Source organism: Actinomadura sp. SCN-SB, from assembly GCF_043906805.1.
Lineage (GTDB): Bacteria > Actinomycetota > Actinomycetes > Streptosporangiales > Streptosporangiaceae > Spirillospora.
Genome location: NZ_JBIMPP010000007.1, coordinates 114,154 through 170,605, shown reverse-complemented (window position 1 = coordinate 170,605; position 56,452 = coordinate 114,154). Strand labels below are relative to the sequence as shown.

At 71.3% G+C, this 56,452-nt stretch carries 50 protein-coding genes (1 of these 50 cut by a window edge); 26 read left to right on the top strand and 24 right to left on the bottom strand.

Translation table 11 applies throughout. The features are described 5' to 3' along the window. Positions 1–1,492: 1,492 nt before the first annotated feature. Both ACGWYJ_RS07080 and ACGWYJ_RS07075 read left to right on the top strand, forming a co-directional pair. Entirely contained in the window at positions 1,493–3,940 is a 2,448-nt protein-coding gene (locus ACGWYJ_RS07080) for a sodium-translocating pyrophosphatase (protein ID WP_395104799.1), read from the top strand. A gap of 323 nt (positions 3,941–4,263) precedes the next feature. Beyond that, the gene (locus ACGWYJ_RS07075; protein ID WP_395104797.1) at positions 4,264–4,734 is read left to right on the top strand and encodes a SixA phosphatase family protein; all 471 of its coding nucleotides are present in this window, start codon (positions 4,264–4,266) and stop codon (positions 4,732–4,734) included. Here the strand turns inward: ACGWYJ_RS07075 and ACGWYJ_RS07070 are convergent, their stop codons facing one another. The 5 genes from ACGWYJ_RS07070 to ACGWYJ_RS07050 form a co-directional block, all read right to left on the bottom strand. Next, entirely contained in the window at positions 4,735–7,014 is a 2,280-nt protein-coding gene (locus tag ACGWYJ_RS07070) for an FUSC family protein (protein ID WP_395104796.1), read from the bottom strand. Positions 7,015–7,153: 139 nt separating this feature from the next. Then, the gene (serB, locus tag ACGWYJ_RS07065; RefSeq protein WP_395104794.1) at positions 7,154–8,365 is read right to left on the bottom strand and encodes a phosphoserine phosphatase SerB; all 1,212 of its coding nucleotides are present in this window, start codon (positions 8,363–8,365) and stop codon (positions 7,154–7,156) included. A 69-nt stretch (positions 8,366–8,434) separates the two neighbouring features. Then, entirely contained in the window at positions 8,435–9,520 is a 1,086-nt protein-coding gene (locus tag ACGWYJ_RS07060) for an S-adenosylmethionine:tRNA ribosyltransferase-isomerase (RefSeq protein WP_395104792.1), read from the bottom strand. Beyond that, positions 9,517–10,974, bottom strand: coding sequence for an MFS transporter (locus ACGWYJ_RS07055; RefSeq protein WP_395104790.1), 1,458 nt, complete (start codon positions 10,972–10,974; stop codon positions 9,517–9,519). The genes ACGWYJ_RS07060 and ACGWYJ_RS07055 overlap by 4 nt, the downstream gene beginning before the upstream one ends. Beyond that, the gene (locus ACGWYJ_RS07050; RefSeq protein WP_395104788.1) at positions 10,971–11,702 is read right to left on the bottom strand and encodes an SDR family NAD(P)-dependent oxidoreductase; all 732 of its coding nucleotides are present in this window, start codon (positions 11,700–11,702) and stop codon (positions 10,971–10,973) included. The genes ACGWYJ_RS07055 and ACGWYJ_RS07050 overlap by 4 nt, the downstream gene beginning before the upstream one ends. A 272-nt stretch (positions 11,703–11,974) precedes the next feature. On the opposite strand from ACGWYJ_RS07050, the gene ACGWYJ_RS07045 reads away from it, so the two are divergent. The 5 genes from ACGWYJ_RS07045 (at position 11,975) to ACGWYJ_RS07025 (ending at position 16,289) form a co-directional block, all read left to right on the top strand. Next, positions 11,975–13,201, top strand: a complete 1,227-nt coding sequence (locus ACGWYJ_RS07045; RefSeq protein WP_395104787.1) for a GAF domain-containing sensor histidine kinase — start codon at positions 11,975–11,977, stop codon at positions 13,199–13,201. Positions 13,202–13,257: 56 nt separating this feature from the next. Next, complete coding sequence (locus tag ACGWYJ_RS07040; protein ID WP_395104785.1) at positions 13,258–13,905, top strand: response regulator; 648 nt, start codon at positions 13,258–13,260, stop codon at positions 13,903–13,905. Between the two features lie 36 nt (positions 13,906–13,941). Then, the gene (locus ACGWYJ_RS07035) at positions 13,942–14,736 is read left to right on the top strand and encodes a PP2C family protein-serine/threonine phosphatase (protein ID WP_395104783.1); all 795 of its coding nucleotides are present in this window, start codon (positions 13,942–13,944) and stop codon (positions 14,734–14,736) included. Between the two features lie 457 nt (positions 14,737–15,193). Further along, the gene (locus ACGWYJ_RS07030; protein WP_395104781.1) at positions 15,194–15,541 is read left to right on the top strand and encodes a DUF2752 domain-containing protein; all 348 of its coding nucleotides are present in this window, start codon (positions 15,194–15,196) and stop codon (positions 15,539–15,541) included. A gap of 88 nt (positions 15,542–15,629) precedes the next feature. Further along, on the top strand, positions 15,630–16,289 hold the full coding sequence (locus ACGWYJ_RS07025; RefSeq protein ID WP_395104779.1) for an RDD family protein: 660 nt from the start codon (positions 15,630–15,632) through the stop codon (positions 16,287–16,289). 115 nt (positions 16,290–16,404) lie between these two features. Here ACGWYJ_RS07025 and ACGWYJ_RS07020 read toward each other — a convergent pair whose 3' ends face one another. Further along, positions 16,405–17,361, bottom strand: coding sequence for a hypothetical protein (locus ACGWYJ_RS07020; RefSeq protein WP_395104777.1), 957 nt, complete (start codon positions 17,359–17,361; stop codon positions 16,405–16,407). Positions 17,362–17,449: 88 nt separating this feature from the next. Between ACGWYJ_RS07020 and ACGWYJ_RS07015 the strand changes: the two genes are divergently transcribed. The 3 genes from ACGWYJ_RS07015 (at position 17,450) to ACGWYJ_RS07005 (ending at position 19,482) form a co-directional block, all read left to right on the top strand. After that, the gene (locus tag ACGWYJ_RS07015; RefSeq protein ID WP_395104775.1) at positions 17,450–18,235 is read left to right on the top strand and encodes an ABC transporter ATP-binding protein; all 786 of its coding nucleotides are present in this window, start codon (positions 17,450–17,452) and stop codon (positions 18,233–18,235) included. A 159-nt stretch (positions 18,236–18,394) separates the two neighbouring features. Beyond that, on the top strand, positions 18,395–19,162 hold the full coding sequence (locus ACGWYJ_RS07010) for a sulfite exporter TauE/SafE family protein (RefSeq protein ID WP_395104773.1): 768 nt from the start codon (positions 18,395–18,397) through the stop codon (positions 19,160–19,162). Positions 19,163–19,236: 74 nt separating this feature from the next. After that, complete coding sequence (locus ACGWYJ_RS07005) at positions 19,237–19,482, top strand: hypothetical protein (protein WP_395104771.1); 246 nt, start codon at positions 19,237–19,239, stop codon at positions 19,480–19,482. Positions 19,483–19,501: 19 nt separating this feature from the next. Here the strand turns inward: ACGWYJ_RS07005 and ACGWYJ_RS07000 are convergent, their stop codons facing one another. The 4 genes from ACGWYJ_RS07000 to ACGWYJ_RS06985 all read right to left on the bottom strand — a co-directional run bounded on the left by ACGWYJ_RS07000 (position 19,502) and on the right by ACGWYJ_RS06985 (position 26,195). Continuing rightward, positions 19,502–20,422 carry a Rieske 2Fe-2S domain-containing protein gene (locus ACGWYJ_RS07000; RefSeq protein WP_395104769.1) on the bottom strand — a complete coding sequence of 307 codons (921 nt, stop codon included), beginning with the start codon at positions 20,420–20,422 and terminating at the stop codon, positions 19,502–19,504. 261 nt (positions 20,423–20,683) lie between these two features. Then, a complete protein-coding gene (locus ACGWYJ_RS06995; RefSeq protein WP_395104767.1) occupies positions 20,684–22,933 on the bottom strand; it encodes a molybdopterin-dependent oxidoreductase in 2,250 nt (749 codons plus the stop codon). Positions 22,934–23,113: 180 nt separating this feature from the next. Then, the gene (katG, locus tag ACGWYJ_RS06990) at positions 23,114–25,336 is read right to left on the bottom strand and encodes a catalase/peroxidase HPI (protein ID WP_395104766.1); all 2,223 of its coding nucleotides are present in this window, start codon (positions 25,334–25,336) and stop codon (positions 23,114–23,116) included. A 343-nt stretch (positions 25,337–25,679) separates the two neighbouring features. Continuing rightward, entirely contained in the window at positions 25,680–26,195 is a 516-nt protein-coding gene (locus tag ACGWYJ_RS06985; protein ID WP_395104764.1) for a Fur family transcriptional regulator, read from the bottom strand. Positions 26,196–26,438: 243 nt separating this feature from the next. Here ACGWYJ_RS06985 and ACGWYJ_RS06980 point away from each other — a divergent pair, with 243 nt between their 5' ends. The 4 genes from ACGWYJ_RS06980 (at position 26,439) to ACGWYJ_RS06965 (ending at position 30,394) form a co-directional block, all read left to right on the top strand. Then, complete coding sequence (locus ACGWYJ_RS06980) at positions 26,439–27,575, top strand: CapA family protein (RefSeq protein ID WP_395104762.1); 1,137 nt, start codon at positions 26,439–26,441, stop codon at positions 27,573–27,575. A 125-nt stretch (positions 27,576–27,700) separates the two neighbouring features. Next, positions 27,701–28,798 (top strand): CapA family protein, encoded by a 1,098-nt coding sequence (locus tag ACGWYJ_RS06975; RefSeq protein ID WP_395104824.1) that lies wholly within the window; start codon positions 27,701–27,703, stop codon positions 28,796–28,798. A 141-nt stretch (positions 28,799–28,939) separates the two neighbouring features. After that, entirely contained in the window at positions 28,940–29,575 is a 636-nt protein-coding gene (locus ACGWYJ_RS06970) for a glycoside hydrolase family 25 protein (protein WP_395104760.1), read from the top strand. Between the two features lie 195 nt (positions 29,576–29,770). Then, positions 29,771–30,394 (top strand): TetR/AcrR family transcriptional regulator, encoded by a 624-nt coding sequence (locus ACGWYJ_RS06965; RefSeq protein WP_395104759.1) that lies wholly within the window; start codon positions 29,771–29,773, stop codon positions 30,392–30,394. Between the two features lie 413 nt (positions 30,395–30,807). Here the strand turns inward: ACGWYJ_RS06965 and ACGWYJ_RS06960 are convergent, their stop codons facing one another. Then, positions 30,808–31,839 carry an alpha/beta hydrolase family esterase gene (locus ACGWYJ_RS06960; RefSeq protein WP_395104758.1) on the bottom strand — a complete coding sequence of 344 codons (1,032 nt, stop codon included), beginning with the start codon at positions 31,837–31,839 and terminating at the stop codon, positions 30,808–30,810. Positions 31,840–31,984: 145 nt separating this feature from the next. On the opposite strand from ACGWYJ_RS06960, the gene ACGWYJ_RS06955 reads away from it, so the two are divergent. From ACGWYJ_RS06955 to ACGWYJ_RS06945, 3 genes are all read left to right on the top strand, one after another. Then, complete coding sequence (locus ACGWYJ_RS06955) at positions 31,985–33,094, top strand: ferritin-like domain-containing protein (RefSeq protein ID WP_395104756.1); 1,110 nt, start codon at positions 31,985–31,987, stop codon at positions 33,092–33,094. Positions 33,095–33,370: 276 nt separating this feature from the next. Next, on the top strand, positions 33,371–34,396 hold the full coding sequence (locus tag ACGWYJ_RS06950; RefSeq protein WP_395104754.1) for a hypothetical protein: 1,026 nt from the start codon (positions 33,371–33,373) through the stop codon (positions 34,394–34,396). A 798-nt stretch (positions 34,397–35,194) separates the two neighbouring features. Next, a complete protein-coding gene (locus tag ACGWYJ_RS06945) occupies positions 35,195–35,785 on the top strand; it encodes a septal ring lytic transglycosylase RlpA family protein (RefSeq protein WP_395104753.1) in 591 nt (196 codons plus the stop codon). Positions 35,786–35,825: 40 nt separating this feature from the next. Here the strand turns inward: ACGWYJ_RS06945 and ACGWYJ_RS06940 are convergent, their stop codons facing one another. Continuing rightward, positions 35,826–37,055, bottom strand: a complete 1,230-nt coding sequence (locus tag ACGWYJ_RS06940) for a prolyl oligopeptidase family serine peptidase (protein WP_395104751.1) — start codon at positions 37,053–37,055, stop codon at positions 35,826–35,828. A gap of 382 nt (positions 37,056–37,437) precedes the next feature. Here ACGWYJ_RS06940 and ACGWYJ_RS06935 point away from each other — a divergent pair, with 382 nt between their 5' ends. Beyond that, positions 37,438–37,803 carry a YkvA family protein gene (locus ACGWYJ_RS06935; protein WP_395104750.1) on the top strand — a complete coding sequence of 122 codons (366 nt, stop codon included), beginning with the start codon at positions 37,438–37,440 and terminating at the stop codon, positions 37,801–37,803. 31 nt (positions 37,804–37,834) lie between these two features. Here the strand turns inward: ACGWYJ_RS06935 and ACGWYJ_RS06930 are convergent, their stop codons facing one another. Together ACGWYJ_RS06930 and ACGWYJ_RS06925 are read right to left on the bottom strand one after the other, a co-directional pair. Next, a complete protein-coding gene (locus tag ACGWYJ_RS06930) occupies positions 37,835–38,599 on the bottom strand; it encodes an IclR family transcriptional regulator (RefSeq protein WP_395104748.1) in 765 nt (254 codons plus the stop codon). Between the two features lie 464 nt (positions 38,600–39,063). Beyond that, positions 39,064–39,774, bottom strand: a complete 711-nt coding sequence (locus ACGWYJ_RS06925) for a hypothetical protein (RefSeq protein WP_395104746.1) — start codon at positions 39,772–39,774, stop codon at positions 39,064–39,066. Between ACGWYJ_RS06925 and ACGWYJ_RS06920 the strand changes: the two genes are divergently transcribed. Next, a complete protein-coding gene (locus ACGWYJ_RS06920) occupies positions 39,773–40,093 on the top strand; it encodes a hypothetical protein (protein WP_395104744.1) in 321 nt (106 codons plus the stop codon). The genes ACGWYJ_RS06925 and ACGWYJ_RS06920 overlap by 2 nt on opposite strands. A gap of 920 nt (positions 40,094–41,013) precedes the next feature. On the opposite strand, the gene ACGWYJ_RS06915 is transcribed toward ACGWYJ_RS06920, so the two are convergent. After that, the gene (locus ACGWYJ_RS06915; RefSeq protein ID WP_395104743.1) at positions 41,014–41,334 is read right to left on the bottom strand and encodes a DMT family transporter; all 321 of its coding nucleotides are present in this window, start codon (positions 41,332–41,334) and stop codon (positions 41,014–41,016) included. Further along, complete coding sequence (locus ACGWYJ_RS06910; protein WP_395104741.1) at positions 41,331–41,999, bottom strand: FMN-dependent NADH-azoreductase; 669 nt, start codon at positions 41,997–41,999, stop codon at positions 41,331–41,333. The genes ACGWYJ_RS06915 and ACGWYJ_RS06910 overlap by 4 nt, the downstream gene beginning before the upstream one ends. A gap of 87 nt (positions 42,000–42,086) precedes the next feature. Between ACGWYJ_RS06910 and ACGWYJ_RS06905 the strand changes: the two genes are divergently transcribed. Next, positions 42,087–42,647, top strand: coding sequence for a TetR/AcrR family transcriptional regulator (locus tag ACGWYJ_RS06905; protein ID WP_395104739.1), 561 nt, complete (start codon positions 42,087–42,089; stop codon positions 42,645–42,647). On the opposite strand, the gene ACGWYJ_RS06900 is transcribed toward ACGWYJ_RS06905, so the two are convergent. The 5 genes from ACGWYJ_RS06900 to ACGWYJ_RS06880 all read right to left on the bottom strand — a co-directional run bounded on the left by ACGWYJ_RS06900 (position 42,644) and on the right by ACGWYJ_RS06880 (position 48,375). After that, positions 42,644–43,117 carry a hypothetical protein gene (locus ACGWYJ_RS06900; protein WP_395104738.1) on the bottom strand — a complete coding sequence of 158 codons (474 nt, stop codon included), beginning with the start codon at positions 43,115–43,117 and terminating at the stop codon, positions 42,644–42,646. The two genes, ACGWYJ_RS06905 and ACGWYJ_RS06900, sit on opposite strands and share 4 nt — an antisense overlap. Positions 43,118–43,149: 32 nt before the next feature. After that, positions 43,150–44,799: a cytochrome bc complex cytochrome b subunit gene (locus ACGWYJ_RS06895; RefSeq protein WP_395104736.1), complete on the bottom strand. Its 1,650-nt coding sequence runs from the start codon at positions 44,797–44,799 to the stop codon at positions 43,150–43,152. Between the two features lie 232 nt (positions 44,800–45,031). Then, on the bottom strand, positions 45,032–46,132 hold the full coding sequence (locus tag ACGWYJ_RS06890) for an ATP-binding protein (protein WP_395104735.1): 1,101 nt from the start codon (positions 46,130–46,132) through the stop codon (positions 45,032–45,034). Continuing rightward, positions 46,129–46,821: a response regulator transcription factor gene (locus ACGWYJ_RS06885; RefSeq protein WP_395104733.1), complete on the bottom strand. Its 693-nt coding sequence runs from the start codon at positions 46,819–46,821 to the stop codon at positions 46,129–46,131. The genes ACGWYJ_RS06890 and ACGWYJ_RS06885 overlap by 4 nt, the downstream gene beginning before the upstream one ends. Positions 46,822–46,893: 72 nt before the next feature. After that, positions 46,894–48,375, bottom strand: coding sequence for a glutamate--cysteine ligase (locus tag ACGWYJ_RS06880; protein WP_395104732.1), 1,482 nt, complete (start codon positions 48,373–48,375; stop codon positions 46,894–46,896). A 219-nt stretch (positions 48,376–48,594) separates the two neighbouring features. Here ACGWYJ_RS06880 and ACGWYJ_RS06875 point away from each other — a divergent pair, with 219 nt between their 5' ends. The 4 genes from ACGWYJ_RS06875 to ACGWYJ_RS06860 all read left to right on the top strand — a co-directional run bounded on the left by ACGWYJ_RS06875 (position 48,595) and on the right by ACGWYJ_RS06860 (position 52,464). Next, positions 48,595–49,965 (top strand): sensor histidine kinase, encoded by a 1,371-nt coding sequence (locus ACGWYJ_RS06875; RefSeq protein WP_395104730.1) that lies wholly within the window; start codon positions 48,595–48,597, stop codon positions 49,963–49,965. Positions 49,966–50,474: 509 nt separating this feature from the next. Then, positions 50,475–51,296, top strand: coding sequence for a DUF5753 domain-containing protein (locus ACGWYJ_RS06870; RefSeq protein ID WP_395104729.1), 822 nt, complete (start codon positions 50,475–50,477; stop codon positions 51,294–51,296). After that, positions 51,293–51,502 carry a DUF397 domain-containing protein gene (locus ACGWYJ_RS06865; protein ID WP_395104728.1) on the top strand — a complete coding sequence of 70 codons (210 nt, stop codon included), beginning with the start codon at positions 51,293–51,295 and terminating at the stop codon, positions 51,500–51,502. The genes ACGWYJ_RS06870 and ACGWYJ_RS06865 overlap by 4 nt, the downstream gene beginning before the upstream one ends. A 197-nt stretch (positions 51,503–51,699) precedes the next feature. Further along, a complete protein-coding gene (locus ACGWYJ_RS06860; RefSeq protein WP_395104726.1) occupies positions 51,700–52,464 on the top strand; it encodes an SDR family oxidoreductase in 765 nt (254 codons plus the stop codon). A gap of 28 nt (positions 52,465–52,492) precedes the next feature. On the opposite strand, the gene ACGWYJ_RS06855 is transcribed toward ACGWYJ_RS06860, so the two are convergent. Further along, positions 52,493–53,113, bottom strand: a complete 621-nt coding sequence (locus ACGWYJ_RS06855) for a rhomboid family intramembrane serine protease (protein ID WP_395104725.1) — start codon at positions 53,111–53,113, stop codon at positions 52,493–52,495. Positions 53,114–53,217: 104 nt separating this feature from the next. After that, positions 53,218–53,550 carry a WhiB family transcriptional regulator gene (locus ACGWYJ_RS06850; protein WP_395104724.1) on the bottom strand — a complete coding sequence of 111 codons (333 nt, stop codon included), beginning with the start codon at positions 53,548–53,550 and terminating at the stop codon, positions 53,218–53,220. A 159-nt stretch (positions 53,551–53,709) separates the two neighbouring features. On the opposite strand from ACGWYJ_RS06850, the gene ACGWYJ_RS06845 reads away from it, so the two are divergent. Together ACGWYJ_RS06845 and ACGWYJ_RS06840 are read left to right on the top strand one after the other, a co-directional pair. Continuing rightward, entirely contained in the window at positions 53,710–54,162 is a 453-nt protein-coding gene (locus ACGWYJ_RS06845) for a GNAT family N-acetyltransferase (RefSeq protein ID WP_285700799.1), read from the top strand. Between the two features lie 159 nt (positions 54,163–54,321). Then, positions 54,322–55,842, top strand: a complete 1,521-nt coding sequence (locus ACGWYJ_RS06840) for a CHAD domain-containing protein (RefSeq protein ID WP_395104723.1) — start codon at positions 54,322–54,324, stop codon at positions 55,840–55,842. An 8-nt stretch (positions 55,843–55,850) separates the two neighbouring features. Here ACGWYJ_RS06840 and ACGWYJ_RS06835 read toward each other — a convergent pair whose 3' ends face one another. After that, positions 55,851–56,452: the 3' portion of an NUDIX domain-containing protein gene (locus ACGWYJ_RS06835; protein WP_395104721.1), read on the bottom strand. The gene runs 355 nt beyond the window's last position; the window shows 602 of its 957 coding nt (coding positions 356–957); its start codon lies beyond the right edge, outside the window; the stop codon is at positions 55,851–55,853.

Here is a 56,452-nt window from a genome sequence, read left to right as displayed (position 1 = left end):
CCCGACCTTCCGATACGCAACGATCAGCGGGCTCGGCGTGGCGGCCTCCAGCACCGCGGCGGCGCGAGACATCTGCCGGAGGCGCCGTATGCACTGCGGAGTGCATGCACTGCACCACCAAAGGTGGCTCGCCTGGATGCGGACGAGCCGACCCACACCGCGTACTGCGAGCCGGCCGAGATGGAGCGCGGCGACTTCAGGCACATCCGAGTTGCCTTCGGCCTCGCCCTGCCTTGATGGCGCGGCGGGTTGCCGGGGGACCACCGCCGGACCGAGCCGGCAACTTGTTGTGGTGAGATCGCGGTGAGGCGTGGACGGCACGATGAGTGCCAAGCGCTTCGGCGCCTTCGGTCGACCTCAGGTTGAGCTGAGCCCTCGCGAGGCCGACGAGGTTTCCTGAGGTGGATGACGCAGCCGTAAGTGGTTCGCCGTTTGTTGGTACGCGATGTGGACGACGCCCGTGCCCGTGATATGGGACGTGCTGAGTGCAGGCCCGTAGCAGCAACGGTCGCTGCCCTTGCTCACAGGCTAAGCGCGGCGTGGTCGGGAGTCTGCTGTGGGAGCGGCCCGGCGCTTGATGGGCGGGTCTGGTGGCCTTTCTGCGAGGTGACTCGCGCTGCGAGTGGCCGTGGTGGCGGGCACTGGCGCGTGCCACGACGCGCGTGATGGTGGAGTGCGCGCTTGGCTGCCCGCCGATCGGAGTGTGCGTGCTTGCCTGGGTACGCAGGGGGGCCAGGTTGTGCGCCCCGGGTCGTCGCGTTGGCAGCGTCAATCGCCTGCCGGGAGCCATCGCGGGGTCAGCGCGTCCTGCCGGGGTGGTCGGTGGGTGTGAGGGAAGCCGTCGTCGTCCTCATGGTGGCCTGCGTGGCACTCGTTCAGCGGATTCACGCATGTTGTTGGGGGCGGCGCTGGCCTCCTCCTCGTTGGGGTGGGAGCTGTGGCTGGGGTCTTGTGGGTCAGGGGGTGGTTGGTTGGAGGGGTGCTGTCGTCCTCGGGGCGTGTTCGGGCGCCGGGTGCTGGGGGTCTGGTTCTTCTCTTGGGTGGGGTGCTTTCGGGGTTCGTTGCGTGTGGGGTGGGGGTGCTATGGGAGGGTCGTCGTTAACGATCTTGGATTGGAGGGATGGGGGATTTCGGGCTGAGCCTATTTGGGGATTGATGTGAGCCGAATGCCGTCGGGCGACACGCGGGCAGGGGAGTCATGATCCACTTTCGGGGATCGGCGGTGGCAGCATGGGGGTGCCGCGTGGTGGCCGCTACCTGCGAAGACGGCCGGGTCGGGCGCTATCGGGGCAAATTCCTGCGTGCCCGGGATTGCTTTTCGCCGACACCGGGATTATGAGACGGCAAGTCTTCTCTTCCGGCACCTGCCTGCGTAGACTCCCCGCACCCGCGTTGCCGTGCGGGCGTCTCAAGCGCCACCTGCGTGGGTACGCGGTAAAGATCGTCCATATCGGTCAAGATCGCAACGCCCCTGTCGAGGAGGACGGAACGGATGTCTGGGCTTTCCCTGTCAAGCCCGGCCGGCGCAGACGTGGATCTTGGCGGCGGCGACCTCTCCCTGGTCGTCGTCGTCGCCGTGATCGCGCTGCTGGCACTGGTCGTCGCCGGAGGACTGGTACGTGAGGTACTGGCCGCCGGTCAGGGCACCGAGAAGATGCAGAACATCGCGCGCGCCGTGCAAGAAGGCGCGGGCGCGTATCTCAAACGCCAGTTCCGCACGGTCGCGATCTTCGTGATCCTGATCCCGCTCGTCCTGCTCCTGCTGCCGGCCGACTCCAACGGGGAGCGCATCGGACGGTCGATCTTCTTCGTCATCGGCGCGCTGTTCTCCGCCGTGACCGGCTTCGTCGGGATGTGGCTCGCGGTCCGCGGGAACGTGCGGGTCGCGGCGGCCGCCCGCGAGCCGGACGGCGAGAAGCGGGCGATGCGGATCGCGTTCCGCACCGGCGGTGTCGCCGGGATGTTCACCGTGGGCCTCGGCCTGTTCGGCGCGGCGGTCGTGGTGCTCGCCTACAAGGGGGACGCGCCCAAGGTGCTGGAGGGCTTCGGCTTCGGCGCCGCGCTGCTGGCCATGTTCATGCGAGTCGGGGGCGGGATCTTCACCAAGGCGGCGGACGTGGGCGCCGACCTGGTGGGCAAGGTCGAGCAGGGCATCCCCGAGGACGACCCGCGCAACGCCGCCACCATCGCCGACAACGTGGGCGACAACGTGGGCGACTGCGCCGGGATGGCCGCCGACCTGTTCGAGTCGTACGCGGTCATGCTGGTCGCGGCGCTGATCCTGGGCTCGGCGGCGTTCGGTACGGAGGGCCTGGTCTTCCCGCTGATCGTGCCGATGATCGGTGTGATCACCGCGGTCATCGGGATCTTCGCGGTGGCGCCGCGGGACGGCGACAGGTCCGGGATGTCCGCGATCAACCGCGGCTTCTTCATCTCCGCGGTCATCTCCGCCGTGCTGGTCGGCATCGCCGCCTTCACCTACCTCCCCTCGTCCTTCGGTGACCTGACCGGCGTGGGCGACCAGGCCATCAGCGGGCTGGACGCCGACCCGCGGATCGTGGCCTTCGGCGCCGTGCTGATCGGCATCGTCCTGGCCAGCGCCATCCAGCTGCTGACCGGCTACTTCACCGAGACCAACCGCAAGCCCGTCCAGGAGGTCACCGGCAGCGCGCGCACCGGGCCCGCCACGGTGATCCTGTCCGGTATCTCGCTGGGCCTGGAGTCGGCGGTCTACACGGCGCTGGTGATCGGCGGCGCGGTGTACGGCGCGTTCCTGCTCGGCTTCGGCAACACCACGGTCGCGCTGTTCGCGGTCGCGATGGCCGGGACCGGGCTGCTCACCACCGTCGGCGTGATCGTGTCGATGGACACCTTCGGCCCGGTGTCCGACAACGCCCAGGGCATCGCCGAGATGTCCGGCGACGTGCAGGGCGAGGCCGCCGGGGTGCTGGAGCGGCTGGACGCGGTCGGCAACACCACCAAGGCGATCACCAAGGGGATCGCGATCGCGACGGCCGTGCTGGCCGCGACCGCGCTGTTCGGGTCGTTCCGCACCACCGTGGTGTCGGCGCTCCAGGACGCCTCGGCCGACGCGCGGGACGCGCTGGGCGGCTTCGCGACCTTCAGCCTGTCCATCGACAACCCGAACGTGCTGATCGGGTTGATCGTCGGCGCGTCGGTGGTCTTCCTGTTCTCCGGACTGGCGATCATGGCGGTGGGCCGCGCGGCCGGCCGGGTGGTCGTCGAGGTGCGCGAGCAGTTCCGCACCAAGCCCGGGATCATGGACTACTCCGAGAAGCCGGACTACGACCGGGTCGTCGACATCTGCACCCGGGACGCGCAGCGCGAGCTGGCCACCCCCGGCCTGCTGGCGATCATGACGCCGATCGCGGTCGGGTTCGCGCTCGGGTACGCGCCGCTGGGCGCCTTCCTCGGCGGCGCCATCGCCGCGGGCGTGCTGATGGCGGTGTTCCTCGCCAACTCCGGTGGCGCCTGGGACAATGCGAAGAAGCTGGTCGAGGAGGGCAACCTCGGCGGCAAGGGCAGCGAGGCGCACGAGGCCACGGTGATCGGCGACACGGTCGGCGACCCGTTCAAGGACACCGCCGGTCCCGCCATCAACCCGCTGATCAAGGTGATGAACCTGGTCGCGCTGCTGATCGCGGACGCCGTCGTGACCTACGCGGGCAACCTGCCGCTGCGGATCGGCGTCGCGGTCGCCGCGATCGCCGTGGTGGTCGGCGCCATCGTGATCTCCAAGCGGCGCGCCGACCCGATCGGCTCCGGGGACGCCAAGCCCCCGGTGGAGAGCGAGGGCGCGCCGCCCGAGGCCGTCGAGTCCGGCGAGAAGGGCGGCGAGCCGGTCGAGGCCGTCGCGTCCGGTGCCGGGGCGGACGGAGAGAAGGCGGCTTCGGAGCGGCCTCCGGCGAACAAGTCCTGACCCGTCCAGACAGAAGCGTGAAGGGGCCGGCGACCCGCCGGCCCCTTTCGCCGTCCGGGTGGTGTCGGGGGCGGGTGGGCGTGGACGTACGCTGGGTGAGCGCCCTGGAGGCTCGCACAGCGTACGAACGGAACGGGAGGAGGCGACGGCTGTGAGTGACGGCGGGAAGTCCACGCTGTCCGGCCCCAAGGGGCTGGCCATCATCCTCGGCGGGATGCTCGGGATCATGGTGGCCCTGTGGCTGATCGCCGTGGTCGCCGCGCCCTGACGGCGACCCGGTGGCGGGTGATCGTCGGGGGACGGGTCGGGCTAGGGTTGCGGGCATGCCGTCGCTCATCGTGCTCCGCCACGCCAAGGCCGCCGCAGGACCAGGGCTCCCCGACATCGATCGTCCCCTCAACGAACGGGGCAGGCGGGATGCGGCGGCGACCGGGGAATGGCTGCGCAACGGGGGCCTGACGCCCGACGCGGTGCTGTGTTCCACGGCCGTGCGCACCCGGCAGACCCTGGTCGGGCTGGCGTTGACGACCAGCGAGGTCGCGTACGAGTCCCGCATCTACGACAACGATCCGGACGTCCTGCTGGACCTGGTCCGCGGGACCGGCGACGAGGTGCGCAGGCTGCTGCTGATCGGCCACAACCCGTCGGTGCACCTGCTCGTCCACGACCTGGCGGGCGAGGGCCCGCGGGACTTCCCGACCAGCGCGCTCGCGGTGATCGATATCGCGGGGACGTGGAGCGACGCGCGCAAGGGCGGCGGCTCGCTGATCACGTACCGGACGCCCAAAGACTGATCAGCCCGTGTTGAGCGCGCCGCGGGAGTTCTCGATGAGCTCTTCGATGTCGCCTCGCAGGGAGCGGGCGGCGTTGCGGTAGCTGGACGCCTGGAGCAGGGCGCGCCGCAGCGGTGTCGGCTCGTCGGTGCTCACGCCCGACTTCACCTCGGCGCGGCGGCGGCGGGCGAGCGAGGCCAGGCGCGTCTCCAGCCGGACGAACTCCTCGGTGAGGCGTTGTTCTGGCGACGGCGCGTCGGGCGGTGGCTCGGGGGGCCGGAAGTCGGGGTTCTCCAAGGCGTCGGTCGCCTCCTCCATGGCGTCGGCGAATCGTTCGAGGATCTCGGCGAGCGGACCGGGGTCCACCTCTTCGACGTGCGGCATGCGGCTGATCGCGATCAGGTCGTCCCGGACGCGGTGGGCGGCGGCGACCGCGTTGCTCAGCTTCGCGATCGCCTCCTCGTCCGGGACGCGCTCCTTGCCGAGCTGGACACGGGCCTCCTCGACGCCGTCGACGGCCTCGTTCACCTTGGAGATCGTGTCCTGCGGCAGCCGGTCGGCGCGGCGTTCCAGCACCTCCGCCGTCATCCGGGACAGTTCCGCGTTGAGCCCGATCACCCGGCCGAGGCGGGCGGGCAGCCGCTCGGCGTACCCGGTGGGCCACAGCAGCCGGACCGCGAGGAACGCCAGCACCCCGCCGGCGAGGGTGAGCCCGACCCGCTGCCCGGCGGCGAGCCAGCCGGACGGGATGGAGAAGTCCAGCAGCAGCATCGTCAGCGGCGTGCTGAACAGCCACCAGTAGGTGAAGTTCACCGTCCGGGTGGAGAAGGCGATCATCGCCACGATGAAGATCAGGATGGCGGTGGTGGGCTGGTCGGACGCCAGGGTCAGCAGCACCGCGGCGAAGGCGGACCCGACGGCGGTGCCGCCGATCCGCTGCACCAGGTGCTCGACGGTCTCCCCGTACGTGCCGCGCAGGCTGAGCATCGCGGTGATCGTCAGCCAGTGGCCGTGCGGCAGCTTCAGCGCGGCCGACAGCGACATCGCCACCACCGCGGTCAGGCCGATCCTGGTGACCTCGCGGAAACCGGGGGAACGGGTGCGGATCGCCTTGCTGAGCTGCTGCCAGATGTGCATCGGTGCCGGGGTCTCACGCAGCAGGCGGGGCGTGGTGACGCCGAGCTGGACGCCGCCGGCGGCGAGCCGCCGCGCCGCGTCCACGCTGCCTTCGAGCCGTTCCAGGGAACGCCTGATATCGACGATCATCGCGACGGCGACCAGGTCCTCGTCGCCGGCGAGCCCGGCCCGGCGGATCGCCTCGCTGCGCCGTCCCAGGCGGCGGATCGCCGCGGAGTCGCCGCCGCCCAGCGGCGCGTCGCCGGTCGCCTCGACCACGCCCGAGATCAGCCGGACCCGGGCGGCCAGGGCGCTCATCGCGACCCGCGCCTCCTGCTCCCACTCGCGCTCGGGCGGGGCGCTCAGGGCCATCTCGACCTGGGACCGCACCCCGACGGTCTCCTGCAGCACCCTGGTCAGCGCGTCGAGGAGCCGTTCGGGACGGGTGGGCTCATCGCTGCGGCCCCGTCCGGAACGGTAGAACTCGGCGGTGGCGCGGGCGGAGGCGAGGGCCTGGTACGCCGCCAGGCGGGCCTCGTCCCAGTCGTGCTTGCGGGTGACCGAGGCCAGCTCCTCGTCGTCCGGTTCGGCGGCCTCCAGGGGCGCGGGGTCGGCGGTGCCGATGTTCTCGGCGACGGCGTCCATGGCCTCGGCGACGGCGTCGGCGGCCTCGGCGATGGTCGTGCGCAGCGGTCGCAGTCGCCGGGCCGGCCAGGGCGCCAGGAACAGGGCCGTGGTCAGCAGGCCGCCCATCAGTTCCAGGAAGCCCGCGTACAGGATGTCGCCGTCCCCTTGCCGGATGGCGGTGAGCAGGACGGCCAGCCCGGCGGTCGGGCCGATCCAGGACGCCGCCGCGCCGAGCACGATGATCGCCGGCACGATCATCGCGGTCAGCCACGGGTGCCCGCTGAGCAGCCCGCCGATCAGCGAGCCGATGCCGACGACGACGAGGGCGCTGGCGAGGTTGCGCGCGCGGGCGCCGTACGGCCCCTCGGGGGCCCGGAGCGCGACGAGGAAGGCCCCGAGCGAGAACACCGACCCCGCGTCCCCATGCCCGGTCATGGCGCCGACCAGCAGCGGGAGGGAGATCGCGAGCGAGGACGAGAGCCCGTAGTAGGGGGCCACCCGCCCTTCGATGCGGGCGTAGGACGACCGGGCACGCTCCAGCACTCGCTCGCCCCCCAACCGGCTCTCCTCCGGCACCGAACGATCACCATGTACCCGCATCGGCGCGCTCGATAGGCCGTCCCGCGGCGTCTTCGAGCCGCCCGGTACGAGGCGGTACGTGACCGCCGAGGGGGAGGGCGAGGGGAGCCGGGGAAGGTCAGTGGCCGGAGTGGAGGGCGTCGGCCGCGTCCGCGGCCTCCACCTCGTCCCGGGAGATGCCCAGGAGGAACAGGATCGTGTCGAGGTAGGGCACGTTGACGGCCGTGTCGGCGGCCTGGCGGACGACCGGCTTGGCGTTGTAGGCGACGCCCAGGCCCGCGGCCTGGAGCATGTCGAGGTCGTTGGCGCCGTCCCCGATGGCGACGGTCTGGCTGATCGGCACCCCGGCCTCGCGGGCGAACCGCTCCAGCGCCTTGGCCTTGCCCGCGCGGTCCAGGACGGGGCCGACGACGCGTCCGGTCAGCTTGCCGTCCTGGATCTCCAGGGTGTTGGCGGCCGAGTAGTCGATCCCCAGGTCGGCCACCAGGGCATCGGTGATCTGGGTGAACCCGCCGCTGACGATCGCGAACTTGTAGTCGAGCCGCTTCAGCGTCCTGACCATGGTGCGGGCGCCCGCGGCCAGCTCGATCCGGTCCCGCACGTAGTCGATCTCGGCGGCGTCGAGCCCGGCCAGCAGCGCGACCCGCTCCCGCAGCGAGCCCTCGAAGTCCAGTTCGCCGCGCATCGCCGCCTCGGTGACCTTCGCCACCTCGTCCAGGCAGCCGGCCCGCTCGGCGAGCAGCTCGATGACCTCGCCCTGGATCAGGGTGGAGTCGACGTCCATGACGATCAGCCGCTTGGCGCGCCGGTGCAGCCCGCCCTGCTGGACGGCCACGTCCACCTGGCGCTCGGCGGCCTCCACGGCCAGCGCGGCGCGCAGCGCCTCCGGGTCGGCGCCGGAGACGTCCATCTCGATGCAGGTGACGGGGTAGTGCGCGAGCCGCTCGATGCGGTCGATGTTGGCGGCGCCCGCGGCGATCCGGCCCGCGATCCCGGCCATGGCGTCCGGGCGGAGCGGGGCGCCGAGCACGGTGACGTGCAGCCGTCCGCGGTGGCTCGGCGCGCTCTTGTCCCGCCCGGTGGACATCTCGATCTCCATGTCGAGATCGTTCGCGACCCGTTCGGCGGCGGACCAGACCCGGCCGATGTCGGTGCCGTCGGAGTAGGCGACCAGGACGCCGAGGATCAGCCTGCCGCGGATGACCACCTGTTCCACGTCCGCCACCGTCAGCGGGAACTCCGACAGCGTCGTGAACAGGCGCGAGGTCACTCCGGGACGGTCGCGGCCGGTGAGCGTAATGAGCAGCGTGCGCTGAGCTGAGCCGTTCATGCTGCTCACCACGCTACCGGCCCGGACCGGAGGCTCGCGCACCGCGTCCACGATCCGGGACGCCGCGCCTCAGGGCAGGAGGAGGTTCAGGTCCCCGAATTCGTGCCAGAGGTAGCCCTCGGCGAGGGCGGCGTCGTAGGTCCGCTTCACCAGATTTTCGTCCGCGATGGCGGCGAGCATCATCAGGTGGGACGACCTGGGCTCGTGCAGGCCCGTGAGGAGCCCGTCGACGGCCCGTACGCCCCGCTCCGGGGTGACGATGTGCTCGGTCCACCCTTGGGATGGCCGCACCCGCCCTTGGTCGTCCACGGCCGTCTCCAGGGCCCGGACGACCGTTGTCCCCACGGCGATCACCCTGCCTCCCCCGGGGCGGCGCGTGCGTATGTGATCTACCAGGGCGGCGGTGACAGGCGGCACCTCGTAGCGTTCCGCGTACGGGGGTTCGTGCGCCTCCGGTGAGGCCACGCCCGTGTGGAGCGTGATCGGCGCTATGAGGATGCCCTTGGAGACCAGGCGGGTGACCAGTTCCGTACTGAAGGGACGCCCCGCACTGGGCATTTCCGCGCTGCCGGTGTCGGGCCTCCCGTCTTCCCAAGGCTGTTGCGCCTCCGCGAAGACGGTTTGGTAGGCGGACGTGGGCCAGCCCTCCCGCACGTAGCCATACCGGATGGGCACCCCGTAGCGGTGCAGGTAAGGGACGACGCTTGTGCTGAGGCGAGCCACCCACAGCCGTTGGGTCCGCCGCCGGAGGAGGGTGAGCGTGCTGCCTCCCGGCATGGGGATCCACTCGTTGGGCGAACCTCCCTGGTACGGGGAACTCGACTTGCCCGTACGGCGGCGCAGTTCCACCAGCCACAGTTCCCCGTCCTCGGCCGGACCCGGGAGGGGAGTCGAGAAGTGCACGTCGAGCTTGTCCAGGTGGACGGCCGCGGGCAGGGTCGCCGAGGTGTTCACCACGAGGAGATCTCCCGGACGGAGCAGGCCGGGCAGATCGTGGAACCGGTGGTGGCGGACCTCCCCGCTGTCCCGGTACCCGACCAGCAGCCTGACCTGGTCCCGCCCGGGGACGCTCGGGCGCGCCTCCGGCGGTTCGTGGGCCTCCAGATCCTTGGGAAGGGTGAAGTCCAGGAATGCCGGCCTCGGTGACACGTTCATGATCGCTCCCCTGCGCAGGTGTGCCGCAGCCGGAAGGCGGCGAGCACGCCGAGCGCCGCGATCGAGGCGACGACCGTTCCCGCGACGCCGAGCCCCAGGCCGAGGCGGTCCGTGCCGAACGCCATGGCCAGGGCGCCCGCGACGCCGATCACCAGGGACGAGCCGAGCGAGTCGGCGATCTGCAGGGCGGAGGAGTTGGCGCCCTGCTCGTCCTTGGGCGACAGGGAGAGCAGGAGCACGCTGAGGCTGCCGTAGGCGAAGCCCATGCCGACACCGCCGATGATCCAGGTGGGCGTGGCGAGCCAGCCTTCGAAGTGCAGCGCGACCGTGGTGGTCACGGTCCCGATGAGGATCAGCACGGCGCCGAGGCGTGCGTAGAAGTCGCGCGGGCGCTGGGACCGTCCCTGGATCTGGGACGCGGCCGACCAGCCCAGCGACGCCACCATCAGGGCGACCCCCGCCTGCGTGGGGGTGAAGTCGTGAAGGGACGTCAGCGCCAGGGGAATGAACACGTCCGTCCCGAAGAACGCACCGGCCAGCAGGCCCCGGGCCAGCACCACGCTCGGCAGGCCGCGCCGCATCCGCAGCGTCCCGGGCGGGAGCAGGCGGGGCAGGCCCACGCCCAGCCCGGCCAGCCCGGCGGCGGCGATCGGAAGGATCGCCCAGCCCGGCCGGTCGAGGCCGTACAGAAGCACGGCCGTGCCCACCGCCGCCGTGACCGCAGCCAGATGCCGCCCCGTACGCGGCCCCCGCGACGCCCTGGACGCGCCCTGGCCGTCGTCCTGTCCGTCGTCCTGCCCCTCGCCGGACGTGCCGAGCCCGCGCATCGCCGGGATCAGCATCGCCGTGGGCGGGATCACCAGCGGGATCAGCCCGAGGAACACGAACCGCCAGCCCACCTGCTCGGCGAGCACACCGCCCAGCGTCGGCCCGATCAGCGTCGGCAGCACCCAGGCCGCGGAAAGCGCCGCGAACACGCGCGGGTGCAGGCGCTCGGGGTAGACGCGGGCGATGAGCACGTACGTGGCGACGAGCGCGATGCCCGTCCCCAGGCCCTGGACGGCACGCCCGGCCACGAACGTCCACATGCCGGGGGCGGCACCGGCGATCACCAGGCCGAGCACGAACGTGGCCACCCCCGCCAGCAGCGGCCGCGCGGGACCGGACCGGTCCGCCCAGGTCCCCGCCAGCACGTTGGCGGGAAGGCCCGCGATCAGGGTGGCGCTGAAGCCCCACGCGTACAGCGCCAGGCCGTCCAGGTCCCGGGCGATGACCGGCATCACGGTGCCGACCGACATGGCCTCGAACCCCATCAGGGTGATGACCAGGACGACCCCGAGCGTGGTGCCGCGGAACCCCGCGCCGAGAATGCCCTTCTCCCGTACCGGGGGCGCGGCCGCCGGGGCCGGTGACGTGCGGGCGGGCTTCGGATCGGATTCGAGCACGGTGCTCATCTTCGGTCCTCCAGATCGGCGGCCCGAAGCCGGCCGCTGGGCGGACGGTCGGTGACGAGGCGTTTCAGGAGCGCGGCGGCGTGCTCGGGAGGTGGCGCGGCGTCGGCGTCCTCGCCCGCGTCCCGCAGCATCCGCGTGCGCATCTCGCCGGGATCGACCCACCACACGGCGATCTCGGGTTCCTCCGCGGCCAGGACGTTGGACAGCTGCTCCAGCGCGGCCTTGGTGGCTCCGTAGCCGCCCCAGCCCGGGTAGCCCTCGATCGCCGCGTCCGAGGTGATGTTGAGGACGGCGCCGCGCCGTTCCCGCAGCCCGGGGAGCAGCGCCTGGATCAGCGCGAGCGGTGCCAGGGTGTTGATCGCGAACGCCCGTTCCAGGTCGTCCAGAGGCTGGTCGGCGAGCCGGGGGAGCGGGACCGTCCCGAGGGTGCTCGCGTTGTTCACCAGCAGGCCGATACCGCCCGCGTCGGCCGTGGCCTTGGCGAGGGCGGCCCGGTGCGCGGGGTCGGCGACGTCCCCGGCGATGGCGGTCACGGCCCGCGGGCCGGTCCCGGCGGGCAGCCGCCGCCGGAGGGCGTCGGCGGCCTCCTCCAAAGGCGGGGCGTCCCGCGCCGTGATGATGAGGCGCCGCCCCTCCCCGGCGAACTCGCCCGCCAGGGCCAGGCCGAGCCCGCGGGAGGCGCCGGTGATCAGCGTCGTTCCGGCGTTCGCATCGGTCGTCTCGTTCATGGCATCGACGCTATGAAGCGGCCCTCCGAGGGGCATCGGGCCCGCGCCCCGGTCGCCGTCAACCCTTGGTCCTAGGTCTCCCGGTCCCAGGGATGACGACGGCCCTCCCGGACCCGCACCTTGGTAGGGCGAGAACGGGCCCGCCCGTAACTCGTTTTGCTGATTCGGCGGCTCCGCGCAGCGAGTACTTTCTGAGATGGTCCCCACCCTTGACGCGACCACGGCGAACGCGGCGGACCATACGGCGGAGCTTGGACGACCGGAGGATCGGCATGGGAACCGAGCGCGGGAACGGCGCGTCCGGCCCCTCCGGTCTGCCCGCCTCGGCCGTCGCCACGGTGACCGGTGACGCCTGGGAGGCCCTGCAAGCGGTGAGCTCCGCGGTGCTGGCCGTGACGCGTCATCTGTCCGTCCACGAAGTCCTCCAGGTGATCGTGCGGGCGGCGGCGCGGCTGCTGGACGTGCGGTACGCGGCCCTCGGCGTCCCGGACGAGGAGGGCTCGTTCGCCGAGTTCGTGGTCGAGGGCGTCACCGACGAGGAATGGGAGGCGATCGGCCCGCTGCCCCGGCAGCACGGCATGCTGGCCGCGATGCTGCGCGACAACGCGCCGAAGAGGCTGGACGACATCCGCCGCGAGCCGGAGTTCGAGGGGTGGCCGGTGGCGCACCCCGTCCTCAAGGACTTCCTCGGGGTGCCGATCCGGGACGGCGATGACGTCCTGGGCATCCTCTTCCTGGCCAACAAGCACCACCGCGGGGACGGCCGGCGCGGCTTCAGTGAGGCCGACGAGGAGATGCTCACGCTGTTCGCCGCCCACGCCGCCATCGCGATGACCAACGCCCGGCTGTACGAGCACAACCGCGAGCTGACCGTGGTGGCCGAGCGCAACCGGCTCGCCAGGGAACTGCACGACGCCGTGGCGCAGAAGCTGTTCTCGCTGCGGCTGACGGCGCGCGCCGCCGGAGCGCTCGCCGCGCGCGACCCCGGCCGCGCCGTCCAGGAACTCGAACAGGTCGAACGCCTGGCCGCCGACGCCCTCGCCGAGCTGCGCGCCGTGATCTTCGAGCTGCGTCCCGCGGACCTCGCCGACGGGCTGGTCGCCTCCCTGCGCAAGCACGTCGAGGTGCTGGACCGCGCGTACGAGGCCGAGGTGCGGTTCACGGCGGAGTGCCCGGTCACGCTGCCGGAGGAGCAGGAGGCGGTGCTGTACCGGATCGCGCAGGAGGCCCTGCACAACGCGCTGCGCCACGCGTCCGCCCGTACGGTCGAGGTCCGGCTGCGCGTCCCGGACGGGCGCGTGGTGCTGGAGGTGGACGACGACGGCGCCGGCTTCGACCCCGCCTCGACGGGCGCCCCGGCGGAGAACGGCGCCGAGCCGCAGGCAGGCGGGCTCGGCCTGGCCTCGATGCGCGACCGCGCCGAGTCGGTCGGCGCGGCGCTCACCATCGACGCCGCGCCGGGAAACGGCACGGTCGTACGGCTGGAGGTGCCGTTGTGAGGCATGCTGACCCCAGCACCGCGGGCGAGCGGCGCGGGGGCGCGGGAAGGAGTGCCGTGATCAGGGTGCTGATCGCCGACGACCATCCGGTCGTCCGCCAGGGCCTGCGCACTTTCCTGGGCATTCAGGACGACATCGAGGTGGTCGGCGAGGCCGAGGACGGTGTCAGCGCCGTGTCGCTGGCCGAATCGCTGCGGCCCGATATCGTGCTGATGGACCTCAAGATGCCGGGCGCCGACGGCCTGACCGCGCTGTCGGAGCTGCGGGCTCGTGGGGTACGGGCACGGGTCCTCGTCCTGACCAGCGTCACCGAGCGGGGGCACGTGTTGCCGGCCGTACAGGCGGGCGCCGCGGGGTACCTCTACAAGGACGTCGACCCGCAGGCGCTCGTCCAGGCGATCCGGGCCGTCCATGATGGGCATGTCCTGTTCGCGCCGGACGCCGCGGAGGCGATGCTGCGGGACGGGCGGGCGGGCGCCGGCGAGGACCGCGGGCCGGCCGAGCGGGCAGTGCTGACCGAACGCGAGAGGGAGGTGCTCGTGCAGATAGCGCGGGGCAGGTCCAACCGTGAGATCGCCCGCGCGCTGGTCGTGTCCGAGAAAACGGTCAAGACCCACGTCAGTAATCTGCTCATGAAACTGGGCGTTCAGGACCGGACGCAGGCGGCCTTGTTCGCCGTGCGCCACGGACTGGCCGGCGAGTGATACAACTCCTCTGACAGGATCGTCATCGAAATCGGTATGAACGTAGCAATCAGATACGCAGCAGGCAGCGACATCGGGTGCAACCGCGAGAACAACGAGGACTCCGGTTATGCCGGCGCCCGGCTGATCGCGGTCGCCGACGGCATGGGCGGGTACGCGGGCGGTGAGGTCGCCAGCTCCACCGTCATCGGTTCGCTGCGTTCACTGGACGCCGACGCGCCGTTCGACGACCTGGTGGACGCCCTGGGACGCGCGGTGGCCGAGGCCAACGAGAAGCTGCGCATCGTCCGCGAGGAGCGTCCCGACCTGAGCCGGATGGGGACCACGCTGACCGCGATGCTGTGGTCGGGCACCTCGGTCGCGCTCGCCCACATCGGCGACTCCCGGGGCTACCTCCTGCGGGACGGCGAGCTGTTCCAGATCACCCGTGACCACACCATGAAGGACCTGCTGGAGAACGAGAGCGAGCAGTCGGGCGGCGCGCCGGTCGACGCCGCCGAGGCCAACCGGCTCTCCCACGTCCTGTACCGGGTGCTGGACGGCCGCGAGGACCGCGAGCCCGATCTGAAGCTGCGCGACTGCCGCCTGGGCGACCGCTACCTGCTCTGCTCGGACGGGCTGAGCGGTGTGGTGGACGCGCAGACGATCTACGAGGTGCTGTCGGCCGAGGCCGATCCGCAGCGCGCGATCGACCGGCTGATCCAGCTCGCCCGCGACGGCGGCGGCCCCGACAACATCACCGGCGTCATCGCCGATGTGGTCGAGCCCGCCCACGTCCCCACGCCGGGGCGTCCCATGACCGTGGGCGCGGCCGCTCAGACCCAGACCTGACCACGCTCACAGGCGACGGCACGACACCCGCACATCGAACGACCCCGCGCTCTGCAGCCCCGCACCCCCGCATCCCCGCCCCTCGTCTCCGCATCCTCTGCGTCATCCTCTGCATCGCGCGCCCGGTAGATCCACGTTCCGCAGATGCGCGCGCCCGGCAACGGCGGGTTTCCGCTGTTGATCGGCAAGAATCCCGCCCGGCCGCTCATGGTCTTGTCCTAGGCTTCCCCTTGTGGTGGGATTGATCCCGCTCTAGGTCACGGTCCGATCGCAGATCGTCGCCTGGACTTGACCCACCTCGGGGTGAACCCGATATACGGGTCACTCGAAACAAGTCATCGGTGCGGAGGATCCGTTGGGGGCAGTGCCCGGGGCGGCGGCCACCGGTGCACCTCGGGGTGCGCTGGGCGGTCTCGTCGTCAGGAGCCTCACCGCGTCGCGTCACGGCCCTTCCGGCGTGGCGCTGCGGGTCGCGGCGATGGCCACGGCGGCCATCGGAGCGGCGTTGATCCACCGCGTCAACGACCCCGGCGTGCTCTGCCCCCTCAGGGCGTTCACCGGGATTCCCTGTCCACTGTGCGGGGGCACCACCGTGTTCATCGAGATGGGTTCGGGCCGGCCGGTCCAGGCCGTCCTGGCGAACCCGGTGGCCTTCGCGGGCGCGGTCGCCGTGGCGCTCGCGCCGCTGGGATGGGGAAGGCGGTGGTGGGCACTCCGGCCGGGCATTCGCGCATGGGTGCTCGGTACCGCCCTCTTGGGGTCGGAGCTGTGGCAGCTCGCCCGGCTCGGTCTCCTGCGGGTTTGAAGGCACGCTTCTCGCCGGTCAGACTCGCGGAGCCGTCCCGGTCCGGCGGGCGTCACAACACCAAAGGGTCAATCAATAAGGAGCAAGTGTGGGTAACCCCTACGACCCGTACGGTCAGCAGCCGGGCTATGGCCAGCAGCCCGGATATGGCCAGCAGCCTCCGGCGCAGCCCGGTTACGGTCAGCAGCCCGGCTACGGTCAGCAGCCCCCGGCGCAGCCCGGTTACGGTCAGCCTGGGTACGGTCAGCAGCCCCCGGCCCAGCCGGGGTACGCACAGCAGCCCGTGCAGCCGGGCTACCAGGAAGTCCACCACCACTACGGGTCCACCGGCCAACTCGCCGAGTGGGGCTCACGTGTCGGCGCGGCCCTGATCGACGGTCTGATCATCGGCGCGCCGACCGGCATCCTCTACTTCCTCGGCATCATCCTGACCAGCGCCGGGGACGCGGGCGCGGTGATCGGCGTCCTGATGATCGTCGCCGCCCTGGTGGTGTACGTCGGCCTGCTTCTCTGGCTGATCTACCAGGAGGGCTCGACCGGCCAGACCATCGGCAAGCGCCAGATGGGCATCCGCCTGGTCGGCGCGCAGACCGGCCAGCCGATCGGCTTCGGGATGGCGCTGCTGCGCCGGATCAGCCACGTCGCCGACAGCTTCGCCTGCTACATCGGGTTCCTGTGGCCGCTGTGGGACGAGCGCAAGCAGACGTTCGCCGACAAGATCTGCAACACGCTCGTCGTCCGTTCTTGACGACGGCGGGGCCATCCGGCCCAGTGACGCCGCGGACGGGGCGTCCTCGCATCCGGAGCATCGGGTGAGGGGGCGTCCCGTTTGCGTCCCCGGAGCCCGTTGTCCGGCGGGCGTCTCAGGGAACGGGGTCGAACGCGCTGTTGCAGGCCGCGACGCGGGCCCGCCGGACCGCCCGGTCGAGCAGGCGCAGCGCCTCGGCGCGCCGCCGCATCTGGTCGGCCGTGAGCCCGCGGTCGTCCATCCGCCGGGCCAGGTCGACGACCAGCGACAGCCGTTGAGCGAGCGCGGCGACCCGGTGCGCGCGCTGCGGGTACCCGGGCGCCAGCGGATGGTCGCCCCGGTCGGGGTCGCGCAGGTCGGCCAGCGCGTCGGTGATCTCGGGCGGTACCCCGGCCACGTCGTCCACCGTGAGCAGGACCTCGGTGGCGTCCCGCATGGCGAGCATCAGCTGGCGGTCGGCGTCGGGCAGCGCCGGGACGTCCGGGGTGCCGGGGACGGCCTCGTGGGATTCCCAGCGCACGCCCACGTACGACGAGCCCCGGCGGTCCTCGGACGGCACCAGGCCCACGGCGCGACCCGGCAGGACGGCGATGACCGCGGCCCCGGCCTCCAGGGCGCACCTGTTGAAGGCGGGCGGCCCGGTGAGGCCGAGCGGGTCGCCGGGCGCGGGCAGCGCGAGCCGCAGCCCGATCAGCCCGCCGACCCGCAGGTCGCCGAGGCCGCGCCGCAGCGTGACCTCTCCCGGCTGCCCCTGCCGCGCCTGCTCCGGCGGCGACCCGCCGGTGTCACCGTCCGGCGTGTCGCCTCCGGGACCGTCCCGCTCGGAGTCGGCGAGCCCGCCGAGGCCGTTGAGCCCGCCGGGAAGGCCGGCCGTGCCGGGCAGCTCCGGACCGGTCGACATGATCGCGGCGCCGCCGCTCAGGATCTGCGGACCGGCGAGCTTCTCGATCGCGTCCACCGCCTCGTCCGGCCCGACGTGTCCGGTCAGCCAGGCGTTGCCCCACGCGACGAGAGCCGTCGCGGCGTCCCCCGCGTCGTTGCCCGTTTCACCAAGCCGAAGCGCAGCGCACATGCAGACCACCATAAGTGCTCTCCATCGCATAGGTTCTTCCCTGAGGACGGATCACCTGGCAAGGCGAGATTGGGGACATAGGCGCGCTATGGCCGGTGAGGTACTGGGGCTTCGCGGGGTGGGGGTCAGGCGCGGCGGCGCCGACCTGCTGTGCGAGGTCACCTGGACGGTGAACGAGGACGAGCGTTGGGTGATCGTCGGCCCGAACGGAGCGGGGAAGACGACCCTCCTTCAGGTCGCCGCGGCCATGATGCATCCCACGGTGGGCGAGGCCAGGATCCTCGGGGAGGAGCTGGGCCGCGCGGACGTGTTCGAGCTGCGTCCCCGCATCGGGATCGCCAGCGCCGCCGTGGCCGAGAAGGTCCCGGCCGGTGAGACGGTGATCGACCTGGTGCTGACGGCGTCCTACGCGATCCTGGGCCGCTGGCGTGAGGAGTACGACTCCACCGACCTCGGCCGGGCCGCCGAGCTGCTGGAGGCGCTCGGCTGCGGCCATCTCATCCGCCGCCGGTTCGACACCCTGTCCGAGGGGGAGCGCAAGCGCGTGCAGATCGCCCGCGCGCTGATGCCCGACCCGGAACTGCTGCTGCTGGACGAGCCCGCCGCCGGTCTCGACCTGGGCGGGCGCGAGGACCTGGTCGCCCGGCTGGGCCGCCTCGCCGGCGACCCGTTCGCCCCCACGATGGTGCTGGTCACGCATCACGTGGAGGAGGTCCCGGACGGGTTCACCCACGCGCTGCTGCTGCGCGGCGGCCGGGTGGTCGCGCAGGGCAAGGTGGACGAGGTCTTCACCGCGGAGCACCTGAGCGACTGCTTCGGCCTTCCCCTCACCGTCGAACGCCAGAGCGGCCGCTGGTACGCCCGCGCCGTGTAGCCGCGGCGCCGCCCGCGCCCCCGCCTCGTCGTCCGCCAACGGGTGGGCACGGGTGTCTCCGGTGGTCTGGGCCTGCCCCGGTGCCGATCCGTGAACGGCGGTTCCCTACGATCGTTCCCTCTGCCTTTCGATTCTTTGCCGAGCTTTGGTGGGACGTTCGTGAACATGCTGGACGCGGCCGCGATTCTGGCCGCAGGGGTCGCGGCCGGGGGCATCAACACCGTCGTCGGTTCCGGCTCGCTGATCACGTTCCCCACGATGGTGGCGCTGGGCTTCCCCCCGATCGTGGCGAACGTGTCCAACAACATCGGCCTGGTGCCCGGCTCGGTGACGGGCGCGTACGGCTATCGCGTGGAGCTCAAGGGCCAGCGGGAACGGCTGCTGCGGCTCGGCGTCGCCTCGTTCACCGGCGCCCTGATCGGCGCCGCCCTGCTGCTGGGGCTGCCCCCGGGCGCGTTCGACGTGATCGTCCCGGCGCTGATCGTGATCGCGCTGGTGCTGGTGATCGTCCAGCCTCGGCTGCAACGGTGGCTGCTGGCCCGCCGCGAGCACGACCATCCGCACGGCGGTCCCTGGCTGTGGGCGGGCATCCTGCTGGCGGGCATGTACGGCGGCTACTTCGGGGCGGCCCAGGGCATCATCCTCATCGCGCTGCTCGGCATCGCGCTGGACGACGACCTGCAACGGCTCAACGCCGCGAAGAACGTCCTGTCGGCGGTGGTGAACGGGGTGGCGGCCCTCCTGTTCATCGCGATGTCGTTCATCGGCGACACCCGGATCGACTGGCTGGCCGTCGCGCTGGTGGCCGTGGGCGCGACGCTGGGCGGCCTGGTCGGTGCCCGGATCGGGCGGCGCGTCCCGCCCGTGGCGCTGCGCGGGTTCATCGTGGTCGTCGGGGTGGTGGCGCTGGTCAGCCTCCTTTCCTGACCGGCCGGAACGCGGTTCGACGCGCCCTCTCGCGGGTATAATTTCGAATATCTGTTCGAGTACAAGGGGCGTACATGAAGGGTGACAGGGTCGAGGTCATGATCGATGCCGGGGGCGAGGGCACCCGCACCTACGAGGTCGTCGCCACCCGGGCGGGACGCCGCGTGGAGGTCACCAACCGCCGTGGCGTTGTCGAGGTCAGCGAGGTCACCCGCACCGGCTCCCCCGTACGCACCGCCCGTTTCATGGCCAGCCGCGTGCTGGCCCTCGTCGAATACCCCATCTCCGACGAGCAGCCCTCCGGCTCCCCCGCCGACTAGCGCGGGGTGATCGCCGCGTTCAGCCGACCGGCCGCACCTGGACGGTGCCGTTCTCCAGGACGCGGGTCTCGAACGACGGCTGGCGGCCGGTGGCGGGGCCGTGCACGACCTGTCCGTCGCGGACCCGGAACGTGCTGCCGTGCCAGGGGCAGACCACGCACGGCTCGGCGTTCTCGTCGGCGACGATCCGGCCCTGGTGGAGCGGTCCCGCCAGGTGGCTGCAACGGTCGGTGAGGACGTGCACCTCCTCGCCGTCCCGGAGCACGAACAGGCTGATGTACCCGAGGCGGCGCTGGACGGGCCACCCGTCGGGCAGGTCGGACGCGTCGCACAGGTCGTGCCAGCCCAGCGGGATCAGATGCGTGACCTGGTCGGCGTGGTTGGCGCCCGCGGCCTGCCGGAACGCCAGGTGCCCGCCCAGGTAGGCGCCGGCGAGGAGCGCGGTGAGCCCCGCGTAGCCGAGTGCCCGTCCCGCGTTGTCACGGCCGCGGGCGCGGGCCACGAACGAGGCCGTGTAGAGCAGGCTCGCGGTGGCGGTGCTCGCCGCGTGGACGAGGCCGACGCGCTGCTGTTCGCGTTGCAGCGACCCCCAGTCGGCGAGCCCGGTCAGCGCCGTGGGCACGGCGCCGGCGAGCCCGGCGGCGACCAGGGCCTGGGACGCCCGTTCCGTCCCCGGGAACAGATCCAGGACCGCGACCGACATCCACGCGCCGATCGGCATGTCGGTCAGCGGCGGGTGCGCGGGATGGCCGATGGGCACGCCGTGCAGGGCGTCCTTGACGGGCCCGGAATGCAGCGTCCGCTGGACGGCCACCGAGAGAGCCCGGATGGCACGATCCAACCCCGTGGCGTGCTCCAGGCCGTCAGCCAGGTCCACCGGGTTGGGCCGGGCCTGCGGCCGGGTCCCGCGCCGGAAGCTCCTGTTCGCCCTTCGGTTCATGTCCCTCCTAGACGGCCGCGATGTGGGACGCTCGGTGTGACCCTAGTCCCCGAGGCTTCCACGTGACCAGCCGGGGAACCGCTCGCCGACCCCTTCCCGCGGACGCGGCGGGGACCCTGGTAGCGGAACTGATGTGGAGAAACCTACCTAGGGCGGGATGACCTAAACCCCGGTTCCGGCCGGGACGTTCAACCGCCGGGGCGCCGCGCGCAGCGGGAAGCCGCCTGCCCGGTCACGGATCCTCGGGGTGTCGGCGCGGCGTCAGGAGGTCGCGCGTTCGAGGGTCACCGGGACGCCGTTCAGCACGGCGGTGCCGGAGAGCGGGTCGATCTCGCGTGCGTCCGTCACCGCGTTGGCGCTGACCCCCGCGTGCCGGCCGGCGACCTCCGTACGGGTGCCCGGACGGTCGTGGCCCCAGCCGTGGGGGAGGCTCACGACGCCCGGCATGACCCTGTTGGTGGGTTCGGCGACCGCCTCCAGCGTGCCCGACCTGGACTGGACGCGGACGGCGTCGCCCTTGGAGACGCCCAGGCGGGCCGCGTCCGACGGGTTGAGCTGGAGCGTGCAGGTATTGGAGCCGCGCACCAGCTCGGGGACGTTGTGCATCCAGCTGTTGTTGGAACGCAGGTGGCGGCGACCGATCAGCAGCATCCGGTCCTGGTCCTCCGGAGGGGAGTCGAGCGCGGCCAGGAGGCGGTCGGCGTCGGCGGCGAACGACGGCGGGCACAGCTCGATCCGGCCCGAGGCGGTGCACAGCACCTCGTCCAGCCGGGGCTTGAGGGGACCCAGGTCGAGCCCGTGCGGGTGTTCGGTGCGCAGGCGCGCCAGGGTCAGGCCGGACGGGTCGGCGCCGAAGCCGTCGCCGTACGGGCCGAGGCGCAGCATCATGTCGAGGCGCTGCTCGGTCGTGGAGGTGTTGCCGCCGTTCAGCAGCAGCTTGCGCAGCTCGTCCGGCTCCCGGCCGTGGACGGGCGACCCCGGCGCGGCGACCGCCTTGCCCAGCGTGGACATGATGATCATCTCGTCCAGGGCGGCGGGGTCGCCGTCCACCCCGGAGGCGATGACGGCGAGGCGGGCCAGGATCTCCGCCTCCGTGGGACGCCCCTCCGGCGGCGGCACGACGGGCGGCGAGTACCGCACGTAGTCGCGGACGGCCAGGGGAAGCAGCGCCAGGTCGTAGTGCGGGGTCTGGGCCGGGCGGGGCGGCGGCAGCACCACGTCGGCGTGCCGGGTGGTCTCGTTGAGGTACGGGTCGACGCTGACCATGAACTCCAGGCCGTCCAGCGCCGCGTCCAGCCGGGTGCCGTTCGGTACGGACAGCACCGGGTTGCCGCCGATGGTGATCAGCGCCCTGATCCGGCCCTCGCCCGGCGTGTCGATCTCGTCGGCCAGCGTGGCGACGGGAAGCTCGCCGTTGACCTCGGGCAGGCCGCGGACGCGGCTGCGCCACCGTCCCGTGGTGAACGGGCGCTTGCGCCGGTAGACGGGCGTGTGCGCGGCGCGCGGGAACATGGCGCCGCCGGGACGGTCCAGGTTGCCGGTCAGGACGTTGAGGACGTCGATGAGCCAGCTGTTGAGCGTCCCGTACGCCTGGGTGCAGGTGCCGATGCGCCCGTACACGGCCGCGGTGGGGGCCGCGGCCAGCTCCCGGGCCATGCGCCGGATGACCGGCGCGGGGATGCCGGTCACGGGCGCGACCCGCTCCGGGGTGAAGCCGACGGCGAGGGCGCGCAGGTCGTCCAGGCCCAGGACGCGCCCGGCCAGGTGCTCGGGCTCGTCGGCGATGTCCTCGTCGAACAGCGTGCGCACCAGCGCCATCAGCAGGTAGGCGTCGGTGCCCGGCCGGATGAAGACGTGCTCGTCGGCGAGGTCGGCGGTGCGGGTCCGGCGCGGATCGACGACCACGACCTTGCCGCCGCGCGCCTGGATGGCCTTGAGACGTCCAGGGAAGTCGGGCGCCGAGCACAGGCTGCCGTTGGACTCCAGGGGGTTGGCCCCGAGCATCAGCAGGTGCGCGGTGCGGCCGAGGTCGGGCACCGGGATCGCCAGCGGGTCGCCGAACATGTAGCCGCTGCTGACGTGCTTGGGCATCTGGTCGGCGGTGCTGGCGGTGTAGACGTTGCGGGTGCCGAGCGCCTTGATGATGGCCGCGCCGTAGAGGGGCCCCGCGATGGAGTGCGCAGACGGGTTGCCGAGGTAGACGGCGACGGCGTCCCGGCCGTGCCGCTCGATGACGTCGTGCAGCCGTTCCCGGACGACGGCGAACGCGTCGTCCCAGCTCGCCGCCGGTACGTGCGTGCCGCCGTCCCGGACGAGCGGTTCCCCTAACCGGTCGGGGTCCGCGTCGAGACGGCCGAGCGTGGCGCCCTTGGGGCAGATGAATCCCCTGCTCAGGGGGTCGTTCCGGTCGCCGCGCACGCCGGTGATCGTGCCCGAGTCGTCAAGGGTGAGCTCAAGGCCGCAGAGGGCTTCGCAGAGAGGACAGGTGCGGTACGCCGTGCGGCTGCCCATCGAAACTCCTTGTCAGCGAGACCGAACCCATGATGACCCGGTTCACCGGGATGCGCCAAGACCGGGTCCGGCCGCACGGGAAGGGCCCCCGCCCTGATGGACGGGGGCCCTTCGCACTTCAGAGGCCATACCGGGTCCGGCGTGGGGCTCCGATATCGGATCCCCTGGGTCAGGCCAGGGTCAGGACAGGTCGTACCGGTCCAGGTTCATGACCTTGTTCCAGGCCGCGACGAAGTCGTTGACGAACTTCTCCTTCGCGTCGTCGCTCGCGTAGACCTCGGCGAGCGCGCGCAGCTCGGAGTTGGACCCGAAGACCAGGTCGGCCCGGGTGCCCGTCCACTTGACCTCGCCCGATCCGTCGCGCGCCTCGAAGGTGGTGCCGTCCTCCGACGTCGGCTTCCACTCGACGCCCATGTCGAGCAGGTTCACGAAGAAGTCGTTGGTCAGCTTCTCCGGGGTGTCGGTGAGGACGCCCAGCTTGGACTGCTGGTAGTTGGCGCCCAGCACCCGCAGCCCGCCGACCAGCACCGTCATCTCGGGCGCGGTCAGGGTGAGCAGGTTCGCCTTGTCGAGGAGCAGGTACTCGGCCGGGAGGCGCTGCCCCTTGCCGACGTAGTTGCGGAACCCGTCGGCGCCCGGCTCCAGAGCGGCGAACGACTCGGTGTCCGTCATCTCCTGGGTCGCGTCCATGCGTCCCGGGGTGAACGGGACCTCGATGTCGAAGCCGGCGTCCTTGGCCGCCTTCTCCACGGCGGCGCAGCCGCCGAGCACGACCAGGTCGGCGAAGGAGATCTTCTTGCCGCCGGTCTGGGCGGAGTTGAAGGACTCCTGGATCCCCTCCAGGGTGCGGATCACCGTCTTGAGCCGGTCGGGCTCGTTGACCTCCCAGTCGATCTGCGGCTGGAGGCGGATCCGCCCGCCGTTGGCGCCGCCGCGCTTGTCGCTGCCGCGGAACGACGAGGCCGCCGCCCACGCGGTGGACACGAGCTGGGACACCGTCAGCCCGGACGACAGGATCCGCTCCTTGAGCGACGCGATGTCGGCGGCGTCGACGAGCTCGTGGTCGACCGCGGGGATCGGGTCCTGCCACAGCAGCACCTCGTCCGGGACCTCGGGGCCGAGATAGCGCTGGATCGGGCCCATGTCGCGGTGGGTCAGCTTGAACCAGGCGCGAGCGAAGGCGTCCGCGAACTCGTCCGGGTTGTCCTTGAACCGCCGCGAGATCGGCTCGTAGATCGGGTCGAACCGCAGCGCCAGGTCCGTCGTCAGCATCGTCGGGACGCGCTTCTTCGACGGGTCGTGGGCGTCGGGGATGATGGCCTCGGCGTTCTTGGCCTGCCACTGGTGCGCCCCGGCCGGGCTCTTGACGAGCTCCCACTCGTAGCCGAACAGGATCTCGAAGAAGTCGTTCGACCATCGGGTCGGGGTGGTCGTCCAGGTCACCTCGAGACCGCTGGTGATGGCGTCGGCGCCCTTGCCGGAGCCGTGGGCGCTCTTCCAGCCCAGGCCCATCTGCTCCATCGGGGCCGCCTCCGGCTCGGGGCCGACCAGGTCGGCGTCGCCCGCTCCGTGGGTCTTGCCGAAGGTGTGGCCGCCGGCGATCAGCGCGACCGTCTCCTCGTCGTTCATCGCCATGCGGCGGAACGTCTCGCGGATGTCGCGGGCCGCGGCGATCGGGTCCGGGTTGCCGTTCGGGCCCTCGGGGTTGACGTAGATGAGGCCCATCTGGACGGCGCCCAGCGGGTCCTCCAGCTCACGGTCGCCGGAGTAGCGCCGGTCGTCCAGCCACTCGGTCTCGGGACCCCAGTAGACGTCCTCCTCCGGCTCCCAGACGTCCTCACGGCCACCGGCGAAGCCGAAGGTCTTGAAGCCCATGGTCTCCAGGGCGACGTTGCCGGCCAGGATCATCAGGTCGGCCCACGACAGGCTCTGGCCGTACTTCTTCTTCACCGGCCACAGCAGGCGGCGGGCCTTGTCGAGGTTGCCGTTGTCCGGCCAGCTGTTGAGGGGCGCGAAGCGCTGCTGCCCGGACCCGGCGCCGCCGCGGCCGTCGCTGATCCGGTACGTGCCGGCGCTGTGCCAGGCCATCCGGACCATCAGCGGGCCGTAGTGGCCGAAGTCCGCGGGCCACCAGTCCTGCGAGGTGGTCAGCACCTCGGCGATGTCCCGCTTGACCGCGGCCAGGTCGAGGCTCTGGAACGCCGCGGCGTAGTCGAAGTCCTTGCCGAGCGGGTTCCCCTCGACGGGGTTCTTGGCGAGGATCCGCAGGTTGAGCCGGTTTGGCCACCAGCCGCGGTTGCCGCCGCCCTGCGTCGGGTGAGGGGCGCGGTCGTGCGCCACCGGGCACCCGCCCGCGCTCTCTTCGTTGGTCTGGTAGGCGACCGGCTCTTGGTTCTCCGACATGGGAATCCTTCCGGGACTCGTGGTACGAGATCGATAGGACGAGATGGTTGGGACTGTGTGTGCTGTGAGGGCGTGTGCCGTGAGGCGGGGCGCGGGCTCAGGGCCCGGCCGGACGGGTGGTCCGCCCGGTGCCGGGACCGGCCGCCGCCCGGTGCCCCGCACGTGGTGACGGAGGCGGGGGGCCGATGCCAGGCGGGTGCTCGTCGCTGGGTGCGGCGGCGCCGGCATCGTCGGTGGTACGCCGTTCGCCCATGCGCGATTCCTCCTTGTCCTCCTTGCTCCGTGCCTCGTGCTCTGTGCCGCTGTCTCAGAGCCGCTCCGTGACTCCGGATCCGCTCGCCGGTCAGCGGGCCGGTGGCGGATCCGTGGGAGCGTCTCCGCCGGACCGGTCTCCGGCCGCGATGGGGGCCTCGCCCGGCGGGCCGCCGGAGGCGTCCGGACGGCAGTCCGGGCACAGCCCCCAGAACGTGACGTCGGCCTCGTCGACCAGGTATCCGGCGTCGTCAACCGGGTCCAGGCAGGGCGGATGCCCCACGACGCAGTCGACGTCCTTGACCGCTCCGCAGCTCCGGCACACCAGGTGGTGATGGTTGTCGCCGACGCGCCCCTCGAACCTGGCCGGGCTGCCAGCGGGTTCGATGCGCCGTACGAGGCCGGCGGCGGTGAGCGCGTGCAGCGCCTCGTACACGGCCTGGAGGGAGATGTGGCCCACGCGCTCGCGCACCCCGGCGGCGATCGCCTCGACACCGAGGTGGTCGCCGTCCCGCACGGTCTCGAGCAGCGCGACGCGGGCGGCCGTCACCCTCAGGCCGGCGCCGCGCAGCTCGTCGGCGACGGTCGGGGACTCGGACGCGGTCATGGCGACCAACCTACAGCCATAAACGCGAATCATTCAAGACAACGAACGATGCAAGTCTAGTCAGGCCGACTGTCGAGGCCCGTCCGCGGGCCCCAGCGCGCGGCGCGCCGGCGGCCGAGACCGCATCCGGCCTCTCACCAGTGCGAACGGCCGACGAACCCAGCCATCGCGGTGTGCATCTGAACAGGCGGAACCAGCCGGGACGGACCGGGCGAACGGGTCCGGCCGTGAAGGGAAGCCGCCATGCGACAGGTACATCCACCGGCCCGGAGCGGCCGCCGCGGACCCGTTCTCGGGGCGGTGCTGGCGATCGCGTCCGGGACGGTGCTCCTCGTGGGCGGGGCGCTGGTGACCGCCACGGTCGGCGGCAAGGGCCTGGTCCCCGGCGGCTCGAACGGCACGGGGGATGAGCCGCCCAAGCGGCCGTTCACCGTCGCCTTCGGCGGCGACGTCCACTTCGAGGGCATGCTGCGGGCGCGGCTCGACTCCGCGCCGGACACCGCGCTCGGGCCGGTGACGGAGCGGCTCAAGCGGGCCGACCTCGCGATGGTCAACCTGGAGACGGCGATCACCGAAGGCGGGACGCCCGCACCCAAGCAGTTCACGTTCCGGGCCCCGCCGACCGCGTTCCGCGCGCTGAGATCGGCCGGGGTGGACGTGGTCACGATGGCCAACAACCACGGCATGGACTTCGGCGATGTCGGCCTGAGCGACTCCCTGGCGGCCGGCAGGCAGGCCGGGATGCCGCTCGTGGGCATCGGACGCAACGCCGCCGAGGCGTACAGGCCCTACGTGACCAGGGTGAACGGCGCCAAGGTGGCGGTGATCGGCGCGACCCAGGTGCTGGACGACAACCTGATCCAGGCGTGGACCGCCACCGACGCCAAGGCGGGCCTCGCCTCGGCGAAGAACGCGCCGCGCCTCGTCCAGGCCGTCCGGGAGGCGCGCAAGGACGCGGACGTGGTGATCGTCAACCTGCACTGGGGCCAGGAGCTGAACCAGTGCGCCACCCCCGTCCAGCGGGGGCTCGCGGCGCAGCTCGCCGACGCGGGCGCGGACGCCATCGTCGGCAGCCACGCGCATGTGCTCCAGGCCGGCGGCTACCTCAAGGGCGCCTACGTCCATTACGGGCTCGGCAACTTCGTCTTCTACACCTCCGGCGGGCGTACCGCCGAGAGCGGGGTGCTGACGCTCACCTTCGACCCGAGGACGCCGGGGAAGGGACAGGGCGCCACCGGCCGGGTCCGGAAGGCCGACTGGGCACCCGCCGTGATCAGCGGCGGCGTCCCGCGCCCGCTGGCCGGTGCGGAGGCGGGGCAGGCGCGAAGCCGTTGGGAGGCGCTGCGGAGCTGCGCCGACGTGCGCCCCAACCCCGCTTAGGGCACCGCTGGATGTTTCACGTGGATCCGGCTGTGCGATCACCGGCGGTAACGAATGGGCGGGATTAGACGGGTACGCGAGTAATGCGTGGCATGCTATCCCGAGCGATGACGAGGGGGCTCGGGATGCGCAGGACGACGATCGTGGCGACCGCGCTCGCAGGGATGATCAGCATGGCGCTGGCCACGGGCGGGTGCGGGCTCATCGGCTCCGGCGATCCCGAGGCCGAGGGCGCCACGGGCGCGCCCAAGGCCGCGTCCCCGAGCACGCCCGCTCCGTCGACGCCGGCCAAGCAGCCGATCCTGCTCGCGTTCGGAGGGGACGTCCACTTCGAGGGCATCCTGCGTCCCCGGCTGGCCAGCCCCTCGACCGCGCTCGGCCCGATCGCGCGGACGCTGCGCGCCGCCGACCTCGCGATGGTCAACCTGGAGACCGCGATCACGACGGGTGGTACGCCCGCGCCCGGCAAACAGTTCACCTTCCGCGCGCCGCCGTCGGCGTTCACCGCCCTCAAGGCCGCGGGCGTGGACGTGGTGTCCATGGCCAACAACCACGGCATGGACTACATGGAGTCCGGGCTGCGCGACTCGCTCAGGGCGATCAAGGCCAGCGGGTTCCCCACCGTGGGCATCGGACGCAACGCCGCCGAGGCGTACCGCCCGTACCGCGTCACCGTGAAGGGCAACCGGCTCGCGATCGTCGGCGCCACCCAGGTGCTGGACGACCATCTGATCCCGGCCTGGACCGCGACCGACTCCAAACCCGGGCTGGCCTCGGCCAAGAACGTCGAACGGATGGTGCAGGCCGTACGGGACGCCCGCCAGGGCGCCGACGTGGTGATCGTCCACCTGCACTGGGGACAGGAGCTGGCGACCTGCCCGCTGCCCCGGCAGCAGGACCTCGCCAAGCGCCTGGCCGAGGCGGGCGCGGACGTGATCGTCGGCGGGCACGCGCACGTCCCGCAGGGCGGCGGCTACCTCAACGACGTCTACGTCCACTACGGGCTGGGCAACTTCGTCTTCTACTCGGCCAACGGGCCGACCGCGAACTCCGGCGTCCTCCTCCTGCGCATCCAGGACGGCAAGGTCACCGCCGACAAGTGGAGGCCCGCCCGCATCTCCGGCGGCCTCCCCCGCCTCCTCACCGGCTCCGCGGGCGCCGCCGAGCTCCGCCGCTGGAAGTCCCTGCGAGGCTGCACCGGCCTGTCCGCCCGCCCGGCCTGAACCCCGTCCCGCGACCGGCGACTCACGTCCTGACCAGGGAGAACAAGCTCCCCAAACGGCCTGACGTCTCTCTTTTCGCGCGCGATCCACCGGCGGTGTTCCCTACCGTGGCGACTGACCGTGGCGACAGAAGGGGAAGCTATGCCGCTGTACGGCGTGGACGTGGCCTCGTACCAGGGCGAACCGTCCTGGCCGAAGGTACACGCGTCCGGGATCCGATTCGCCTTCAGCAAGGTGACCGAGGACACCGACTACACCAACCCGACCTGGGCCCACAACCGCTCGAAGATGCCCGAACTCGGGGAGGACTTCCTGCCCGGCGCGTACCACTTCCTGCACGGAGGGAACGGCGCCGCCCAAGCCCGCTACTTCCTCTCCAATGCCGGAGATGTGACCGGCTTCGCCGTGGCCCTCGACGTCGAGGCGTCCGGAGCCGACGCCGACACCGCCCGCGACTGGGTGAACGAGGTCAAGGACCGCACCGGCGGCCACCCGGTGATCGGCTACTTCCCGCGCTGGTACTGGGAGCAGCAGGGCCGCCCCGACCTGTCGTTCTTCGACACCATCTGGCAGAGCCACTACGTGAACGGCTCGGGCTCCGCCTCCGACCTCTACAAGAAGGTCCCCGACTCGTGGTGGAAGCCGTTCGGCGGCGAGCCCATCAGCATCCTCCAGTACTCCAGCAAGGCGTCCGTCCCGGGCATCTCCGGCCCATGCGACGTCAACGCCTACCGAGAAAGCCTGAACGACCTGAAGGCCCTGGCCCTAGGCGCCTGAAAGCCGCAACGGTCGGTGGCGGACTGCTGACGCTCGGCGATCGGAATGCCTTCGATCTGAAACGCAAGCCAGGTCCCCGCTGGCCGCCGACCGGAGGAGACGAGGCATGAGGGACCGACGTCGGCAGAACGGTGACGGAGGTGGGGCAGGTATCGATTGTGCGGGGCGGAGCTCGAGAAACGCGACAATAGGGGCGTGACCGAGCTCCTCACCCCACTTCGCCGCCGTCCCGTCCAGCGGCGCAGCGCCGAACGCGTCGAGCGGATGCTCGACGCCTGCGCGCAGATCCTCGATGAGGAGGGCTACGACGCCCTCACGACCACCCGCATCGCCCGGCGCGCCGACGTGGCCATCGGCTCGCTGTACCAGTTCTTCCCCGGCAAGCGCGCGATCGCCCAGGCGCTCGCGCTGCGCAACCTGGAGCTCTTCGGGGAACGGGTGGCGCGGCGGCTGGCCGCGGGCGGGTTCGCGGACTGGACGGACACCGTCGGCACGATGATCGAGATCTACGTGGACATGCACCGCTCGGTCCCCGGCTTCCGCGAGCTGCGGTTCGGCGACATCGCGGACGTCCACCTGCTCGACTCCGCGCTGGAGAACAACTCCGTGGTCGCCGAGCGCCTGCGCGCCCTGCTCGTGGAGGCGTTCGCGGTCGGCGACACCGCTGAACTGGCCCGCGTGCTGACCATCGCGGTCGAGGCCGGCGACGCCGTCCTCAAACTCGCCTTCCGCCGCGACCCCCGAGGCGACCCGGAAATCGTCGCCGAGGCCAAACTCCTCGTCCACAGCTACCTGTCCCAATACCTGGCACGAACCTGACAACCCGCCCCCGCCCCACCCCACGCGCCGCCCCCCGCTCACAGCAACGACCGCCCGCAGCCCCCCCGCCGCCCTGCCCGCGCGTCGCCCGCCGCAAGGGCGCTCGACCGTAGTACGCCTGACCGCTGGGTGTTTTACCGCTGCCCGCGTGTCGCCGGTCGGCAGGGCGCCCCGCCGTCAGAGCGACCGCGTGGCGTGCCGGGCCGCAGGGTGATCTGGTCGCAGGGTGTCTGACCGCCTGGCGACCGGTCTCGTCCGTCGCCCGCTTGCACGGGCGGTTGAGCGTAAGGCGCCTGACCACGGCACTCCGACTGCCGGGAGCCCGGCTGCGGTGCGCCTGACTCTAGCGCGATCGGGTCGGGTGTCGGCTGGTTGTAGGGGGACCGGCCCTGGAGGGTGGACGTGCTGGGTGGTCAGCGGGAGGGGGCGGTGAAGGTGTCCAGGATGATTTTGGTGGCGTCGATGCGGGTGGTGGTGGAGCCGATGCCGAGCGGGAGGCTTCCCGGCCAGGTGTGGCCTCCGTCCGTGACCGTGTAGAGGTCGACGCGTACGCCGCCCCGGCAGCCGGGGTGGGTCAGCCTGGTGATCGGTCCCGTCGTGTGGTGGCTGCCCGTGCCGCAGCCGAAGGCGCGTGCCCAGCGGGTGGCGAGGTCCGGGACGGCGGGAAGCGCGAAGACGCCGTCGGACGGCCGCATCCAGGCGGGGATCTGGCGGCGGTCGCCGCTGAACGGCTCGCCGCCTCGGTACGGGACGATCCGGTCGGCCGTGCCGTGGAACGCCACGATCGTGGTGGGCGGCGCCCCCTCGCAGGGCCGGGCCAGGTTGAGGCCGGCGACGGGGGCGACGCCCGCGAGCCGTCCGTCCAGTCCGCAGATCAGCGCGGCCGCGAGTCCGGCGCCGTTGGACATGCCGGTGGCGTACTCGCGCGAGGTGTCCACGCACAGGGTGCTTTCCAGGTGGTCGAGGAGGGTGCGGACGTACGCGATGTCCTCGGTGCCGTCCCGCATGCCGGGCAGTTTCCAGCCCCGGCGGGCCGGGACGCTCTCGGGCTCCACGACGATGAAGCCACGGGCCGCCCCGGTGTCGGACATCCGCCCGTACACCGCTTGCGTGAACGCGGTGGAGCGAAGTCCGTGGAAGTCGAGGATCAGCGGGGCGGCGGTGCGGCCATCGTTGTTCGGGCGCTTGAGCAGGTACGAGCGGCCGCCGAACGCGTACCGTCCGGTTGCGCGTGGTGGCGTGGTGCGGAAGCAGTCCACGCTCGGCGACGGGCGATGGCCTGTGGACGCCGTCGCTTTAGGGGCCGCGCTGTCGGCATGGACGGGCTGCCTTTCCTGCCCGCTGGAACAGGCGGAGCCGACGAGTAAGAGCGTGGCGGCGGCCACTGCGGCGAGCGCGGTGCGGTGAGCGGCCGGGGCGGGACGGGCGATCACCGGGCGTCGCATTCTCCGATCGTAGGTCCCGTGGCGATCGGGGCGCGTTCGCTCTGGCGCTCGGGTGCTTGACATGTTACGAAGTGATGTAAAGACCTGTGCGGCTTTCCACCCCCGGCGACGAAGGCGAGCCGACGCTCCATAGGAGGCCCCCCCCGTGAGTTCGTACGATCTGTACGTCACCCCCGTCCAGCAGGACACCTGGAACGTCCCGATGGCGGGAGACGCCCGCTTCACCTGGGAGTACGACGAGCCGCGCGACCGGCTGCTGAGCCTGTACCAGAAGGGCAAGGACAAGCAGTGGGACGCCCAGAAGCGCATCGACTGGGACCTGGAGATCGATCCGGTCAACGTCGCGGGGCTCCCGGAGAACTTCAACCCGCTCTTCGGTTCGGACATCTGGGAGAAGATGTCGCAGAAGGAGCGGGACGAGTTCGGACGGCACCAGGGATCGTGGCTGTTCAGCCAGTTCCTGCACGGTGAGCAGGGCGCGCTGAACGTCTCCGCCCGGATCGTGCAGTCCGTCCCCGACCTGGACTCCAAGTTCTACGCCGCGACCCAGACCATGGACGAGGCGCGGCATGTCGAGCTCTACACCCGCTTCCTGCACGAGAAGATCGGGATGTACTACCCGATCAACCAGGACCTGGCCAAGCTGCTCGCCGAGTCCCTGGAGGACAGCCGCTGGGACCTGCCGTACCTCGGCATGCAGGTGCTGATCGAGGGGCTGGCGCTGGCCGCGTTCGGGCTCTACCGCGACATGTCCACCAACCCGCTGGTCAAGCAGTTGCTCGCGTACGTGATGCAGGACGAGGCGCGGCACGTCGCGTTCGGGCGGCTGGCGCTGAAGGACTACTACACGGAACTGACCGAGAAGGAGCGGGCGGAACGCGAGGAGTTCGTCGTCGAGGGCTGCTACCTGATGCGGGACCGTTTCAAGGGACGCGAGATCTTCGAGAACCTGGACATGCCCGTCGAGAAGTGCATGGAGTACGTCGACAACTCCGACATGTACACGCTCTACCAGTCGCTGCTCTTCAGCCGGATCGTTCCGTGCGTCCGCGACGTCGGCCTGTGGGGGGACAAGGTGCAGGCCGCGTACGAGGACATGGGCGTCCTGGACAACGCCAAGGCCGACCTGGAGGCCCTGATGCGGCAGGACGAGGAGTTCGCGGTCAAGGTGGACGAGGAGAAGTACGCGCGGGAGCTGGCCGCGCGCAAGCGGGAGGTCGACGAGGCCATCGCGTTGGGCGGCGCCGCCGAGTAGCCACCGGGCGGGGACGTTTCCGGATTCCGCCGGGGACGTCCCCGCCGCCATTTGCAAGGTGCCGCGTGTTCCCGGCCCTTGGCTGATTTCTCGCACAAGTCGCGCTAAATCGCGGAGCCGCTTCTTGTAGAGGCCCTTGGGTTCTCCATTTCCTTCCAGAATCGACTGTGGGCATCGCCGGTCTGTACTACCGTCCCCGCTCGACGCGCTGCTCTCCAGCTCGATTTCCCGGGGGGAACAATGAACCGCTACACCCGAAATCCCAGAAGGCGCGGCGTGGTCGTGCCCGCCGTCGCCATGGCCGTGCCGGTCGTCGTCACGGCCCTGCTCGCGGCGACCACGGCCGCGCTGGCCGCCGTCGCCGCGCCCGCCCGCGCCGCGTCCGGTCCCGCCGACTCGGGCCCCATCGACTCCGGTCCCATCGCGTACCTGACCAAGGACAGCACGGGACGCAGCGCGATCGGTCCGGTCGCCGACAAGGCCACCCCGGTCGTGCGGTCCGTCGGCATGTCCCTGGACGGCCTCACCAACTCCACGAGCGTCTCCTCGTCCGCCACCCGGCACGGCGCGATGACCCGCCTCGGACCCGGAACGATCAAGACCGCGCACGGCGACATGCGCTTCTCCAGCATGGCCGTACGCTGCGGCAGCAGGTTCGACGAGGTCCTGTACGGGGTCATGACGCTCGATCCGCAGGGCGCGCTCGCACCGGCGCTACAGGGCGTCCCGCGGCAGCCGACGGAGAGCTACCGGATCCCGGCCGCCGTCCCGGGCAAGGAGTTCGTGCTCAACAAGCAGGTGCGGGACGCGTCGGGCGCGCTCACCGTCACCGCCATCACCGTGACCGACAAGGCGACCGGCGCGTCCCGCGGCTACGGCGTCGCCCGCTGCACGCCCGGCACCCTTCCGGCCGCGCTGCCGGGCGCCCCGGCGCGTTCCCGCAACCCCCTTCCCGTCCCGGCCACCGGTGGCCCCGTGGACAGGGGCGGTGCCCTGCCCCCGGCGGCCGTCGACTCGGTCAACGGGCTGCTCAACTCCGTCCAACTCGGGACGCTTCCGAAGGAACCCGCGACCAGCGGGTGGGGAGCCGTCCTGGAGCCGGAGAACGCCGGTGTCACGCAACTCGGGTCCTCCGCCGCGCAGCCCCGTCCCGCTCGCCGTGGTCAGGCCGTGGGACACCCGGTGCCGGGCGCTCCGATGGCGGGGCTGCCCGCGATGCTCGCCGGTCCCAGGAACGCGGCGCTGCCCGCCTCGACGGCGGCGCTGCTCGGTGGCGTCCCCGGCCTGCCGCTGGCCGGCTGAAGGGCGGTATAAGGCCGCATGCGCCTGAATAAGGTGACATAAAAGCCAAATAGGGGGCTGTAGTACGACGTGAACGGGCGTCTCGGCGCACCCCGCCGGGACGCCCGTTCACGCTGGGCGAAAAATGATCAATTAAGGGTGCTCGACGGATCGGCGCGACCGGTCGCATCGGTGCAAAAACGATCTTCTCTTCCGGTGACGGACGGCCTCCGATCGACTTCGCACCGCAAAAAGTCGGGTGACAAATCCCACAAACCCCGGGCCTTCGTCTTGATCTGCTCGCAATCCCACGTACGGTCGGGGACTTGTGTGCGGCGTGCGAAAGATCAGAAGATCCAACAGAACAGCCGAGACGCGCCGCACCGGCCGGACGCCGACCCGCGATGAGGCGGGAGGCGCCCTCAGACCGCGTTCGGTCCGCCGGCCCCGCACGGGCCGGGACGGACGTCCGGACCGCCCGTCCGCGACAGTGACGGGACGGGCCCGGCCCTGACCGGACGGGTCTCATCGGGGGGCGCGATGACGGGTGCCCTGGGCCTTCGCCCGGGAACGGTCCCGTCCACGGCGCACGAGCACGAGTTCGGGGATGAGTTCCGCCCGGACGATTCGGGGTGCCGCCCGCACCGGGCGGCCGAGATGAGGTTCCCGATGGATCCGGCGGACGAGCGGCCCCTGACACCTCGGGTGCTGATCAGCCCGACGGTGTCCGGGGCGAGAGGTCTCCCCGGCGTGCCGTGAGAACGGCGACGATCACTCGCCGGGCGTCCGGGGTCCTGTCCCCGATCGAAGGATTCCTCTGTGGGAAGCTCTGACCAGCGTCGCCACAAAACTCCTGTCCGAACCATCCTCGTCGCCTCGGGCGCCGCGGTGGCCGTCGTCTCGGCCGGCGCGGGAGCCCTGGCGGCGGTCAGGACCGGCGGGTCCCCGGGATCCGCCGCATCCGCCGGCGCGGCCGGCACACCGGAGGCCGAGCGGTCGTCGGCCTCGTCGTCCCCGGGCGAGCCGGGGATCATGCCCCCTATGCCCCCCGCCCCTCCGGAATCGCAGGCCGGGTCCACGAAGGCGAAGAAGAAGGCGAAGAAGCCCGCGTACCGCGTGGTGGAGTCGGGCTCGTGCGAAGCCTCCTACTACTGGGAAGGCCAGATGACGGCCAGCGGGGAGCGGTTCGACCCGGACGCCCTCACGGCCGCGCACAGGACGCTGCCGATGGACTCGAAGGTCCGCGTCATCAACAAGATCAACGGCCGGTCGGTCATCGTCCGTATCAACGACCGGGGCCCGTTCATCGCGGGCCGCTGCCTCGATCTGTCCAGGGCGGCCATGAAGAAGGTCGAAGGCACGGGATCAGGGGTGATACCCGTCCGCTACGAGGTGCTGGAGCGCGTCTGACCCGGCGATGGCGCTCCGGCTGGGCAGGCCGCGTCGTCGCCTAATGATTGAGCGGTGTCCGGGGCTCGGGGACGTGGGCCCTGGGAGCCTCACCCATGGGGGTCCGGACGTGCCCGCGGGATGGGATGAGGGCCGGGGACGTGAGTTCGGCCGGACCTCCCGGCGGCGCGTCCGCACCGGGCTCGGACGCCGTGGCCGGAACGAGCGAGCCGCCGTGACCGGACTCCGGACGGCTCCCGACAGGGTCCTCCTGCCGAGCGGTCGGTTGCGGGACGGGCTCCAGAGCGGGCTCCGTCGTGTGACTTTCCGGGCCGGGGCTCTGCGGGCTCCCATGGTCTGGCGCATCGGGCGCGTGGGGCTCACCGGCCTGCCGCAGGTCTTCCAGGTCCGCGCCCGGTGAGTGCTCGGGCGCTTCGGGCGGTTCGGTGACGTCGGCCAGGCGTTCGCGGAACCAGTCGTTGAGGACGCCGTCCACGCGCACCGCCTCGGTGGTGGGCGGTTCGGCGGTGGTCCCCGGCTCGGACGCCAGCGCGTGACCCATCCGGAACGTGGCGGCCTCCACCGCGTGGACGCCGTGCTCGCGCAGCAGGTCGCGCAGCCGGTTGACGTCGTCGGGCTCGACCATGGGGTCATGGGCGCCCGCGATCAGCAGCACCGCGGCGTCGCGGGAGGCGATCTCGCGAGCGTGGGCGGTCAGGTCGAGCCGTTCGGCGAGGGCCGTGGCGCCGTCGCTCCAGGCGCGTTCGCGTCCCGTACGGAGCTCCAGGGATCGCACGGTGCGGAGCGGGGACACGACCGGCGTGACCAGCGCGACGGCGGTCACCGGCACTTCGCCGCGGGCGAGCGCGAGCAGGGCGGCGGACGCGCCGAACGAGAAACCGGCCAGGCCGACGGGGCCCTCCTCGATGCCGAACTCGCGCCTGATCTCGTCCAGGACCGCGGGCAGCTCGTCGACGGCGCGCTCGACCGCCGCCCCGTACGCCTCGATGCCCGCGGTCTCCAGCAGGGCGCCCGAGCCGAGCCCTTCCGGCCGTTCGCCGGGCGGCTCCAGGTAGACGCGCCAGGTCGGGACGCCGGTCATCGGCATCGCGGCGGCCAGCGCGGACGCGGTACGGGGCGGGTCGAAGCCGGGCCAGGCGACGATGACGCGGGTGGGACCTGCCGGGCGGGCGTCGACGGCGGTGGGCGGGAGCGCGAGGTACGGGACGCCCGCCGCGGTCCCGGAGACGGGACGCTGGTTTTCGGGCAGGGTGGGGTGGTCGCCGCTCATGGTTCCGGGTCAGCTCCTGCTCTCCTCGGCAATACTGCTGGATCCCGCTGGCGATGCCGGGGCCCGGCGCAACTCCCCCTGTCTCCGCGGGTCCGGAGGTTCCCGGGCCATGCTTACAGCGAAGGGCGGAGGATGCGGCCGAATCCCCGCACCTCGGCCACAGGAGTGATGAATACCTCACTGCGGGTAACCCGAGTGGCGCGTGGATGGTAGGGGCGCGATGCAGGTCAGGGCGGTGCCGCGCTCCCAGAGTCCGGCTGATCCCTACAAATCGGTCGTTGGGTGGGGAACGAGGCCGACGGCTGGATCGTCGTAGGGAAGTGCCGACGTCATCGGCGTACCGGGGCGACGAGGCTGCCGGCATGTTCGGAGAGGAGTGCCTGTGAGGAAGCAGCGCAGCGCGGCCGCGGCCGGGCAGGCATGGAACATCTACAGCGAAACCCTTGCGCCCGACGCGCCGGGCATGGTGGAGCGCGTCCGCGCCATCCCGCGCATGCTGAAGGCGACCCTGCGCGGCGAGTACAAGGGGATGTCCCACAAGACGCTTGGTCTGCTCGCGGTCGGCCTTGTCTACATCGTCTCGCCGCTGGACGCCGTCCCGGAGATCCTTGTGCCGGTCGTCGGGCTGGCCGATGACACCGGAGTGGCGCTGTGGCTGGCGTCCGTCCTGGTGCGGTCGGCCGGTGACTACGTCCGGTGGGAACGCGGCGGTCGTCCCAAGGTGGTCGTGGGCGACATCATCGACTGAGCGGCGATCGGCGGACACCCGCCTTCACCGGTCATCGCGAGCCGCGGGAGTGGTTGCCGGGACGCAGCTCGGTGGCGAAGTGCTCGGCGACCCGGCGCATGATCGGTACGACGTCGTGCACCGTCTCGGGGGTCATCCTGGCGGACGGGCCGGACACGGAGAACGCCGTCAGCGCGGGCGCCCCGGGCAGCGGGACCGCCACGCATCGCACCCCGATCTCCTGCTCCTCGTCGTCCACCGCGTACCCCTGCGCGCGTATGCGTTCGAGCTCGGCGAGCAGCGCGTCCAGATCGGTGAAGGTGTTGGGGGTGTGGCGCTCCAGCCCGGTGCGGCTCAGGATCTCCCGGACGCGCGGCTCGGGCAGTTGGGAGAGGAGCGCCTTGCCCACTCCCGTGCAGTGGGGTTGGACGCGCCGCCCCACCTCGGTGAACATCCGCATGGAGTGCCGCGACGGCACCTGCGCGACGTAGACGACCGCGTCGCCTTCCAGCACGGCCATGTTGGCGGTCTCGCCCACCTCGTCCACGAGCCGGGTCAGCGCGGGCAGCGCCCACGACCCCAGTAGCCGGCTCGCGCCCTCGCCCAGCCTGATCAGCCGCGGGCCGAGGGCGTAACGCTTGGACGGCTCCTGGCGCACGTAGCCGTGGTTCACCAGGGTCCGCATCAGCCGGTAGATGGTCGGCATCGGCAGCCCGGACACCTCCGTCAGCTCGGAGAGGGCCATCTCGCCCCCGGCGTCCGCCAGATGTTCCAACAGCTCGAAGGTGCGCTCAAGCGACCGTACGGCCTCCGCCACCGGCCCTCCTCTCCTCGCGACCTCCCGATTCTACGGAGGGAATATTTCGCTGTATGAAAGGACGAAGGGAAGTTACGCTCCGTGGCCAGCCGGAAATACTGGTATCGCTACGTCACTGTGCCACCCCCCAGGAACAACAGGTGTCACCGAAGGGGGAACGGACCGGTGCCAACGCGGAGGCGAACAGGAGCCCGTCTGCGGGTGCTCGGCCGTACCGGATCCGTCGCGCTGGGGCTCGCCATCATCGCGCTTCCCGTACCGTCCGCGTCCGGCGACCCGGGGGACGAGGTCCGGCTCGTGCCGTCGTTCTCGCCGATGGGACGGGACGGACGGCGGGTCGCCTACGTTCTGGAAGTCTGGTCGATAGGCGGCACCGCTCGTGATGCCTTAGTGCAACTGGACGCTCGCAAGCCGCTGTCGTGGAACGACTGGCCCACCGACTGCCGCCCCGTCGCAGGCAAGCGTCAATGGGTGCGGTGCGAGCTGGGAGACATCAAGTCCAAGCGGGCGCTGCGCCTGGTGGTGAGCGCACCGCGTACTGCCAAGGGGACGTTCTCCTTGCGTGCGGTGGTGGACGCGAAGAACACGAAACGCAGGGAGGCGGTGGCCCTCACCCGCGTCCGGGCGCTCCCTCGCTCACCCGACCCTGCTTCAAGCGGATCCGCTTCTCCTTCTTCCAAGGCATCCCCTCGGCAGACGCCCACCGGGAAGGCGTCGCCCAAGGACGCGTCCTCGAAGAAGCCCTCCCCAAGGCCGCCAACAGGCTTCGCGGTGTCCGCCGCTCCGTCCTCCAAGCCGTCCAAGCCCCGGTCTCCCAAGCCGTCCGAGTCCACGTCCCCCAAGTCGGCCGCGCCCATGTCCGGGTCCTCGTCGCCCACCCCACCCACTGCTTCCCCGAGCAAATCGTCCGCGCCGCCGAAGAGCTCACCTTCCAAGAACTCCTCTGCGAAGCCGACACGATCCCCGGCTTCTCCCCGTCCGTCCAAGACCTCTCTGAGCTCGTCCTTGCCGTCGGTGGCTCCGCCGGCGCCTTCGACGGAGGATCCGTCCCCGCCCCGGCCATCGACGAGCAGCGGCGGAAACGAAAGCGGAAACAGCACCCACGGAGGCGGCGATCTGACATCCGCTCCGGCCCAGCCGCCATCCACCCCACGAGAGCTGACGTCGCCGTCCATGCCCGGCCTGGATCTGCCCCAGACGGAACTGGACGACGTGCCGCCGGGCACGCTCTCACCAACGTTGCCCCCGTTGCCCCCGCAGCCCGGTCCGGTGCTGCCGTCGTTCGACGGCTCGTCCCCCAGGGTGGCCCCGGAGCAGACGGACATGGCGCTGGTCCAACCCGTTTCCGCGGATCAGGACGACGACCCAGACCAGATGGCCCGGTTCGCCGCCATGCTCGTCTCCATAGCCGCTCTGCTCTGGCTGGCCACCTGCCTGCTCGTCCTGTGGCGACGGCGCGCCGTGAACGGATCCCCCGACCTGTCCCAGGACTGACAAGCACCCACGAACGAAGCGCGTGCAACCAGGCAACGTTGGAGGAGGCGGTACTTGGATCTTGATCCCTCGTGCCCTAGCGGAACGCATGTGAAGCAGGGGAAGACCTAGGAGGCTGCCACCGGGTCTTCCCCGAGCGCCTGGTCCGGCAGGTCGTTCAAGGAGCAACGTTCTCGGAACGCGACAGACGCACGGACGCGAGAGTCCGGACGCGTGGACGTCGGGACGAGACGCAGAGAGAAGGGAGCCGCCCGTTGCCTTCTCGCAACGCTCCCGTCCGGACCGAGCAGCCAGGATTTGGCAGCAGAAGGGGCAGGGTGACACCTATGCGTACACCCTGGGTGGTGTACGGCCATACGGCCTGACCAGTAGTTCAGCGGGAATCGCCTCATGGGCCGGCCAGCCAGTGATCGCCTACGCGACTCTGGGTTTCGCCCTCGTGCACATCGCCCTTGTGGGGTATGCGTCGATCACTGCTATCCGCTCACCCGCACGGGCTCGCCGCCAGGCAGCCGTCGAGGTCCTTCACATCTTGACCGGGCAGGTTCATCCACCGTCCGGGATCCTTCGCCTCCGCGGTCGAACGATACGGAGCCCCCGCCACAGAGCCGACAGTGAACCACCTCTGAGCACTCGCAAGGCAACTTGACCACTCGAAGCCCCCGCCACGGCGGGGGCTTCGCAGTCTCCACGTCGCTCCGGCGCCGTGTGGTCGCCCGCCCAGGAAGCCCGTGTCCGGGCTCTTCTCGGCGATGCCGACCGGGCGGAGGCCGCGATCGGACGGGCCGAGCGGGCTCGTGAGGAGGTCCCAGGTGACGAACTGGATGCCTTGGGCGGCATCATGACCTTCTCGCGTCCGCGGCAGGAATGACGGTTGGGGGAAGGCGAGGGGTGATGGCCGCCTCGCCTTCCCCTGTGTGTTACTCCGGGTTGGTCGCGCGGGCGAGGATGATGCCGCTCACGATGAGGGCGAGGGCGGCCATGCGGCCGGTGGTGAAGGGGTCGCGCTGGACCAGGATGCCCAGGGTGATGGCGCCGACCGCGCCGATTCCGGTGAAGACCGCGTAGGCCGTGCCGACCGGTAGCGTCTTCATCGCGTGGGACAGCAGGTAGACCGCCAGGGCGCCCAGTACGAAGCAGAGGGCGGTGGGCAGGGGGCGGGTGAAGTTCTCGGTCGGCTTGATGCTCTGCGACCAGACGATCTCCACCAGGCCGGCGAGGACGAGGATGGCCCAGTTCATGCGTCCGCGGCTTCCTGTGCGTAGCGTCGGCCGAGTTCTCGCGCCGACTTCAGGGCCTCCGCGAGTGACCGTTCGTGGGTGTCGCGCAGGTGGGCCAGCGCGGGATCGATCCGTGCGTTGACGAGTTCCGCGTTGATGAAGGTCACGTCGTCCACCGCGAAGTGGCCGGCGAGGAAGTCCCGCAGGTAGCGCTCCTGGTGGTCGTACGGGGCCTTCGGTGTGCCCGGCGCGTACGAGCCGCCGCGCGCGGACGCCACCACGAACCGCCGTCCCGCCAGCGACATCTTGGGGAAGGTGACCTGGTCGAGCCAGGACTTGAGGGACGCGGGGACCGAGTAGTTGTACATCGGCGTGGCGATCAGCACGACGTCGGCGGCGACCAGCTCGGCCAGCAGCGGTTCGACGATCGCCCAGGCGGCGGCCTGCGCGGGGGTGCGCACCGCCTCCTTCAGGCGGTCGAGCTCGGTGATGCCCTCGCGCAGGACGTGGTCGCACAGCTCCGTCCACGCCTCGTCGATGAACGGGACGGGGTCGGCGGTCAGATCCCGGTACGTGCGCACGCCGGTGGGGCGCACCTCCTGCCAGCCCGCGACGAAGGCGTCGCCCACGTCGCGGCTGACCGACCGGCGTCGCGGGCTGGCGTCCAGATGAAGCAGCACGGTCATCGGACCCTCCTAAGTGGACATCGTGTCCGGTTAGCTATAGGACTCAACCGGACATCGTGTCCGCTTATTCCGATACGGTGGACCTCGATGGAACAGCGGCGCGAACGTGCGGACGCGGCGCGCAACCGGGCGAAGATCCTGGAGGCCGCCGCAGGGCTCTTCGCCGCCCGCGACCCGCGCACGGTCACGATGGACGACATCGCCAAGGCCGCGGGCGTGGGCCGCGGCACCCTCTACCGCCGCTTCCCCGACACCGCCTCGATCGCGCTGGCCCTCCTGGACGAGCACGAACGCCGCCTCCAGGAGGACATCATCCGGGGCGACCCTCCGCTGGGACCGGGGGCGTCACCGGCCGAACGCCTGGCCGCCTTCTACGCGGCGATGGTGGAACTCCTGGAAGCCCATATCGACCTGGCGTTGGGTGCCGAAGCCTCCGGTACCCGGCTCACCACCGGCGCGTACGACTTCTGGCGCATGCACGTGAGGATGCTCGCCATCAAAGCGGAGGCTCCCGAACCCGACGCCTTGGCCGATGTCCTGCTGGCTCCCTTGGCGTCCGAGGTCTACGCGCACCAGCGGGCCCAGGGCCAGAGCCCCGCCCAGATCACCAGGGCCCTGACGCACCTGGCCCGTTCCGCGCTCGGCTAGACAGCAGGCAGCCAGCTACTGGTGGCGCGGTGCCGGTGAAGCCCCGCCGCCTCGAACTCGTCGACGTGGCCGCCCTTGTCGACGCCGAGCAGCCGGAGCGCCTGGGAGATCGGGCTTCCGGCCGGCGGCGACGGCTCGAACTCGCCCTTGCGCAGGGGGCCGAGGACGACCTCTCCGGCGTCCCATACCTGCGCGGACTGGGTCCCGCTCCCGCCGAAGTAGCCGGCCTCGACATAGGCCACCGGCCCGGTCTTCGAGCAAGCGGCCAGCGTGCGGCCGAAGCCCGCGGGCGCCTTCAGGAACCCGTCGAGCTCGGACTCCCCGGGGACGGTGACCGCGTCGAGCAGTGCTTGGGTCATCGGCAGCAGCGACAGCCGCCCGGCGAGGGGGACGATCCTCGCCTCGGGCATGGAGCCGGCCAGCGCTTCGAGAACGGGCGCGGTGCCGATGACCGCCTCCAGCACGTACATCGCCCCATTGTGTCCTGTCGAGCGCGCCCCGATCAGGGGCCGGGGGATTCGATGGACTTGCGGACGTGTTCCTCGTCTTCCTCGCCGTTGTGGTGGCCGGGGACCTTGGCGAGGTCGGCCACGAAGCGGCGGTTGAGGGCCAGGCGCACCTTGCCCAGGGGGGTACGGGCTTCGGGCGCCTCGATGCCCTTCTGTTCGGGACGGCTGAGGGCGATGGCGGCGGGTGGGCGGTTGTCGGTGATGGGGGCGGCCTCCTCCGGGCGGAGGTGGCGTTCGACCTCGGTGTACTCGCCGTTGGGGGAGCGGACGATGATGCCGGTCTCCACGCCGTGCTCGACCAGGGCGCGGTCGCGGAGCTGGAGGCCGAGGCAGATCCGGTACGTGATGACGTACGCGAGGATCGGCCCCAGGATGAAGGTGATCCGGAAGAACCAGGTCGTCCAGTACAGCGGTATCTCGAACTTGTCGGCGATGAGGTCGTTGCCGCCGGCGGCCCAGAGGATGCCGAAGAAGACGACGCCGGCCATGCCGATGCCGGTCCTGGCGGGGACGTCGCGGGGACGGTCCAGCAGGTGGTGGATCTCGTGGTCGCCGGTCACCCAGCGTTCCAGGAACGGGTACACGGCCAGGCCGGTGAACAGGATCCCGGGAATGACCAGCGCGGGGATGATCACGCTGAACGGGACGGTGTGGCCCCAGGCGTTGACCTCCCAGGAGGGCATGATGCGCAGGGCGCCCTCCAGCCATCCCATGTACCAGTCGGGCTGCGAGCCGGAACTGATCGCGCCCGGGTCGTACGGGCCGAACAGCCAGATCGGGTTGATCTGGAAGAACGTCGCGAGGATGGCGCACACCGCGAAGATCCACAGGAAGAACGCGGTGGTCTTGGCGACGAAGACGGGGAAGAACGGGTAGCCGTACTGGGCCCGGTTGCTGCTGCCCTTGCCGGGGAACTGGGTGTGGGTCTGCATCCAGGTCAGCACGATCCCGTGCAACGGGATCAGCGCGGCCAGGATGCCGGGGATCAGCAGGATGTGGATGACGTACAGCCGGGGGATGATCATCTCGCCCGGGAACTCGCCGCCGAACAGCCACATCTGCGCGTACGTGCCGACCACGGGGATGCCGAGCAGTACGCCCTCCAGGATCCGGATGCCGGTGCCCGACAGCAGGTCGTCCGGGAGCGAGTAGCCGAACAGGCCGTTCACCATGACCAGCGTGAACATCACGACGCCGATCAGCCAGTTGAGCTCGCGCGGCTTGCGGAACGCGCCGGTGAAGAAGTTGCGCAGCAGGTGGATGGTGATCGCCGCCATGAACAGCAGCGTCGCCCAGTGGTGGATCTGCCGCATGAGCAGCCCGCCGCGCACCTCGAAGCTGATGTGCAGGGTGGAGGCGTACGCCTGGCTCATCTCGACGCCGCGCAGCTTCTCGTACGACCCGTCGTAGACGACCTCTTCCATGCTCGGCTGGAAGAACAGGGTGAGGAACACCCCGGTCAGCACGATGATCACGAAGCTGTACATCGCGATCTCGCCGAGGAGGAAGCTCCAGTGGTCGGGGAACGCCTTGCGGATCGACTTGCGCGCCCACGCCGCGCCGCCGAACCGCTCGTCGATCGCGTTGCCCGCGCCGGCCAGCGCCTTCGGCGGCCGGGCGCCGCCCTTCTGATAGGTCGCCACGCGAACCTCCCGCTCGGACGGCCCGGCGGGGACCGCCCCTGGCATCGGTGGTACGTCACATCACTCTGGCACTACCCATAGGACGCGCCAATGATCGGCGATGTGACATACCCGCATCGGGGCAGACCGAATCCGGTCGAAGACGCGGCCCCGCTTTGCGATCCCCCACCCCGGTCACGATCTTTTTCAGCACTTCGGCCGCGTCGGCGACACCCGTCACGCGGCCGGGGAGTCATCGTGGCTCGCGGACCGGGTTGGGAAGGGTGACCCGGATGCGACAACCGTGGTCGGTGTCGGCCACATGGATGTCGCCGCCGTGGAGGTCGACGGCCCAGCGGGCGATGGCCAGGCCCAGGCCGGTTCCGCCGGTCGGGGTGCCGACCTGGGTCGTGCCGGCGGCGGCGCCGCGCGAGAAGCGTTCGAAGACGGTGGTGCGTTCGCTCGCGGGAATGCCCGGCCCTTCGTCCGCCACCTCCAGGACCAGGTCCCCGGGGGCGGAGTCGGACGTGCGCGCGGTCACGGTGACCGGGATGCCGGGCGGGCTGTGCCGGGCGGCGTTGTCCAGCAGGTTGGCCAGCACCTGGTGGAGGCGGTCGCGGTCGGCGACCGCGCGCAGGCCGGGGGTCACGTCGGTCTCGAACCGGGCGCCGGGACGTCCCGCCGCGGCCTCGGCGGCGACGTCACCGATGAACGCGGCCACGTCGATCTCGGTCAGGTCGAGGGGGGCCGCGCCCGCGTCCACCCGCGACAGGTCCAGCAACTGGGTGACGAGCCGCCCGAGACGTTCGGTCTGGTCCAGCGCCGAGTTCAGGACCTCGGGCGTGGGCGGGGTGACGCCGTCCGCGACGTTCTCCAGCACGGCGCGCAGCGCGCTGATGGGGGTGCGCAGCTCGTGGGAGACGTTGGCGACGAACTCGCGGCGCTGCCGTTCCACCTCCGCGAGGTCCGAGGCCATCCGGTTGAACGCGTGCGCGAGCTCGCCGACCTCGTCCCGTGAGGTCGCCCGTACCCGCCGCGAGTAGTCGCCACGCGCCATCGCCCGCGCGGCGGCGGTCATCTCGCGCAGCGGCGCGGTCATGCCGCGCGCGAGCAGTTGCGTCACGATCGCCGAGACCAGCACGCCGACGGGAAGGGTCTGCCGTGCGCGCAGGTCGAAGCTGTACCCCCACAGCACCATGAGGATGGCGGTGCAGGCCGTCACCGCCGTCACGATGACGAACTTGACCTTGATGGACCGGAGCGGGTCGAGCGGCCGTGGCAGCACCGTCCACAGCCTGTGGACGGGACCGCCGGCGAGAGCGGGCCGCGTCAGGCCGTCGCCGCGCTCGCTCATGACGCGTCCCCCGTCTCCAGGCAGTACCCGACGCCGTGGACGGTGCGGATGAGCTCGGCGCCCAGCTTGCGGCGCAGCGCCTTGACATGGCTGTCGACCGCCCGCGTCCCCGACGCCCCGGCCCAGTCCCAGACCTGTTCGAGCAGGACGGCACGGGTCAGCACCGCGCCCTCGTTGCGCGCCAGGCAGTCCAGCAGGTCGAACTCCGTCGGGGTGAGGTGGATCTCCTTTCCGTCCCGCCGTACCCTCCGGGACTTCGGGTCGATCTCCAGCGGTCCCGTCCGCAGGGGTTCCCCGGGCGGCGGCGCGGACGAGCGCTCGACGCGGCGCAGGATCGCGCGGATCCGGGCGGTCAGCTCGCGCATGCTGAACGGCTTGGTGAGGTAGTCGTCGGCGCCGACGCCCAGGCCGACCAGCAGGTCGGTCTCGTCGTCCCGCGCGGTCAGCATCAGCACCGGCACGGGACGCTCCGCCTGGACGCGGCGGCAGACCTCCAGCCCGTCGAAGCCGGGCAGCATGACGTCCAGCACGATCAGATCGGGACGGTACGTCCGCGCGCGGTCCACGGCGGACGGGCCGTCGGCGGCGATCTCGACGGCGAAGCCCTCGGCCGCCAGCCGGTCCGCCACCGCCCGCGCGATCGTCGGTTCGTCCTCGACGACCAGGATGCGCTGCTCGTTCGCGTTCACACGCCGACTGTACGCACGACCCGTGCCTGGTCTTGTCGGGAAATGTGCGGGTTGTGTGAAGAACTCCGGTGGTCAGGGCCCGATCGGCCAGGTGTGGACGGGCTCGTTGGAGTGCATCCGCCGGGCGTAGCTTTGCGTCATCAGCCGCAGCGCCTCGGGCCTGGCGGTGCCGAACGACTCCTCGATCGCCTGCACGGTCTGGATCTGCCAGGACGCGCCGGTCTGGCCGCTGGCGCAGCGTCCCTCGATGATGCCGAGCAGGCGGTCGCGGCGGGCGGGGTCGACCCGCCAGCGGTCCAGTCCCTCGTACGCCTTCGGCAGCAGCGTCCGCTGCACCAGTTCGGCGGCGGGCACCTCGCCGATGCCCGGCCAGTACAGGATGGCGTTCATCCCGTCCCTGGCGGCGCGGCGCAGGTTCTCCTCGGCGGTGGCGAACGACATCCGCGTCCACACCGGGCGGTCCTCCTCGGCCAGCGCCCGGACGAGGCCGTAGTAGAAGGCGCCGTTGGCGACGATGTCGGCGACGGTCGGGCCCGCGGGCAGCACGCGGTTCTCCACGCGCAGGTGCGGCCGCCCGTTGACGACCGCGTAGATGGGACGGTTCCAGCGGTAGACGGTGCCGTTGTGGAGGCTCAGCTCGCCGAGTTCGGGGATGCCGCCCTCGTCGAGGACGGCCACCGGGTCCTCGTCGTCGCACAGGGGCAGCAGCGCGGGGAAGTAGCGGGTGTTCTCCTCGAACAGGTCGAAGACCGAGGTGATCCAGCGTTCCCCGAACCACACCCGTGGCCGCACGCCCTGCGTCTTCAGTTCCTCGGGACGCGTGTCGGTGGACTGCTCGAACAGCGTGATGCGCGTCTCGTGCCAGAGCCGGTGCCCGAACAGGAACGGGGAGTTGGCGGCCATCGCGACCTGCGGTCCGGCGATCGCCTGCGCGGCGTTCCAGTAGTCGCCGAAGGTGGACGGGGCGACCTGGAGGTGGAACTGGACGCTGGTGCACGCGGCTTCGGCAAGGATCGTGTCGGTGTGCATACGCAGCGGCTCGGGTCCGTCCACCGCGATCCGCATCTCCTCGCCGCGTGCCGCGAAGATCTGGTCGTTCAGCATCTTGTAGCGGGCGTTGGCGGAGATCGCCTCCTCGCCGATGTCGGAGCGGCGCAACGTGGGCAGGATGCCGACCATCAGCAGGTGGGCGCCGACCTCCCGGGCCCGGGCGTCGGCGCGGTTGAGGTGGTCGCGCACCTCCTTCTCCAGCTCGCCGGTGCCGGATCCGCCCAGCTCCCGCGGCGGGATGTTGATCTCCAGGTTGAACTGGCCCAGCTCGGTCGCCCAGGCCGGGTCGGCGATCGCCTTCAGCACGTCGGCGTTGCGCATCAGGGGGTCGCCCATGGCGTCGATGAGGTTGAGTTCGATCTCCAGGCCGATGCGCGGGCGCTCGAACTCGAACTGGGACTCGCCGAGCATCCGGGCCAGCACGTCCAGGCAGCGGCGGACCTTGCCGCGGTAGCGGCGCCGGTCCTCTCCGCTGATGGCGATGGGGGTCACGTCTCTACCCATTTATCCCGTCCCGTCCGGTAGGGGTGCTATGACAAGCGATGTCCCATTGGCCGGGCGCGAAAACCCCGGCACCGCGCCGGATCCGGTGATAAACGAGTGACCGCGACGCTTCCGCAGGTAGTGGGATATTCCGGTATGACACGGCGGTACGTTGGTTCGAGCGCCCGCGGCCTGTCACCCCTCCTCCCCGACCCCGATCACGTTCCACGAGAGGCACCGATGCGGCTCCGCCCCCGGTCGATCCGTTCGCGTGACACGCTGATCGCCGCCGTCCTGGCCGCGCTGGCGTTCACCGCGGTCGCGGCCGGGATCGACCTGGCGGTACGGGACGCGATGCGGAACGACGTGCTGGAGGAGACCCAGCGGTCCGCGCGCCGGGTCAGCGCCGCCGTCCGGGAGGGCGCCCTCGCCGGCCCGGTCATCCCGAACGACTCCGGGGACGCCGACGACCCGGGCGGACGGGACCGGGTCCAGGTCCAGGTCGTCAGGCGCGGACGGGTCGTCGCCGCCACCCCCGGCGCCCTGGGGCGCCCGCCGGTCAGCAGGCTGTGGCCGTCCAGCGACGAGCGGATCGTGGACGCGATCCGGTGCACCGGGCGTGGACCCGGCGGCGACTGCACGATGCTCGTGGTGATCCGCACGACCACCGCCCCCGACTCCGCCGTCGTCTACGCGGCGCGGCCGATGCCGTCGCTGCTGGTGACCGGCCTGCTGGAGGTCCTGCTCGGCGTCGCGGTGCTGGCGCTGTCCGGGCTGATCGCCCGGGTCACCTGGCGGGTCGTCGGGCGGACGCTGCGTCCCGTCGAGCAGATCCGCGCGCAGCTCGCCGAGATCAGCGCCACCGACCTCAGCCGCCGCGTCCCCGAACCCGGCGGCGAGGACGAGATCGCCCAGCTCGCCCGTACCGCCAACGAGACCCTGGACCGGCTCGAACGCGCCGTCGCCCGGCAGCGGCAGTTCGCCTCGGACGCCTCCCACGAGCTCCGCACGCCGATCGCCGGTCTGCGTGCCAACCTTGAGGACGCGTCGATGCACCCCGACGACACCGACCTCGAAATGGCCATCGCCTCGGCCCTCCGCGACACCGACCGCCTGGAGTCCATCGTCACCGACCTGCTGCTCCTGGCCCGCATCGGCACCGGCGGCAGCGCCGCCCACGAGACCATCGACCTCGCCGAGCTCGCCGCGTCCGAGATCCGGCGCCGCCCGTCCTGCCTGCGGGTCCGCACGCGGCTCACCGAGGGGCTGACCGTACGGGGCGTCCGCATGCAGCTCGTCCGCCTCCTGGACAACCTTCTCGACAACGCCGAGCGGTACGCGGACGGCGAGGTCGAGATCGAGGTGTGCCGGGCCGGGCCCAACGCGCGCCTCACCGTCACCGACGACGGCCCCGGCATCCCGCCCGCCGACCGCGAACGCGTCTTCGAGCGCTTCACCCGGCTGGACTCCGCCCGCAGCCGCTCGGCCGGCGGCACCGGCCTGGGCCTGGCCATCGCCAGGGAGATAGCCCAGGCCCACTCCGGCTCCCTCGTCATCGAGGACCACCCGAAGGGCGCCCGCTTCGCCCTCCACCTCCCCCTGTCCCCCTGAGACCTTACGAAGGACGCCAGACAGCGCGACCGGTAGGGGCACCGGCCGCGCCGTTGCTGCGTGTCCTCCACTACAAGCACACCGCGCCTATATGGTGCGAAGTGCCCTTTCCCCGCGCGGCCCTACAGTTTCCTTGCCTGCGCCCGAACCCGCTCCTGGACGAGCTCCGCCCGCAATGCCTCCGGCGTGGGATGCATTAGCGTCGGCGTAATACCTGCACCTGGATCGTGCAGGCTCGCCACCCACTCACCTGGCCTTCCGTCCGACCGAACGGACCGCCATATGCGGTGCCCGATGAAGTCCCGCCGAAGCTCTTCGAGCGCCCCTTCCTCGGGCTGTCCGAACCTATCCATGAGGAAAAACTTTCCTGTCGCGAGAACCTGCCGAAAATGCTGTGACCACCCTCACAGATGTGATTACCCTGTGGAAGGTCTCGGACACCACCGGCGATACACCCCAGCGAAGATCAATCAAACCCGGCCGTTCAGGTTCGACCACGGGAGGCCCCCATGCCAGCACGCTCCGAGCCCTACGACGCCCCCGCCGTCATCACCTTCGCCACCGAACTCGAAACCTGGCGCACCCAGGCCGGTCTCACCAAGACCGAACTCTCCAAGTCCCTCGGCTACACCGACTCGTACGTAGGACAAGTCGAGTTGTGCAAGAACCTTTCTTCGCAGAAATTCGCAGAAGACCTCGACACGTACTTCAAGACGAACGGTCTCTTCCTACGCCTCTGGGAGCGGATCGACGAGACGAGACACCTCTCCACCCTCCCGCCCGGCTTCCCGCAGTACCTCGACTACGAGACCCGCGCCGAAACCATCCGCAACTCCAGCCCGAACCTGATGGGCGGGCTCCTCCAAACCGAGAACTATGCGCGCACCATCTTCGGAAGAAGTCCGAGCCTCGACGACGTGGAGCGGTGGGTCCACGAGCGCATGAAGCGCCAAGAGATCTTCACCCGCGACAACCCGCCACGAACATGGTTCATCATGGACGAGGCAGTCCTGCGCCGGATCGTCGGGAGCCGCGAGATCATGCGCGAGCAGCTCGCTCATCTCCTGGAATTCAGCGAGCGTCCCACCAACATGGTCCACATCGTGCCGCTCAACGTCGGCTACCACGAAGGGCTCGGCGGAGTCTTCACCATCCTCGGCATGGAGGACGGGGGCAACATCGCGTACACCGAATCCTGCGGTGAAGGCGTGCTCCTCAAACAGCCCCCACTGGTCGCAAGGCGCCTCGTAGAGTACGACTTGGTGCGAAGTCACGCACTACCTGTAGAAGAGTCGCGGGTTTTGATCAAGACCGTGATGGAGGAGCTATGAGCCTGAACGACCCGACGGCGGTCCACTGGCGCACGAGCAGCCGAAGCGACCATCACGGAGGCGAATGCGTGGAGATCGCGAACCTGGCCCCCATGATCGCCGTCCGCGATTCCAAGGACCCGGATGGTCCCAAGCTGACCTTCACCATGTCCGCCTGGAGGGCGTTCACTGGCCGTATCAGGGCTGGCGAGCACGATCTCACCTGAACTTTCGCGCGTTCGGCCCACGGCTCTGGACTGAGGCCCGGGCGGGACGTGAGGGCGGTGGCGGGGTCGGCGATGGGCGCGGCCGTATCGTCGCCTGGCTGGACGGGACTCGAATGTTCCGGCCTTGTCTCCCCGGGGCGGTGAACTCGCGGCCGGTCGGGGGCGTCGATCTCGTTGAGCCAGGAGAATGGGGGGTCATGGGCACCTATCTGATCACGGGGGCGACCGGGGGGATCGGCGCGGCGGTCGCCGGGCTGCTGGCCGAGCGCGGGCACGAGCTGATCCTGACGGGACGGTCGCGCGAGCGGCTGGAGACGCTGCGGAACAGCATGGCGTCCGGGCGGCACGGGCGGACGCAGATCCTGGTGCGGGAGCGCAACGGGGAGCCGGGCGGCGTCCGCACCACCACGCCGGGGACGGTGGCCCGGGTGATCCCTCTCGACCTGTCCGAGCCCCGGCGCCTGGAGGCGGCGCTCGCCGCGGCCGGGCTTCCGGACCGGCTGGACGGGGTGGTGCACAGCGCGGGCGTGGTGGACCTCGGCGCGGTGGCCGATCAGGACGCCGACCACTGGATCGACCAGCTCATGGTGAACCTGGTGTCGGCCGCCGAGCTGACCCGGATCCTGCTGCCGGCGCTGCGCGCGGCCGGGGGACACGTGGTGTTCGTCAACTCGACGGCCGGGCTGCGCGCCAGCCCCATGTGGTCGGCGTACGCGGCGAGCAAGTTCGGGCTGCGGGCGCTGGCCGACTCGCTGCGCGCCGAGGAGCCGTCGCTGCGGGTCACCTCGTTGTTTCCGGGACGTACCGCCACGGAGATGCAGCGGAAGGTCCATGCCCAGGAGGGGCGGCACTATGACCCGGCGCGCTTCGTGGACCCCGCCACGGTGGCGCGGGCGCTGGTGGCGGCCCTGGAGACCCCGGCGGACGCCGTCGTGTCCGACATCACCGTCCGGCCGCACTGAGCCGTACCGCCACAGGCCCCCGGAAGCCTCAGGCCGCGATTCGGCGATCCCTGCCGGTGTCGCGGCGCAGGATCCAGGACCCGAGGACGCCGCCGATGAGCCCGAACAGGTGGCCCTGCCAGGAGATGCCGGGGTCGCTCGGCAGCACGCCGAAGATCATGGTGCCGTAGAGGAGCACGACGCCGATGGCGATGCCGAGGTCGAGCGGCCGCCGCTCGAACAGCCCGCGGCCCAGCAGATAGCCGAAGAAGCCGAAGATCAGGATGCTGGAGCCCAGCGTGTTGGCGGAGCTGAGGAACCACACGCCCAGCCCGCCGACCACCATGATGATCAGGCTGGTGACCAGGAACTTCGCGATGCCCCTCGCGGCGGCGAGAAAGCCGAGGATCACGAACGGGATGGTGTTGCCGATCAGGTGGCCGAAGCCGCCGTGCATGAACGGGGCGGTGAAGATGTCGGGCAGGTCGCCCACGTCGTGCGGGGTGATGCCGTAGCTGTCCAGCGCGCCGTTCAGGATGTAGTCGGCGATCTCCAGGACCCACATCGCCGCGGTGACCAGGCCGATGATGATGGCCGCCGACATGGCGCGCACGCCATGCGTCGCGAGCCCTTCGGAGCGGTTCTTCTCAGGGACCGAGGGATAGCTCATGTTCGCCCGCCGTCGAGGTGAATGACCCAGCCGTCATTATCGGCAACGCTTTCGCACCGCGCATAGTGCCCGCGAAACCCCGTTCCGACACCAGGCGGGGGCGGTCAGGCGGCGGAGGCGGTCGCGGTGTCCTCGGGGTGGTCGCCGCGGACGACGATGGCGGGCAGCCGCCTGCGGGGCGGGGCGTCGGCGGAGCGGCGCAGGTGGCGGCGCTCCTCGGGGGTGGTGCCGCCCCAGATGCCGTCCGGCTCGCCGACCTTGAGCGCCCAGGCCAGGCAGTCGGCGGTGACGGGACAGTTGGCGCAGATCGCCTTGGCCCTGCGCTCCTGCTCGCGCAGGATCGGGGCGGAGTAGCCGATCGGGAAGAACAGGTCGGGGTCCTCGCCACGGCAGATGGCGTGGTCGCTCCAGTGTTCTTCGTTGTCGACGTGCTGCATGTCTGCTCCCTGCGGCGTCGCCACTGACGCCGGCGCGCTTCCGGGGTGGGATGCCTGTCGAACACAGCGTAGTACTACAAGCTGTAGTACTACAAGTTGTTGGAGCAAGGACTCACGGTAGCGGCCCGGTACCCTTGGTACGTGCCGCGTGATCAAGAAGTGACCTTCCGGGAGGCCGTGCGGGCGGATCTCCCCGAGATCGTCCGGCTGCTGGCCGACGATCCGCTGGGGGCGACCCGGGAGACGCCCGGCGAGGTCATCCCGGACGCCTACTACGCCGCGTTCGACGCCATCGACAAGGACCCCAACAACGCCGTGATCGTCGCCGAGATCGACGGCGCCATCGCCGGCACGATGCAGCTCACCTACATACCGGGGCTCACCTACACCGGCGGTGAGCGCGCCCAGATCGAGGGCGTCCGCGTGGCCAGCGAGCACCGTGGACGCGGCGTCGGCCAGCTCCTCATCGGCTGGGCCATCGAACGGGCCCGCGAGCGCGGCTGCCGCGTGGTGCAGCTCACCACCGACCGCCAGCGCCCCGACTCCATCCGCTTCTACCAGAAGATCGGCTTCCGCCCCTCGCACATGGGGATGAAGTACCACCTCAGGTGACCCGCGTCCCGCTCGCGACCCCCGGTGAAGGCCGAGGTCGGCGGGGGCCTGGCCGTCGCCCCCGCGCTCGGAAGACGTCTGTCACCGTTCACCCCGGCGTGTAATGCTGGCCATAAAGATCTGCTAACCAGCGCCGACGCGTGGTCGAGGAGCCGGACCGTGGCCGTGAAGCATGTCGAGATCGAGCGTAAGTACGACGCCTCCGCCGATTTCACCGTTCCCGAGCTGACCGGGCTGCCCGGCGTGGCCGCCGTGGGAGACCCGGAGACGCATCGGCTTCACGCCACCTACTTCGACACCGAGGACCTGCGGCTGGCCGCGTACGGGATCACGTTGCGCCGCCGGCGCGGCGGCCCGGACGCGGGCTGGCACCTGAAGATGCCCGCGGGCCCCGACAGCAAGGACGAGCTGCGCGCCCCGCTCGGCAGGGCCCAGGCCGTCCCGGCACGGCTCGCCACGCTGGTCGCCGCGTACACGCGCGGCCGTCCCCTGCGCCCGGTGGCGACCCTGGAGACCGACCGGACGGTGCTGCGGCTGCTGGACGCGTCCGGCGGCGTGCTGGCCGAGGTCGCCGACGACGCCGTGACGGGACGGGTGCTCCTCACCGAGGGCGCCGTGAACGGGCGGGCCACGGGCGACCGCTGGCGCGAGATCGAGGTCGAGCTGGACGCCGGCGACCGCGCCCTGTTGAAGGCCGCCGGGAAGGCGCTGCGCAAGGCGGGCGCCCACCGCGCCGCCTCTTCCTCCAAGCTGGGACGGCTGCTGGACGGCGAGATCAGGCGCCCGACGCCCAAGGAGGCGCTGGGCAGCGCCCTGGCGGAACTGGACGGCGGCGAGCCGACCGCGGGGCAGGCCGTGATGGCGTATGTCGCGGCGCAGGTCCAGGCGCTGCTGGCCTTCGACCCCAAGGCGCGGCTCGCCGAGTACGACGCCGTCCACAGGATGCGCGTCGCCACCCGCAGGCTCCGCAGCGTCCTGCAGAGCTACCGGCCCGTCCTGGACCGCGAGCGCACGGACCCTCTGCGGGACGAGCTGAAGTGGCTGGCCACGGAGCTGGGCGAGGTGCGCGACCTGGAAGTGCTGCGGATGCGCTTCACCGACCGGGTCGCCGGGCTGGACGACATCGGCGAGCCCGCCTGGCTGGAGGAACTGGCGAAGGCGGAACGCTCCGCGTACAGGCGGCTCAACGCCACGCTCAAGAGCGACCGCTACTACGCCGTGCTGGACGCGCTGGAAGGGCTGGTCGCCGACCCGCCGCTGGGCGCCAAGGCCGGGCGGAGCGCGGCCCGCGAGCTGCCGCGCCTGGTCGAACGCGCCTGGGGACGCCTCGCCGAGACCTACGCCACGATCGGGACGTCCGAAGACCCCGAGACCGCCCGGCACGAGACCCGCAAGGACGCCAAGCGCGCGCGGTACGCGGCCGAGGCGGCGGTCGCCGTGCTCGGCGACCCGGCGGCGCGCGTCGTCAGGAACGCCAAGAAGCTTCAGGAGGTGCTCGGCGACTACCAGGACGGCGTGATCGCGAGCCGGCACCTGAAGGACGCCGCCGCGCGGTCCACGGACACCGCCGACGCCTTCACCCTGGGCGTGCTGTACGGGATCGAGCGGTGCGAGGCTGGCGCCGCCCTGTCGCGGCTGGAAGGGACGTGGGCCTCCATCCCCGCCCCGTCCCTGCGATGACCGGCCGTTCAGGAGGCGTGGCGTTCCATGGCGGCGATGGTGGGGGCGCCGCCCTCGCCCGCGGTGAGGTGGGCCGCCCAGAACGCGCCCTTGCGCAGCGACGGCTCTTCGGGGACCTTCTCGCCCAGATGCCGGCAGAGCGAGGTGATCAGCTCCGACACGATCTCACCGTGCGTGCACACGATCGCGGGGACGCCCGCGTCGGCCAGTTCGAGCAGCCGGTCGCGGGCCAGGTCCGGGTTGGTCTCGTCCACCGTGAAGGCGGGGTCGGTGAGCATCGTGCCGCCCAGCCGCCGCGCGTACGGCAGGACGGTCTCCACGCACCGGGCGGTCGAGGAACTGATCGGGCGGGCCGGTCCGTAGGCGGTCAGCAGCTCCGCGAGCCGGACCGCCTCCGCGCGCCCCTGGGCGTCCAGAGGGCGCAGCTCGTCCGGTCCCTCCCACCGGCTCTTGTCCCCGGCGGACCCGTGCCGCAGGATCAGCAGCGGCCAGGTGTGCCGCGGCCCGGCGCCGAACTCGCGCAGCAGGTCCACGTCGTGGGAGTAGGAGAGCAGTTCCGCGGCCTCGGCCAGCGGCAGCCATTCGAGCCGGTCGACCTCCTCGTTCGGAA

Bases quoted from the DNA above. Each gene is read 5' to 3' on its own strand.
- ACGWYJ_RS06880 (WP_395104732.1), bottom strand. From the start codon at position 48,375: ATGGGTAGAGACGTGACCCCCATCGCCATCAGCGGAGAGGACCGGCGC.
- ACGWYJ_RS07050 (WP_395104788.1), bottom strand. From the start codon at position 11,702: ATGAACGAGACGACCGATGCGAACGCCGGAACGACGCTGATCACCGGC.
- ACGWYJ_RS07000 (WP_395104769.1), bottom strand. From the start codon at position 20,422: ATGAACCGAAGGGCGAACAGGAGCTTCCGGCGCGGGACCCGGCCGCAG.
- ACGWYJ_RS07060 (WP_395104792.1), bottom strand. From the start codon at position 9,520: ATGAACGTGTCACCGAGGCCGGCATTCCTGGACTTCACCCTTCCCAAG.
- ACGWYJ_RS06960 (WP_395104758.1), bottom strand. From the start codon at position 31,839: ATGCGACGCCCGGTGATCGCCCGTCCCGCCCCGGCCGCTCACCGCACC.
- ACGWYJ_RS06940 (WP_395104751.1), bottom strand. From the start codon at position 37,055: ATGAGCGGCGACCACCCCACCCTGCCCGAAAACCAGCGTCCCGTCTCC.
- ACGWYJ_RS06890 (WP_395104735.1), bottom strand. From the start codon at position 46,132: ATGAGCGAGCGCGGCGACGGCCTGACGCGGCCCGCTCTCGCCGGCGGT.
- ACGWYJ_RS06985 (WP_395104764.1), bottom strand. From the start codon at position 26,195: ATGACCGCGTCCGAGTCCCCGACCGTCGCCGACGAGCTGCGCGGCGCC.
- ACGWYJ_RS06970 (WP_395104760.1), top strand. From the start codon at position 28,940: ATGCCGCTGTACGGCGTGGACGTGGCCTCGTACCAGGGCGAACCGTCC.
- ACGWYJ_RS06975 (WP_395104824.1), top strand. From the start codon at position 27,701: ATGCGCAGGACGACGATCGTGGCGACCGCGCTCGCAGGGATGATCAGC.
- ACGWYJ_RS06900 (WP_395104738.1), bottom strand. From the start codon at position 43,117: ATGTACGTGCTGGAGGCGGTCATCGGCACCGCGCCCGTTCTCGAAGCG.
- ACGWYJ_RS07075 (WP_395104797.1), top strand. From the start codon at position 4,264: ATGCCGTCGCTCATCGTGCTCCGCCACGCCAAGGCCGCCGCAGGACCA.
- ACGWYJ_RS07015 (WP_395104775.1), top strand. From the start codon at position 17,450: ATGGCCGGTGAGGTACTGGGGCTTCGCGGGGTGGGGGTCAGGCGCGGC.
- ACGWYJ_RS06905 (WP_395104739.1), top strand. From the start codon at position 42,087: ATGGAACAGCGGCGCGAACGTGCGGACGCGGCGCGCAACCGGGCGAAG.
- ACGWYJ_RS06925 (WP_395104746.1), bottom strand. From the start codon at position 39,774: ATGGACGGCGACGTCAGCTCTCGTGGGGTGGATGGCGGCTGGGCCGGA.
- ACGWYJ_RS06850 (WP_395104724.1), bottom strand. From the start codon at position 53,550: ATGCAGCACGTCGACAACGAAGAACACTGGAGCGACCACGCCATCTGC.
- ACGWYJ_RS06860 (WP_395104726.1), top strand. From the start codon at position 51,700: ATGGGCACCTATCTGATCACGGGGGCGACCGGGGGGATCGGCGCGGCG.
- ACGWYJ_RS07080 (WP_395104799.1), top strand. From the start codon at position 1,493: ATGTCTGGGCTTTCCCTGTCAAGCCCGGCCGGCGCAGACGTGGATCTT.
- ACGWYJ_RS07035 (WP_395104783.1), top strand. From the start codon at position 13,942: ATGAACGTAGCAATCAGATACGCAGCAGGCAGCGACATCGGGTGCAAC.
- ACGWYJ_RS06865 (WP_395104728.1), top strand. From the start codon at position 51,293: ATGAGCCTGAACGACCCGACGGCGGTCCACTGGCGCACGAGCAGCCGA.
- ACGWYJ_RS06855 (WP_395104725.1), bottom strand. From the start codon at position 53,113: ATGAGCTATCCCTCGGTCCCTGAGAAGAACCGCTCCGAAGGGCTCGCG.
- ACGWYJ_RS06980 (WP_395104762.1), top strand. From the start codon at position 26,439: ATGCGACAGGTACATCCACCGGCCCGGAGCGGCCGCCGCGGACCCGTT.
- katG (WP_395104766.1), bottom strand. From the start codon at position 25,336: ATGTCGGAGAACCAAGAGCCGGTCGCCTACCAGACCAACGAAGAGAGC.
- ACGWYJ_RS06870 (WP_395104729.1), top strand. From the start codon at position 50,475: ATGCCAGCACGCTCCGAGCCCTACGACGCCCCCGCCGTCATCACCTTC.
- serB (WP_395104794.1), bottom strand. From the start codon at position 8,365: ATGAACGGCTCAGCTCAGCGCACGCTGCTCATTACGCTCACCGGCCGC.
- ACGWYJ_RS06875 (WP_395104730.1), top strand. From the start codon at position 48,595: ATGCGGCTCCGCCCCCGGTCGATCCGTTCGCGTGACACGCTGATCGCC.
- ACGWYJ_RS06910 (WP_395104741.1), bottom strand. From the start codon at position 41,999: ATGACCGTGCTGCTTCATCTGGACGCCAGCCCGCGACGCCGGTCGGTC.
- ACGWYJ_RS06995 (WP_395104767.1), bottom strand. From the start codon at position 22,933: ATGGGCAGCCGCACGGCGTACCGCACCTGTCCTCTCTGCGAAGCCCTC.
- ACGWYJ_RS07045 (WP_395104787.1), top strand. From the start codon at position 11,975: ATGGGAACCGAGCGCGGGAACGGCGCGTCCGGCCCCTCCGGTCTGCCC.
- ACGWYJ_RS06915 (WP_395104743.1), bottom strand. From the start codon at position 41,334: ATGAACTGGGCCATCCTCGTCCTCGCCGGCCTGGTGGAGATCGTCTGG.
- ACGWYJ_RS07020 (WP_395104777.1), bottom strand. From the start codon at position 17,361: ATGTGCGCTGCGCTTCGGCTTGGTGAAACGGGCAACGACGCGGGGGAC.
- ACGWYJ_RS07005 (WP_395104771.1), top strand. From the start codon at position 19,237: ATGAAGGGTGACAGGGTCGAGGTCATGATCGATGCCGGGGGCGAGGGC.
- ACGWYJ_RS07055 (WP_395104790.1), bottom strand. From the start codon at position 10,974: ATGAGCACCGTGCTCGAATCCGATCCGAAGCCCGCCCGCACGTCACCG.
- ACGWYJ_RS06920 (WP_395104744.1), top strand. From the start codon at position 39,773: ATGCCCGGCCTGGATCTGCCCCAGACGGAACTGGACGACGTGCCGCCG.